The sequence below is a fragment of the Mesorhizobium sp. M0074 genome (assembly GCF_040322975.1).
GTDB lineage: Bacteria > Pseudomonadota > Alphaproteobacteria > Rhizobiales > Rhizobiaceae > Mesorhizobium.
In genome coordinates, this window is the sequence record NZ_JAMYUM010000016.1 from 109,982 (window position 1) to 163,073 (window position 53,092).

At 60.9% G+C, this 53,092-nt stretch carries 56 protein-coding genes and 4 pseudogenes (1 of these 60 only partly in view); 36 read left to right on the plus strand and 24 right to left on the minus strand.

Features of this window, described 5'->3' with window-relative positions; genetic code table 11:
• Positions 1 to 1,148: the 5' portion of a trans-sulfuration enzyme family protein gene (locus NKJ73_RS21610; RefSeq protein WP_352455524.1), read on the minus strand. The gene continues 67 nt to the left of window position 1, outside the view; 1,148 of the gene's 1,215 nt are visible here — the first part of the coding sequence; it begins with the start codon at positions 1,146 to 1,148; the stop codon falls past the left edge of the window.
• Positions 1,149 to 1,227: 79 nt separating this feature from the next.
• Between NKJ73_RS21610 and NKJ73_RS21615 the strand changes: the two genes are divergently transcribed.
• Positions 1,228 to 2,124, plus strand: coding sequence for a LysR family transcriptional regulator (locus NKJ73_RS21615; protein ID WP_352455523.1), 897 nt, complete (start codon positions 1,228 to 1,230; stop codon positions 2,122 to 2,124).
• Between the two features lie 73 nt (positions 2,125 to 2,197).
• Here the strand turns inward: NKJ73_RS21615 and NKJ73_RS21620 are convergent, their stop codons facing one another.
• The 3 genes from NKJ73_RS21620 to NKJ73_RS21630 form a co-directional block, all read right to left on the minus strand.
• Positions 2,198 to 2,584: a hypothetical protein gene (locus NKJ73_RS21620; RefSeq protein ID WP_352455522.1), complete on the minus strand. Its 387-nt coding sequence runs from the start codon at positions 2,582 to 2,584 to the stop codon at positions 2,198 to 2,200.
• Between the two features lie 276 nt (positions 2,585 to 2,860).
• A complete protein-coding gene (locus tag NKJ73_RS21625) occupies positions 2,861 to 2,992 on the minus strand; it encodes a hypothetical protein (RefSeq protein ID WP_352455521.1) in 132 nt (43 codons plus the stop codon).
• A complete protein-coding gene (locus NKJ73_RS21630; RefSeq protein WP_352455520.1) occupies positions 2,982 to 3,119 on the minus strand; it encodes a hypothetical protein in 138 nt (45 codons plus the stop codon). Before NKJ73_RS21630 ends, NKJ73_RS21625 begins: the two co-directional genes overlap by 11 nt.
• Before the next feature lie 318 nt (positions 3,120 to 3,437).
• On the opposite strand from NKJ73_RS21630, the gene NKJ73_RS21635 reads away from it, so the two are divergent.
• Complete coding sequence (locus NKJ73_RS21635; RefSeq protein ID WP_352455519.1) at positions 3,438 to 4,085, plus strand: helix-turn-helix domain-containing protein; 648 nt, start codon at positions 3,438 to 3,440, stop codon at positions 4,083 to 4,085.
• A 110-nt stretch (positions 4,086 to 4,195) separates the two neighbouring features.
• On the opposite strand, the gene NKJ73_RS21640 is transcribed toward NKJ73_RS21635, so the two are convergent.
• Positions 4,196 to 4,378 carry a hypothetical protein gene (locus tag NKJ73_RS21640; RefSeq protein WP_023679139.1) on the minus strand — a complete coding sequence of 61 codons (183 nt, stop codon included), beginning with the start codon at positions 4,376 to 4,378 and terminating at the stop codon, positions 4,196 to 4,198.
• Between the two features lie 490 nt (positions 4,379 to 4,868).
• On the opposite strand from NKJ73_RS21640, the gene NKJ73_RS21645 reads away from it, so the two are divergent.
• The 14 genes from NKJ73_RS21645 (at position 4,869) to NKJ73_RS21710 (ending at position 23,638) form a co-directional block, all read left to right on the plus strand.
• Positions 4,869 to 5,264, plus strand: coding sequence for a hypothetical protein (locus NKJ73_RS21645; RefSeq protein WP_352455518.1), 396 nt, complete (start codon positions 4,869 to 4,871; stop codon positions 5,262 to 5,264).
• Between the two features lie 122 nt (positions 5,265 to 5,386).
• Positions 5,387 to 8,812, plus strand: a complete 3,426-nt coding sequence (locus NKJ73_RS21650; RefSeq protein WP_352455517.1) for an acyl-[ACP]--phospholipid O-acyltransferase — start codon at positions 5,387 to 5,389, stop codon at positions 8,810 to 8,812.
• 1,139 nt (positions 8,813 to 9,951) lie between these two features.
• Positions 9,952 to 11,067: a Fic family protein gene (locus tag NKJ73_RS21655; protein ID WP_352455516.1), complete on the plus strand. Its 1,116-nt coding sequence runs from the start codon at positions 9,952 to 9,954 to the stop codon at positions 11,065 to 11,067.
• A gap of 197 nt (positions 11,068 to 11,264) precedes the next feature.
• Complete coding sequence (locus tag NKJ73_RS21660) at positions 11,265 to 11,570, plus strand: type II toxin-antitoxin system TacA family antitoxin (protein WP_352455514.1); 306 nt, start codon at positions 11,265 to 11,267, stop codon at positions 11,568 to 11,570.
• 23 nt (positions 11,571 to 11,593) lie between these two features.
• The gene (locus tag NKJ73_RS21665; RefSeq protein WP_352455513.1) at positions 11,594 to 12,094 is read left to right on the plus strand and encodes a GNAT family N-acetyltransferase; all 501 of its coding nucleotides are present in this window, start codon (positions 11,594 to 11,596) and stop codon (positions 12,092 to 12,094) included.
• A 547-nt stretch (positions 12,095 to 12,641) separates the two neighbouring features.
• Positions 12,642 to 13,688, plus strand: a complete 1,047-nt coding sequence (locus NKJ73_RS21670) for an NAD(P)-dependent alcohol dehydrogenase (protein ID WP_352455512.1) — start codon at positions 12,642 to 12,644, stop codon at positions 13,686 to 13,688.
• A 337-nt stretch (positions 13,689 to 14,025) separates the two neighbouring features.
• Complete coding sequence (locus NKJ73_RS21675) at positions 14,026 to 14,937, plus strand: carbohydrate ABC transporter permease (RefSeq protein WP_292655834.1); 912 nt, start codon at positions 14,026 to 14,028, stop codon at positions 14,935 to 14,937.
• Complete coding sequence (locus tag NKJ73_RS21680; protein WP_352455511.1) at positions 14,937 to 15,836, plus strand: carbohydrate ABC transporter permease; 900 nt, start codon at positions 14,937 to 14,939, stop codon at positions 15,834 to 15,836. The genes NKJ73_RS21675 and NKJ73_RS21680 overlap by 1 nt, the downstream gene beginning before the upstream one ends.
• 47 nt (positions 15,837 to 15,883) lie before the next feature.
• Entirely contained in the window at positions 15,884 to 17,413 is a 1,530-nt protein-coding gene (locus NKJ73_RS21685; RefSeq protein ID WP_352455510.1) for an ABC transporter substrate-binding protein, read from the plus strand.
• Between the two features lie 65 nt (positions 17,414 to 17,478).
• A complete protein-coding gene (locus NKJ73_RS21690; RefSeq protein WP_352570960.1) occupies positions 17,479 to 19,008 on the plus strand; it encodes a xylulokinase in 1,530 nt (509 codons plus the stop codon).
• Positions 19,001 to 20,326 (plus strand): iron-containing alcohol dehydrogenase, encoded by a 1,326-nt coding sequence (locus tag NKJ73_RS21695; protein WP_352455508.1) that lies wholly within the window; start codon positions 19,001 to 19,003, stop codon positions 20,324 to 20,326. Before NKJ73_RS21690 ends, NKJ73_RS21695 begins: the two co-directional genes overlap by 8 nt.
• Positions 20,327 to 20,403: 77 nt before the next feature.
• A complete protein-coding gene (locus tag NKJ73_RS21700) occupies positions 20,404 to 21,486 on the plus strand; it encodes an ABC transporter ATP-binding protein (protein ID WP_352570961.1) in 1,083 nt (360 codons plus the stop codon).
• Positions 21,487 to 22,542, plus strand: a complete 1,056-nt coding sequence (locus NKJ73_RS21705; RefSeq protein ID WP_352455506.1) for a hypothetical protein — start codon at positions 21,487 to 21,489, stop codon at positions 22,540 to 22,542. It begins immediately after the preceding gene.
• A 97-nt stretch (positions 22,543 to 22,639) separates the two neighbouring features.
• Entirely contained in the window at positions 22,640 to 23,638 is a 999-nt protein-coding gene (locus NKJ73_RS21710) for a sugar-binding transcriptional regulator (RefSeq protein WP_352455505.1), read from the plus strand.
• A 52-nt stretch (positions 23,639 to 23,690) separates the two neighbouring features.
• Here the strand turns inward: NKJ73_RS21710 and NKJ73_RS21715 are convergent, their stop codons facing one another.
• The 5 genes from NKJ73_RS21715 to NKJ73_RS21735 form a co-directional block, all read right to left on the minus strand.
• A complete protein-coding gene (locus tag NKJ73_RS21715) occupies positions 23,691 to 24,422 on the minus strand; it encodes an ATP-binding cassette domain-containing protein (protein WP_352455504.1) in 732 nt (243 codons plus the stop codon).
• Positions 24,423 to 24,424: 2 nt separating this feature from the next.
• Positions 24,425 to 25,405 (minus strand): ABC transporter permease, encoded by a 981-nt coding sequence (locus NKJ73_RS21720; RefSeq protein ID WP_352455503.1) that lies wholly within the window; start codon positions 25,403 to 25,405, stop codon positions 24,425 to 24,427.
• 197 nt (positions 25,406 to 25,602) lie between these two features.
• Complete coding sequence (locus tag NKJ73_RS21725; RefSeq protein ID WP_023678770.1) at positions 25,603 to 26,586, minus strand: sugar ABC transporter substrate-binding protein; 984 nt, start codon at positions 26,584 to 26,586, stop codon at positions 25,603 to 25,605.
• 36 nt (positions 26,587 to 26,622) lie between these two features.
• Entirely contained in the window at positions 26,623 to 27,828 is a 1,206-nt protein-coding gene (locus tag NKJ73_RS21730) for a mandelate racemase/muconate lactonizing enzyme family protein (RefSeq protein ID WP_352455502.1), read from the minus strand.
• A gap of 14 nt (positions 27,829 to 27,842) precedes the next feature.
• Complete coding sequence (locus NKJ73_RS21735) at positions 27,843 to 28,562, minus strand: FadR/GntR family transcriptional regulator (RefSeq protein ID WP_352570962.1); 720 nt, start codon at positions 28,560 to 28,562, stop codon at positions 27,843 to 27,845.
• Positions 28,563 to 28,929: 367 nt separating this feature from the next.
• Between NKJ73_RS21735 and NKJ73_RS21740 the strand changes: the two genes are divergently transcribed.
• A complete protein-coding gene (locus NKJ73_RS21740) occupies positions 28,930 to 29,919 on the plus strand; it encodes a Tim44 domain-containing protein (RefSeq protein WP_352570971.1) in 990 nt (329 codons plus the stop codon).
• Between the two features lie 88 nt (positions 29,920 to 30,007).
• Here NKJ73_RS21740 and NKJ73_RS21745 read toward each other — a convergent pair whose 3' ends face one another.
• The 3 genes from NKJ73_RS21745 to NKJ73_RS21755 all read right to left on the minus strand — a co-directional run bounded on the left by NKJ73_RS21745 (position 30,008) and on the right by NKJ73_RS21755 (position 31,992).
• Positions 30,008 to 31,087 carry an AI-2E family transporter gene (locus tag NKJ73_RS21745; protein WP_352455626.1) on the minus strand — a complete coding sequence of 360 codons (1,080 nt, stop codon included), beginning with the start codon at positions 31,085 to 31,087 and terminating at the stop codon, positions 30,008 to 30,010.
• Positions 31,088 to 31,333: 246 nt separating this feature from the next.
• Positions 31,334 to 31,747, minus strand: a complete 414-nt coding sequence (locus NKJ73_RS21750; RefSeq protein ID WP_352455499.1) for a type II toxin-antitoxin system VapC family toxin — start codon at positions 31,745 to 31,747, stop codon at positions 31,334 to 31,336.
• Entirely contained in the window at positions 31,744 to 31,992 is a 249-nt protein-coding gene (locus NKJ73_RS21755) for a plasmid stabilization protein (protein WP_352455498.1), read from the minus strand. Before NKJ73_RS21755 ends, NKJ73_RS21750 begins: the two co-directional genes overlap by 4 nt.
• 376 nt (positions 31,993 to 32,368) lie before the next feature.
• Between NKJ73_RS21755 and NKJ73_RS21760 the strand changes: the two genes are divergently transcribed.
• Positions 32,369 to 32,551: a hypothetical protein gene (locus NKJ73_RS21760; RefSeq protein ID WP_352455497.1), complete on the plus strand. Its 183-nt coding sequence runs from the start codon at positions 32,369 to 32,371 to the stop codon at positions 32,549 to 32,551.
• A 147-nt stretch (positions 32,552 to 32,698) separates the two neighbouring features.
• Here the strand turns inward: NKJ73_RS21760 and NKJ73_RS21765 are convergent, their stop codons facing one another.
• From NKJ73_RS21765 to NKJ73_RS21780, 4 genes are all read right to left on the minus strand, one after another.
• Positions 32,699 to 32,986 (minus strand): PilZ domain-containing protein, encoded by a 288-nt coding sequence (locus tag NKJ73_RS21765; protein ID WP_352455496.1) that lies wholly within the window; start codon positions 32,984 to 32,986, stop codon positions 32,699 to 32,701.
• A 940-nt stretch (positions 32,987 to 33,926) separates the two neighbouring features.
• The gene (locus NKJ73_RS21770; protein WP_352455495.1) at positions 33,927 to 34,331 is read right to left on the minus strand and encodes a TadE/TadG family type IV pilus assembly protein; all 405 of its coding nucleotides are present in this window, start codon (positions 34,329 to 34,331) and stop codon (positions 33,927 to 33,929) included.
• Complete coding sequence (locus NKJ73_RS21775) at positions 34,321 to 34,740, minus strand: TadE/TadG family type IV pilus assembly protein (RefSeq protein ID WP_352455494.1); 420 nt, start codon at positions 34,738 to 34,740, stop codon at positions 34,321 to 34,323. The genes NKJ73_RS21770 and NKJ73_RS21775 overlap by 11 nt, the downstream gene beginning before the upstream one ends.
• Positions 34,741 to 34,766: 26 nt before the next feature.
• The gene (locus NKJ73_RS21780; protein ID WP_352455493.1) at positions 34,767 to 36,173 is read right to left on the minus strand and encodes a pilus assembly protein TadG-related protein; all 1,407 of its coding nucleotides are present in this window, start codon (positions 36,171 to 36,173) and stop codon (positions 34,767 to 34,769) included.
• Positions 36,174 to 36,296: 123 nt separating this feature from the next.
• Between NKJ73_RS21780 and NKJ73_RS21785 the strand changes: the two genes are divergently transcribed.
• From NKJ73_RS21785 to NKJ73_RS21800, 4 genes and pseudogenes are all read left to right on the plus strand, one after another.
• Complete coding sequence (locus tag NKJ73_RS21785) at positions 36,297 to 36,563, plus strand: AbrB/MazE/SpoVT family DNA-binding domain-containing protein (protein WP_059186960.1); 267 nt, start codon at positions 36,297 to 36,299, stop codon at positions 36,561 to 36,563.
• Complete coding sequence (locus tag NKJ73_RS21790; RefSeq protein WP_352455492.1) at positions 36,560 to 36,958, plus strand: type II toxin-antitoxin system VapC family toxin; 399 nt, start codon at positions 36,560 to 36,562, stop codon at positions 36,956 to 36,958. Before NKJ73_RS21785 ends, NKJ73_RS21790 begins: the two co-directional genes overlap by 4 nt.
• Positions 36,959 to 37,109: 151 nt before the next feature.
• Positions 37,110 to 37,496, plus strand: a pseudogene (locus NKJ73_RS21795) (porin family protein); the annotation flags it as partial.
• Between the two features lie 79 nt (positions 37,497 to 37,575).
• Positions 37,576 to 37,884 carry a hypothetical protein gene (locus NKJ73_RS21800; protein WP_352455491.1) on the plus strand — a complete coding sequence of 103 codons (309 nt, stop codon included), beginning with the start codon at positions 37,576 to 37,578 and terminating at the stop codon, positions 37,882 to 37,884.
• A gap of 155 nt (positions 37,885 to 38,039) precedes the next feature.
• On the opposite strand, the gene NKJ73_RS21805 is transcribed toward NKJ73_RS21800, so the two are convergent.
• Positions 38,040 to 39,896, minus strand: a complete 1,857-nt coding sequence (locus NKJ73_RS21805; RefSeq protein ID WP_352455490.1) for a TPR end-of-group domain-containing protein — start codon at positions 39,894 to 39,896, stop codon at positions 38,040 to 38,042.
• A gap of 417 nt (positions 39,897 to 40,313) precedes the next feature.
• On the opposite strand from NKJ73_RS21805, the gene NKJ73_RS21810 reads away from it, so the two are divergent.
• The 3 genes from NKJ73_RS21810 (at position 40,314) to NKJ73_RS21820 (ending at position 44,772) form a co-directional block, all read left to right on the plus strand.
• On the plus strand, positions 40,314 to 42,590 hold the full coding sequence (locus NKJ73_RS21810; protein WP_352455489.1) for a hybrid sensor histidine kinase/response regulator: 2,277 nt from the start codon (positions 40,314 to 40,316) through the stop codon (positions 42,588 to 42,590).
• 439 nt (positions 42,591 to 43,029) lie between these two features.
• The gene (locus tag NKJ73_RS21815; protein ID WP_352570963.1) at positions 43,030 to 43,752 is read left to right on the plus strand and encodes an RNA polymerase sigma factor; all 723 of its coding nucleotides are present in this window, start codon (positions 43,030 to 43,032) and stop codon (positions 43,750 to 43,752) included.
• Between the two features lie 159 nt (positions 43,753 to 43,911).
• Entirely contained in the window at positions 43,912 to 44,772 is an 861-nt protein-coding gene (locus NKJ73_RS21820; protein ID WP_502903568.1) for a ferritin-like domain-containing protein, read from the plus strand.
• A gap of 105 nt (positions 44,773 to 44,877) precedes the next feature.
• Here NKJ73_RS21820 and NKJ73_RS21825 read toward each other — a convergent pair whose 3' ends face one another.
• Both NKJ73_RS21825 and NKJ73_RS21830 read right to left on the minus strand, forming a co-directional pair.
• Positions 44,878 to 45,174: an alpha/beta hydrolase gene (locus tag NKJ73_RS21825; RefSeq protein ID WP_352455487.1), complete on the minus strand. Its 297-nt coding sequence runs from the start codon at positions 45,172 to 45,174 to the stop codon at positions 44,878 to 44,880.
• 302 nt (positions 45,175 to 45,476) lie between these two features.
• A pseudogene (locus NKJ73_RS21830) lies at positions 45,477 to 45,669 on the minus strand (SLOG family protein); the annotation flags it as partial.
• Positions 45,670 to 45,800: 131 nt separating this feature from the next.
• Between NKJ73_RS21830 and NKJ73_RS21835 the strand changes: the two are divergent.
• The 5 genes and pseudogenes from NKJ73_RS21835 to NKJ73_RS21855 form a co-directional block, all read left to right on the plus strand.
• Positions 45,801 to 46,214: pseudogene (locus NKJ73_RS21835) on the plus strand (GGDEF domain-containing protein); the annotation flags it as partial.
• 536 nt (positions 46,215 to 46,750) lie between these two features.
• Complete coding sequence (locus NKJ73_RS21840) at positions 46,751 to 46,996, plus strand: type II toxin-antitoxin system VapB family antitoxin (protein WP_352570964.1); 246 nt, start codon at positions 46,751 to 46,753, stop codon at positions 46,994 to 46,996.
• The gene (locus tag NKJ73_RS21845) at positions 46,996 to 47,424 is read left to right on the plus strand and encodes a type II toxin-antitoxin system VapC family toxin (protein WP_352455486.1); all 429 of its coding nucleotides are present in this window, start codon (positions 46,996 to 46,998) and stop codon (positions 47,422 to 47,424) included. Before NKJ73_RS21840 ends, NKJ73_RS21845 begins: the two co-directional genes overlap by 1 nt.
• A gap of 510 nt (positions 47,425 to 47,934) precedes the next feature.
• Entirely contained in the window at positions 47,935 to 48,117 is a 183-nt protein-coding gene (locus NKJ73_RS21850; RefSeq protein WP_502903575.1) for a type II toxin-antitoxin system RelE/ParE family toxin, read from the plus strand.
• Positions 48,118 to 48,196: 79 nt separating this feature from the next.
• On the plus strand, positions 48,197 to 48,364 hold the full coding sequence (locus NKJ73_RS21855) for a helix-turn-helix domain-containing protein (RefSeq protein ID WP_352570965.1): 168 nt from the start codon (positions 48,197 to 48,199) through the stop codon (positions 48,362 to 48,364).
• 58 nt (positions 48,365 to 48,422) lie between these two features.
• Here NKJ73_RS21855 and NKJ73_RS21860 read toward each other — a convergent pair whose 3' ends face one another.
• A complete protein-coding gene (locus tag NKJ73_RS21860; RefSeq protein ID WP_352570972.1) occupies positions 48,423 to 48,560 on the minus strand; it encodes a hypothetical protein in 138 nt (45 codons plus the stop codon).
• On the opposite strand from NKJ73_RS21860, the gene NKJ73_RS21865 reads away from it, so the two are divergent.
• Entirely contained in the window at positions 48,528 to 48,707 is a 180-nt protein-coding gene (locus tag NKJ73_RS21865) for a hypothetical protein (protein WP_352570973.1), read from the plus strand. The genes NKJ73_RS21860 and NKJ73_RS21865 overlap by 33 nt on opposite strands.
• A gap of 25 nt (positions 48,708 to 48,732) precedes the next feature.
• Complete coding sequence (locus tag NKJ73_RS21870; RefSeq protein WP_352455483.1) at positions 48,733 to 48,861, plus strand: hypothetical protein; 129 nt, start codon at positions 48,733 to 48,735, stop codon at positions 48,859 to 48,861.
• A gap of 568 nt (positions 48,862 to 49,429) precedes the next feature.
• Here NKJ73_RS21870 and NKJ73_RS21875 read toward each other — a convergent pair.
• A complete protein-coding gene (locus tag NKJ73_RS21875) occupies positions 49,430 to 49,834 on the minus strand; it encodes a type II toxin-antitoxin system VapC family toxin (RefSeq protein WP_352455482.1) in 405 nt (134 codons plus the stop codon).
• Positions 49,831 to 50,064, minus strand: coding sequence for an AbrB/MazE/SpoVT family DNA-binding domain-containing protein (locus NKJ73_RS21880; protein ID WP_352455481.1), 234 nt, complete (start codon positions 50,062 to 50,064; stop codon positions 49,831 to 49,833). The genes NKJ73_RS21875 and NKJ73_RS21880 overlap by 4 nt, the downstream gene beginning before the upstream one ends.
• 483 nt (positions 50,065 to 50,547) lie before the next feature.
• Between NKJ73_RS21880 and NKJ73_RS21885 the strand changes: the two genes are divergently transcribed.
• The gene (locus NKJ73_RS21885; protein WP_352458606.1) at positions 50,548 to 50,787 is read left to right on the plus strand and encodes a type II toxin-antitoxin system Phd/YefM family antitoxin; all 240 of its coding nucleotides are present in this window, start codon (positions 50,548 to 50,550) and stop codon (positions 50,785 to 50,787) included.
• 211 nt (positions 50,788 to 50,998) lie between these two features.
• The gene (locus tag NKJ73_RS21890) at positions 50,999 to 51,160 is read left to right on the plus strand and encodes a PIN domain-containing protein (protein ID WP_352458605.1); all 162 of its coding nucleotides are present in this window, start codon (positions 50,999 to 51,001) and stop codon (positions 51,158 to 51,160) included.
• Positions 51,161 to 51,214: 54 nt separating this feature from the next.
• On the opposite strand, the gene NKJ73_RS21895 is transcribed toward NKJ73_RS21890, so the two are convergent.
• Positions 51,215 to 51,478, minus strand: coding sequence for a type II toxin-antitoxin system prevent-host-death family antitoxin (locus NKJ73_RS21895; RefSeq protein WP_352570966.1), 264 nt, complete (start codon positions 51,476 to 51,478; stop codon positions 51,215 to 51,217).
• 84 nt (positions 51,479 to 51,562) lie between these two features.
• Between NKJ73_RS21895 and NKJ73_RS21900 the strand changes: the two are divergent.
• Together NKJ73_RS21900 and NKJ73_RS21905 are read left to right on the plus strand one after the other, a co-directional pair.
• Positions 51,563 to 51,745: pseudogene (locus NKJ73_RS21900) on the plus strand (recombinase family protein); the annotation flags it as partial.
• A 172-nt stretch (positions 51,746 to 51,917) separates the two neighbouring features.
• Positions 51,918 to 52,592: a protein-L-isoaspartate(D-aspartate) O-methyltransferase gene (locus tag NKJ73_RS21905; RefSeq protein WP_352455623.1), complete on the plus strand. Its 675-nt coding sequence runs from the start codon at positions 51,918 to 51,920 to the stop codon at positions 52,590 to 52,592.
• Positions 52,593 to 53,092: the final 500 nt, after the last annotated feature.

A 53,092-nucleotide genomic window follows, 5' to 3' on the forward strand; every position in this document is an offset into this window, starting at 1 on the left:
GCCTGAGAAAGGTCGGCCAGAAGATCTTCGAGCGCCTCAAGGCCGATCGACAGGCGCCAGACCGGGCCGGGCTTCAGCCAGTCGAGGCTGGCGCGGCCCTTGCGGGGATCGCTGACGGCAATCAGCGAATGCACGCCGCCCCAGCTTGCGCCGAGCCTGAACAGCCGCAGGCTGCGCAGAACATCGGATTGCAGTGGCGCCAGTTCCGGCCGCAGCACGAAGGAGAACACGCCCGCCGATCCGGCGAAGTCACGCTTCCAGACCGCGTGGCCGGGATGGCCAGGCTCCGCAGGATGCAAGATCTGCGCGACTTCCGGGCGCCCCGACAGCCAGGCGACAATCTTGCGCGCTGTACCGTCGGCGTGGCGCATGCGCACCGGCATCGTCATCAGGCCGCGCTCGCACAGCGCGCAATCCTCGGGCGAGACGCCATAGCCAAGGAAACGCGCTGTATCCTTTAGGCGCCGGAACAGGGCATGGTCATGCACTGCGAGCGAGCCCATCAAGAGGTCGCCGTGGCCGCCGGCGTGTTTGGAAAGCGCCTGCATCGAGATGTCGACGCCATGAGCGAGCGGCTTGAACAGCAGATGCGAGGCCCAGGTGTTGTCGGCCGCAACGAGCGCGCCGGCCTTGTGGGCCGCGGCCGTGATGGCTGGCACATCCTGAACTTCGAAGGTGGCTGAGCCAGGCGATTCTGCCCAGACCAGCCGCGTTCTGCCGTCGATCATGGCCGCGATACTTGCGTCCAGCCGTGGATCGTAGGAAACCGCCTCGATCCCGAGTGGGCCGAGAAAACGCTCGGCCATGTCGCGCGCCGGGCCATAGAGCGTCTCCGGGATCAGAACGCTTTCGCCGCCACGGCAGACAGCCATGGTCGCCAGCGTCATGGCCGCCATGCCCGACGGGACGACGAGAGCCCGCGATCCGCATTCCAACACGGCGATATGATCTTCGAGCTGCCGGCTGGTCGGTGTGCCGTAAAGTCCGTAGCTGAACCCGTCGTACAGACGCTCGACGCGAAGCTCGAACGATTCCAGATCGTCAAAGACCACGGTCGAGGCTCGCTCGACCGGCATCGCCACCGCCTGGAACGGTTCCTCGGAGCGCTTGGGAGGATGGACATGTGAAGTGTCATCGCGTCGGTTCATAGGCGCAGCTTAGCCGGCTCACCCATTGCCATCTATGACCGCAGCGATAAAGTTAATTCGCTTTTGATATGGGCTGACTATGAACCTGCGCGACATCGATGTCTTCAACGCGATCATGATCACGCGCGGCGCCGGCGCGGCGGCCGCGCTGCTGGATACCTCACAGCCGGCCATCAGCCGTTCGCTAGCCAAGCTAGAGGCCGAACTCGGCTTCAGGCTTTTCGACCGCATTCGTGGCAGGCTGGTGCCGACACGCGAAGGGGAGTTGTTCCATGCCGAGGTAAAGGCCAACCTGGTCGGGCTCGACCGGCTCAAGCTGCGGGCGGCCCAGATCAAGGAGGTCGGAACCGGTACCATCCGCGTCGCCTGCCTGTCGGCACTCGGGCATGGGCTGGTACCGCGCGCCATCGTAGCGTTCTCACGCCGGCATCCGCAGGTGCGAATCAGCTATCAGGTCCGCACCTCCAATATCGTGCGCGACCTGGTGGCCTCTGGCAGTTTCGACATCGGGCTCGCGGCCGACGAGGTCGATACCAGCGGCGTGCTGCACAGCATCTTCACCACGCCGCGCGCCGTCTGTGTAATGCCGAAGAACCACCGGCTGGCGCGGAAGCAGATAATCACGCCGGCCGATCTCGCCGACGAGGCCTTCCTGGCATTGTCGCCGGAAGATACGGCTCGGCTCGCGATGGACAAGATCCTGGCCGCGCATGGGGTACGGCCGCGCATCCTGATCGAAACGCCCTACGGCCTGACCATCGCTATCCTTGCAGCGAAGGGCATGGGAATCGGCTTGGTCAATCCCTCCGTCATTGCGGACGGCATGATCGGCGGTATTTTGGCCAGGCCATTCGAGCCAGCCGTCAATTTCCGCGCGCTACTCCTGCGCCCGCCGGACGGCATCAATTCGACTTTGATCACCGACTTCATTGGCGAACTCTATGCCGCTCGCAATATGCTATCGAGCGAGGCCTAGGCAACTGGCTCGACGCCTGGTTCTAGCTGCACACGAATGCCATCGACGAGAAGCAGGACACGCAATCCCGGTCCTATCCCTCCCCCATCGTCGAGCGGAGAAGAGCTTGCATATGCTCTGCCAAGTCGAGCTCACCGCGCGCCTCGATCTTCAAAAGATATCGGGCCTTGGACCGGCGATCACCTTCCCTGACCGCAGGATAGGCGCATACAGCCAGCAGCGCCCTTTTCTCAGCCCGGCTGGCTCTGTCGTGGTCGCGGTTACTGCCGCCCATTTCGTGGATCGCCTTGCCGAATGCCGCGTACGCTGCCTTGTGCGCATTGATCAGCGCCCGCAGATCGCGGGACGGTTCCCGGTCCTCCCGTCGCGGCTTTGTGGCGAAAGCCGATGCCGCAACCGTCGAGGCGACAACGGCGCTGGCGGCGTTGAGAAGCAAGGCGCGGCGATTCATTCTGGACATGGTGAACTCTCCTCTTCACTTCATGGCAGGCTGCCAGAACGATGTCGTAGGATCGGCCAGCTGCGCTTCCACAGTAGCATGACTGCCGGCGCGTTCATGTCAGGATGGATGGTAACGTTGGATGCGTTGCAGCCAGAGCATAGCTGGCGCGACTGCGCGAATCGGCATCTCGCGAACTGTTCAATCAATTGTCCCTCGGCCTCGCCACCAAAGAAAGGATCGCCATTCCCGAAAAACTCCATAACTTCGAAGAATTGCGATCCCTTTCGGCGCGGCTCACGAGGCGTCCTCGACGGTGATGGCTTTCATCACCCGTTCGTCCACCATTGTCCGGGCCTCGTTAAGATGGCGCTGCCAAGTGCCTTGCGACGACGGCGACCAGCGAAAGCCGTTGGCTTCAGCGCCCACCGGTCGCCTCGTCGGGCTTAGCCGGGAAGATCATCTGAATGCGAGCCATGTCGACGTCGATGATGTCGACGGCTCTGATTCCGATCTTGGCGATCTGGCTTTCGTTTGCCCACTCCTGCATCCTCACCAGTGATTTCAGTCGCGATTGCAGACGGCGGATTTCGGCCCGGTTGCCGACCTGTCGAAACCGCGTTTCCGTTGCCAGTCTGCCAGTATGATGGCTGTCGACCGACGCTGATGATTGCGTGCTCCGACAATTTCAATGCGGCACAAGTCGGCAGAAGCATGCGCAAGTTCCCGAGAAGGCGAGCGCCGCGTAGGCACGCTGCCGGCCTTCACCGCTTTCCCAGCCAAGCACTAGGTAGTTTCCCGTAGGGATAGAACCGAATTTCGCGACCTGCTGATTCGCGCGATTGCTGTGCTACGGATCAACCGGGAAACAGCCATGCACGCCCAATCGACCTCCAGAATTTCACTGCCGTCGCACGGCTTACAGTCGAGCCTGCCTACGGCATTCGATCCGACACTGCTACAGCCGGTCAGCTTCTTTCGCTGCGGTTCGGAAATCTATGCGCAAGGTGAAAAGGCCGGAGCCTTCTATCAGGTCGAGTTTGGCGCCGTGCGTGTTTACCGCCTGCTTGCGGACGGTCGCAGGCAGATAAGTGCCTTCCATCTGGCCGGAGAGACATTCGGTTTCGAAGCCGACACCACCCATCATTTTTTCGCCGAAGCCATCAACGCCGTGGGTGTCCGCGTCTTCCGCTTTGCCACTGGTGCGGATCTCTCCCGTCAGCTGCTGCCGTTGGCTCTCAAGGGCCTGACGAGAGCGCAGGAACATCTCTTGGTTCTCGGCCGTCAGAATGCCATCGAACGCGTCGCCGCGTTCCTGGTCGACATGGCGGAGCGGCAGGGCGGCTTGCGACAGGTCGAACTGCCGATGTCGCGCATGGATATCGGCGATTATCTCGGCCTCACCATCGAAACCGTGTCGCGGGTTTTCACCCGGCTGAAGGACAAAGGCGTCATCCGCCTGCTCAATCTGCGCAGCATCGAGATCATCAAGCACGACGTGCTTCATGCCATGAGCGAGTGAGGCTACTTGGTCACTTGCCGCGCGTGGCAGACCGTAAGCGTTGCCGCTTTTTCGACCGACTTTGGTCACTCGGGCTTCAATCGCCATGCGGCCTTGGGGCAAGCGCGCAGCTAGGCCGCCTTCTTGATCTCCGCGACCTGAACGCCCAGTCGGAACGCCTGACCGTCTGCAAACGAACGCGCGTAGCTCTCAGATGTAAAAGGGACCGTGGTGGTGGTGCCGTTGACCGTCACGCGAACCGACCACTCTTTGTCCCTAATGATTTCAACGGCATGTTGCTCATGCGCAGCCATGCGTTCCTCCCAGAATGGTCCGTTGAGGATGGGAGGATAGCGTCGTAAAACTGGTTTGCATGCAAATAATCCGACACCGCGACGTCGAAATGTCGAAACACGCACAGCTAGGCTCAAGTCGATGGCGTTGCCTTGAGCTTGGTCGATGCAAGAGGACACCACAGCGGCGAACTCACCTTCAAGGGCGACTGCGCAGTTCACGCCCCTGTCTGGGGAACATGCGGATTACCAGGCGGACAAAAAAGCCCCAGCGCTGGGTCGATGCGCCGGGGCTTTGGGCACGTACAAGCTACACCAACATGTCCGCATATGAACGTGCGCTAATAAAGTGAAGGAATGGTGAACCACGCATATGCCGAAGGGCGCACGCTAAAAGCTGGGGTGAAGCGCAGTATCAGTAATGACAAGTTTGCGCACTCTGATTGTCCCACCTTACTTTCGACCAAACGACGGGGTGAGGATGCGGGCAGTCTTATTGCTTTGATGACGTATGCCGTCACCGCTCATGCCGATGAAGCGAGCCGGCTCACTGACGCCGTCCTCGACCGGCTGCGAAAGACTGTCGCAAGACCGGCTGATTGTATCGAACCCGGAAACAGACCAACGCCGGCGCAACCTCACCCTGAAACCAAAAGACAATATCGATGACCTCCAACAGCTATGCTCCCAAGGGTTCAAGCGCCTGCAAACGTTGACCACGCCCACTTTCGCTATCGCCGCCTGGATGATGACGGCCGCATCAATTTCATGGGGCAAGCATAGCCGCCAAGGGGTTCTGCCCGATGGCCGCGACCAGGCTCGTGGATACCTCGAACCATCACCAAGACACCGCGAGACGCGAAAGAGGCAAGCCGCTTCATCAACCGGCAACACCGAAAGCTGCTGATCAATGTGAGCCGCAGTAACGAAGCGTAATCGGGTTCCCACTACAAAAAGGCTCAAACCGCGCAAGACCGCGGATCGATCCGACCAGGATCTTCAACGGTCTGCCCAATGGAAGTCGCCGCTATGGAAATCGTCACGAACAACCCCACGAACAGTCATCTGATGACTTCACGGCGTTTTGCGCCTCTCTTCTGGACGCAGTTCCTGTCCGCCTTCAACGACAATTTCCTCAAGAACACGCTGGTTTTCCTTATTCTGTTCACCCTGGCGGCGGACAAGGCGGCATCACTGGTCACCCTGGCGGGTGCCGTCTTCATGGCTCCTTTCCTGCTCCTGTCCGCCCTTGGTGGCGAGATCGCCGACCGGTTCGACAAGGCGCTCATCGCCCGTCGGCTGAAATTCACCGAGATCGCCGCTGCGGCTGTCGCTGTCGTTGGGATCGCGCTGTCGTCGATCCCGGTGCTGATGATGGCGTTGCTCATGTTCGGCATCATCTCGGCACTGTTCGGACCGATCAAGTACGGCATCCTGCCGGATCATCTCGAGCGCAAGGAATTGCCCCGCGCCAATGCCTGGATCGAATCGGCAACCTTCGCCGCCATCCTCGGCGGCACTATCGCCGGAGGCGTCGTCTCGGCCGATGGCATAGGCGTCTCGGTCTTCGGGCCGATGATGATGATCCTCGCCATCGGTTGCTGGTTTGTCAGCCGATACATTCCGTCAACCGGTTCTGCTGCACCCGACCTCGTCATAGACCGGAACATCTTTCGCTCGACGTGGCGACAGGTCAACGGCTTGCGTGCCGACAAGCGGATCTGGCGCGCCGGACTGATGACGTCGTGGTTCTGGCTTATCGGGGCCATTGTCCTTTCGATCCTGCCTACGTTGGTCAAGGATTCGCTCGGTGGCGGAGAAATCGCTGTCACCGCCTATCTCGCGGTGTTCGCCGTCTCGATCGCGATTGGCTCTGCCATAGCCGCATGGATGTCGCAGGGCCGCATCGTGCTCTTGCCAGCCCCGGTTGGCACGGCGTTGATGGCACTATTCGGCTTGGACCTGGCCTGGACCATCTGGAGCATGCAGCCCTCGCCCAGGGCCGAAACGCTCGCAATATTCTTCGCCGGGCCAAACACGGTCCATGTTGCGATCGACCTTGCCGGCATGGCTATTGCCAGCGCCTTTCTTGTCGTGCCGACCTTCGCCGCAGTGCAAGCCTGGGCGCCCGAAGCCAGCCGCGCTCGCGTCGTCGCCGCCGTGAGCATCGTCAATGCAGGCTTCATGACGGTGGGCGGCATACTTGTCGCCGCGATTCAAGCAGCGGGCGTCTCCACTGGAGGTATCCTGTTCGGCCTCGCCGCACTCAACGTGGTCGCCGCCTCGCTGATGCTGAGATACCTTCCGACAAACGCCTTCCGCGATTTCGTTTCCATTCTGTTCCGAGCCTTCCATCGTCTGGAGGTGGAGGGGCTGGAAAACCTCAAGGCGGCCGGCCCGGCACCCATCCTGGCGCTCAACCATGTCAGTTTCCTCGACGGTCCGCTGGCCCTGACGCTGACCGAGGAAGAGCCCGTCTTTGCCATCGACCACACTATCGCCAAGGCCTGGTGGATGAAGCCTTTCCTCAAGCTCGCCCGTGCGCTGCCGCTCAATCCAGCCAAGCCGATGTCGACCCGCACGCTGATCAAGATCGTGCAAGGCGGCGATCCGCTGGTCATCTTCCCCGAAGGGCGGATCACCGTCACCGGCGGCCTCATGAAGGTCTATGACGGCGCCGCCATGGTGGCCGACAAGACCGGCTCGATGGTCGTGCCCGTGCGCATCGACGGGCTGGAGAAGAGCTATTTTTCGCGGCTGACCTCGCTGCATATTCGCCGCCGGCTGTTCCCGAAGGTCAAGGTGACCATTCTGGAGCCCGTCAAACTTGAAGTACTGCAGGATCTGAAGGGCCGGAAGCGCCGCGCCGCGGCGGGCGCTGCCCTCTACCAGGTCATGTCGGACCTCGTCTTCCGCACCCAGGACATCGACAAGACTGTGCTGGAGAAGATCATCCAGACGGCGAACGAACGCGGCATGAAGCAACTGGCCGTTCAGGACCCGGTCACCGGTTCGCTGAGTTACGGCAAGCTGCTGACAGCCGCCGCCGTGCTTGGCGAGAAATTCAAGAAACTCTATGCCGGCCAGCAGACGCTCGGCATCATGCTGCCCAACGCTAATGGCGCCTGTGCGACGCTGCTCGGCGTTATGTCGGCCGGCAAGGTTCCGGCGATGATGAACTTCACTGCCGGTGCAGCTAACATCCTCTCCGCTTGCAAAGCCGCCGAGGTGCGCACCGTGCTGACCTCGCGCGCCTTTGTCGAACAAGCGAAACTCGGCGCCGTGGTCGAGGAACTCGGCCGATCGGTCGACATCGTCTGGCTCGATGATCTGCGGGCCACCATTGGCCTCAGGCACAAGCTGCTCGGCCTTCTGCGCAAGAGCGCACCCCGGGTCGCCCGCAAGTCTGAAGATCCGGCGGTGATCCTGTTCACCTCGGGGTCCGAAGGCACGCCCAAGGGCGTGGTGCTCACCCACCGCAACATCCTGGCCAATGCCGCCCAGGCCGCCTCGCGTATCGACTTCCACTCGGGCGACAAGGTCTTCAATGTGCTGCCGATCTTCCATTCCTTCGGCATGACGGCGGGCACGGTGCTGCCGCTGATCTCGGGCGTGCCGGTCTATTTCTACCCCTCGCCGCTGCACTACCGGATCGTGCCGGAGTTGGTTTACGCCTCGAACGCAACGATCATCTTCGGCACCGATACGTTCCTTGCCGGCTATGCCCGCACCGCACACCCCTACGACTTCCGGTCAGTGCGCTACTGCTTTGCCGGCGCGGAACCGGTCAAGCCTTCGACGCGCGCGATCTATATGGAAAAGTTCGGCCTGCGCATCCTCGAAGGCTACGGCGTGACCGAAACCGCGCCGGTGATCTCCATCAACACGCCGATGTACAACCGGTCCGGCAGCGTCGGCAAAATCATGCCGGGTATGGAGTATCGCCTGGATCCGGTGCCTGGCGTCGAGGATGGCGGACGGCTGTTCGTGCGTGGGCCCAACGTCATGGCAGGCTATCTGCGCGCCGAGAAGCCGGGCGTGCTCGAACCGCTCGAAGACGGCTGGCATGACACCGGCGACGTCGTCGCCGTCGACGATGTCGGCTTCATCACCATTCGAGGCCGTGCCAAGCGCTTTGCCAAGATCGGTGGCGAGATGATCTCGATGGCCGCCGTCGAGGCGCTGGCGGGCGAATTGTGGAAAGGCTCGCTCTCGGCGGTCGCCGCCGTGCCAGATGCGCGCAAGGGCGAAAAGCTGATCCTCATCACCGAGGCCGTCAACGCCACGCGTGCCGAATTCCTGGCCTTCGCTAAGGCCAACGGCGCCATGGACCTGATGGTGCCCGCCGGAGTGCGCGTCGTTGCGAAAGTGCCCGTCCTCGGCTCCGGGAAGCTCGACTTCGCCGCCGTGACAAAGATGGTGCTCGGCGCAGAGATGAAGATTAACGCCGCTTGAGCACGTCCTACCAACGGCCGACGAACCAAGCTGGCCCGCTCTCCCGCGCAGTCCCATCCAGTTGCCGCCCGCGTAGGTAACGCCGATACTTCATTAGGTCCCGAAAATCACCGGATGCGCGGCAGCCGTCTCTGTCTGACCCTTGGAATCTTAAACATATAACTATGACGATCGCCGAACTCAGCACGAGCAGTTCTGGACTCTTTATGAACGCCTTCGGCTTGTTGCCCGCTCTCTGCCGAGAAAGGACCGAGCATGACTCCCATCATCGGGAAGCCCTAGCGAGCGTTGTCGCTCCATAATGAACCTTTGTCGATCGACGACGTGGGCCGATCAGGGCAAGCGATCCGGCAGCAATACTGTGAGGCGAAGGGTATGCGGCATGCCCCGAACTTCCCTGCGCGCCGGTGTTCCACCGCGTGAAAAAAAGCCCGCCGCACGGTTTGGTGCGGCGGGGCGGGACGGGCGCTGTTGCACCAAGCGGGGGACTAGGGTGGGCGGGCTTGCCAGGTGCGCGCGGGCCGTAGGCAAACTTAGGCGCATGAGTTGCTATACGTCTAGCAACCGCCAGTTGGACTGGCCCGAAATCAGGGTTCCAGTGCCAAGGGACAGGACAGTTCCCGGAGCCCAGCCCGAGGGCCCGTCGGGGCCGGCTCAGTGCTCCAGCCTACCGGTTCAGATCCGAGCCGTGCCCACATCTTGAACAGGCAAAGCCGCGCACGCCTGTGAGGTACGAACAGCCGCTGATTTCCATAATGACGCTACACGTGTCGGCCCTTGATACCTGCGTGAGGGGAGCTGTGCAAAGACCGGTTCTCGGGGCGCCTCAAGCTATGTCCTTCAACGTGTCCAGCGGCCCTTTCAGAGCCGACCTGGGTTGGATCAACTCCGGCGCAATCAGGAAAATCTGCGGTGCCGCCCGGGGGTTGATCGATCAGCTCAAACTGCAATCAAACAGATTGGCGCGACCGCAAGAACGCCTCCTCAACAGTGGGTCTTGCGATATAGCGGTCTACAACTCGAACCCCGAACACGTTCGCCAATTGTTGACGTATCCGAGAAGACCCTGAGGCATAGCGAGGATTGCTATAGCTCACCTGTCGTGGCATAATGAGTTATAGAAAGGTGCTCTATAACTCATGGTATGGAATTGGGAGCAGGCTGACTGGCCGCATTTTACCTACGATAAGAAGGTATTGGAACCGCTGGAAAGCGAGTTCCTGTTGCGATCGGGCGAGTTCCTGGGCGTCTTTCGTCATGTGGGTGCCAACGATCGCGACCAGATCCGCATCGACCTTATCAGCGAAGAGGCCTTGAAGACATCCGCGATTGAAGGGGAATACCTCAACCGCGAGAGTCTGCAATCATCCTTACGCCAGCAACTTGGCCTGGGAAGCGAGATCAGGCACATTCCGCCGGCCGAGCGCGGCATCGCTGAAATGACGGCCGATGTTTACTTGCATTTCGCCGATACACTCTCGCACCGCACCCTCTACGCTTGGCACAAGATGGTGATGTCGGGTGAGCGGGGTATCGGGACCATCGGCAGCTACCGCCAGCATGCCGATGCTATGCAAATCGTTTCCAATCGGCTGGATAAGCCCAAAGTGCATTTCGAAGCGCCGCCGTCGGCCCGGGTGAAGACCGAAATGGACGCCTTCGCGGCTTGGTTCAACGTAACCGCGCCCAAAGGCAAGATACCGATTCCGGCGTTGACGCGTGCCGGAATCGCGCACCTTTATTTCGAGAGCATTCACCCGTTCGAGGATGGCAACGGGCGCATAGGGCGTGCCCTCTGCGAAAAGGCGTTGGCGCAAAGCCTGGGTGAGCCCAGTCTCATCGCTTTGGCGTACACGATGGAACGCCACCGCAAGGCCTACTACGACAATCTCGAGGCCAGCAACAAGAGCAACGCGATTACGGATTGGCTGCTCTACTTCGCTAAAACGATCCTTGAGGCGCAGCGCGTAACGCTTGCCCGTGTCGAATTCTCCGTCGCCAAGGCCAAGTTTTACGAACGCTACCACGGTCACTTCAACGAGCGACAGGAAAAGGCCATCACCCGGATGTTCCGCGAAGGTATAGATGGTTTCAAGGGCGGTCTCAGCGCCGAGAATTACATCGCCTTCACTCAGGCATCTCGCGCGTCAGCGACAAGAGATTTGCAGGACCTCGTTGCCAAGGGTGCACTGATTAGAACTGGCGAACGACGATACACACGTTACGCATTGAACACTCTTGCTGGCCGAGCGTAAACCACAACAGGGACAGAAGAAGCGGGCTGTCGAAGAGCCTGCCTGCCTGGACCGTCAGCACCCAGTAGAAGCCGAACAGCGGGCGAAGCTGATGTTCGACCACCAGCGCGTGGATGAAGGGCAGAAATCGGTTTGATTTGTTCGTCTATGTGACGTACATTGTCTGCGAAACATAGACCATGACAGGAGTGATCCCAATGCCGCGCAAACAGCCCCAGATCGAACGAGAGACGCCCAACCGCGTCGAACGCCTCGGATTCCGGTTGGATGAAGAGACTAAGGATCTTATCGAGCGGGCAGCGCATCTGTCACGACGCAAAGTCAGCGACTTCTGCGTCACTGCGCTCACTGACACCGCGCGCCGCACGATCGCCGAGCATGAGACGTTGGTGCTGTCCGATCGCGACCGCGCGGCATTCTTCGACGCGCTGGTCAATCCGCCAGAGCCGAGTGAGCGGCTGGTCCGCGCCTTGGCCGAGCACAAGCGCCGGGTCGCGTCCTGAGCATGGCGGCGTCTCGGCCAGATTTGAAGATCGAGGCGCTCGCGTCGCATCACGACCGGGACGGCTTTGCCTGCGGCGTCGACAGACTCGACCGTTATCTCCGGACGCAGGCAAGCCAAGATGTGCGGCGCAAGGCGAATGGGGTCTTCATTCTAGTGGAGCCTGATAAACCGGATGTCGTGCTGAGCTATTATACGCTTTGCGCAACCAGCCTTGCACAGGGCGACGTGCCGGCCGCCGCGCGCAAGCACATCCCGCGCTATCCGCTGGTCAGCGCCACGCTGATCGGACGGCTGGCGGTCTCGGAAGCCCGTCAGGGCGAACGCCTGGGTGCGATGCTTCTCGCCGACGCCGTGCGGCGCGCCTATGCGAGCGCGGCCACAGTCGGTTCCTCGATGCTGGTGGTGGATGCCATCAGCGAGCGCGCCGCTGCCTTCTATGAGGGAAACGGCTTCGTGCGGCTGCCGGACTCCCTCCGGCTCGTCCTACCGATGCACGCAATCCAGCAACTGGTGGAGCCATGATCGACGCAGCACCTACATCGCCTAACGCGGAGCCTTCGCCGTCAGACCGCGACGGGTTCGGCCACCCTGTGCTTTGCCGAAGCCCTCAGAAGCATCTCGCACACCCAGTAAAAAGACCCTCTTTCGTCGTGCTACGGCGCCCTGTCAGGTGCTCTGTCGCCCGGGCAGCCGAAGCCGGGCGACAATTTCTCAAACATCGCGTCACAGCATGCCCTGTTGCCTCTTCGACAAAACAGAACCGAAAGAAGGGAGAACTTTGTGTGCAGCGAGTGTGCACGTCGCCCTCTAGACACTGGTTGCTATCCTGATGCCGAATCTATCACTTGAATACCTCAGAGTACCCTGAATGATCCAAACGAAATTCGGCAGCGGCATGGTCGGCCTTCAAAGTCCCTTGGCCGGGAAGTTGGTACGGATAGTCGGAATCTTGCAACACCCGTTTCCGAACTGGATTTTGAAGCCGTGAATGAGCGGCTATGATGAACGTGCCGAATGCAAGCAAGGTCGCGGAGGCCTCGAACAGTCGGCTTTAGAGGAGACTACGTCGATGACGAACATTCGCGCCCTTGTCCTTGAACGCCAGCACGAACTCAAGCTGCGTGAGATCGATCTGCCACAGACCGTCGGCGCGGGCGAAGTTCGCATCAAGATCCATACGGTGGGCATCTGCGGCTCGGACGTGCACTACTACACGCATGGCCGCATCGGCCCGTTCGTGGTCGAAGCGCCGATGGTCTTGGGCCACGAAGCCGCCGGCACCGTCGTCGAAACAGGGGAAGGCGTCGAGCATCTGAAGGTCGGCGACCGCGTCTGCATGGAGCCGGGTATCCCCGATCCCAATTCGCGGGCGAGCCGGCTCGGTCTCTACAACATTGACCCAGCTGTCAGATTCTGGGCAACGCCGCCGATCCACGGTGTGTTGACGCCCTATGTCGTCCACCCCGCCAACTACACATTCAAACTGCCCGACGATGTCAGCTTCGCCGAAGGCGCCATGGTGGAGCCCTTCGCTGTCGGCATGCAGGCGGCTGCCAAAGCAAAGATCGCGCCTGGTGACACGGCGGTGGTGATTGGCGCCGGGCCGATCGGGACGATGGTGGCGATCGCGGCACTCGCCGGCGGGTGCGCCCGCGCCATTGTTGCAGATTTCGCCCAACCCAAGCTCGACATCGCCAGCGGCTATCAAGGCGTGATCCCGGTCAACATCCGCGACAAGAACCTGGCGGCGGAGGTAAAGCTCCTGACCGATGGCTGGGGCGCCGATGTCGTTTTCGAATGCTCGGGCTCGTCCAAGGCATGGGAGACCCTGCTCGATCTGCCGCGGCCCGGCGGCGCGGTGGTGGTGGTCGGCCTGCCGGTGGCGCCTGTGGCGCTCGACATTGCCACCGCGTCGACCAAGGAAGTCCGCATCGAGACTGTGTTCCGATATGCCCACCAATATGAGCGGGCAATCGCGCTGATGGGGTCGGGCCGGGTCGACCTAAAGCCACTCATTTCGGCGACCTTCCCCTTTGAAGATTCCATCACCGCTTTCGACCGCGCAGTCGAAGCCCGGCCCGCGGACGTAAAGCTTCAGATCCTGTTGCCGGATTAAGGGGAGTTCCAAAAGCCCCCGGGCTGTCCTCCCGATCTCCTCGATGCTTTCCGTAGCTTTCCTCGGGCTGCCAAAGTTGGCGGCGGCCCTGAGTGCTTTTGATGCTGGTCCACCGCATTTACCGGCGATCCCTCCAAAAACAACTTCATACCGGCGATGTCGGGATCTACCACGAGCAAATCCCTTGAGCGCTGACGGACCCGACACTTGACAAATCGGCGGCCGTCCGACACGTTCTTAACAAAAGGCACAACAAACTTACAAAAGTTCAAGTTGGCACAATCTGGCCGATAGGGAGAAGGCCGATGCGTCTCTGTGACCGAGCGGAGATTTGCACGTGAGCAGCGCTATCCTCACGCGGCCGACTTCCAGGTGGGCCCTACCCCGGTTCATGACGGCCGAGCATCCTTTTCCCTGGCTCGCGCCGATCACGGTGATGCTTCTCGTTTTCGGCATCTATCCCCTCGCCTATTCAGTCTGGCTGTCGTTTCACAAACGCAATGTCGTTTCCCGGCAACTTGACTTCGCCGGGCTCCACCAATGGACGCGCGCATTCTCGGATGCGCGTATGTGGCATTCGCTGGAAACCACGCTGATCTACACCTTCGTCGCGCTTGCGGTTCAGCTTGCGCTCGGCATCCTCATTGCCCTTCTGCTTGACACCGATCGCAAAGGTTACGGCGTGCTGCGGGCGCTGATGACACTGCCGCTGGTGGTGCCGCCTGCCGTGACCGGAATGATGTTCCTGCTGATGCAGGACGGCTCTTTCGGCGTCCTGTCGTTCTACCTCTATGCCCTCGACCTGATCTCGCCGGCACAGCCGATTCTGACGCAGCCCGGAACCGCATTGGCGGCGATCCTGCTGGCAGACATATGGCAATGGACGCCGTTCATGGTGCTCATCATCCTAGCAGGGCTCAGGGCGCTGCCGAAGGAACCTTTCGAAGCCGCCGCGATCGACGGCGCCAACGGCATCCAGACGTTCTTGCGCCTCACACTGCCCATGCTGCGCAAGGTGATAGCGGTCGCGGTGCTGATCCGCGGCGTCGATCTCTTTCGCATCTACGACTACGTTTACATCATCACCGCCGGCGGGCCAGGCACGGCCACCGAGACACTTTCATTCTACGCGGGTCGAATCTACTTCACCGGAGACTTTCCCTATGCCGCGACCCTGTCGCTGATCGTGCTCGTCGTCTTGATCGTCGTGTCGAACCTGTTCGTCAGGCTGTTCAAGGTGAGGTTCTGATGGAGTCGTCGCGCGCCCAAACGATCGCCCGTGACGTGCTCGCCGTCCTGGTGGTGGCGATCTTCATGTTCCCGATCGCGTGGTGGGCGCTGTCGTCCATCAAACCCTATTCGGCGATCTTCGACCGCAGCGGACCGGTTTACACCGGTTTCACGCCGACGCCGGACAATTACCGTGTGACCTTGCTTGGCGTTTCGCGCGTCGACATCGGCATGGAACAGGGCGGCGAGGCGGCCGGGGTCATCAAGGGTGGCGCCAGCTCCTACGATTCCCGCCAGTCGTTGCTCGATAGCGCCGTCATAGCCGTCGGATCGACGGCGCTGACGCTGCTGCTGGCCACGCTGGCCGCCTATTGCCTGTCGCGAATGCAGTTCAGCGGCCAGCAGTCTTTCCTGTTCTGGATTCTCTCGCAGCGCTTCATGCCGCCAATCGCGATCGTCATTCCGATCGTTTTCATGTTCCGGGATCTCGGCTTGCGCGATACCTATACGGGGCTCATCCTGGTTCACAGTTTGATTAACCTGCCGCTGGCGGTTTTGCTTTTGAAGTCGTTCTTCGACGATGTTCCGCGCGAGGTTGATGAGGCGGCGCTGATTGACGGCGCGACGCGCTGGCAGACGTTCCGACGCGTGGTCCTTCCCATGGTCAAGGGCGGCATCGCTGCGACGGCTGTGCTGTGTTTCATCTTTTCGTGGACCGAGTTCCTGCTCTCACTGTTCCTGACAACGTCGATCCGCACTGTGCCGGTGAAGATCTCGACCTTTGTCACCTCGACCGCGACCGAGTGGGGCTACATCACAGCGCTCGGCACGTCCGCGATCATACCCAGCTTCATCTTTATCCTGCTGGTTCAACGGCATCTGGTCCGCGGCCTCACCCTCGGATCGCTGAAGGAGTGAGGCGCAGACGAGAAGAACGACGACAAAAACGCAATGGAGGAACGATCATGAGCTTCAGTGAACACGACAAGAAGACATTCGTCACCGATACCTGCAACGATTTTACGGCGCGCCGAATAACCAAACGCGACTTCATGAGGAAGATGGCGCTCGCCGGTGTCGGCTTTTCTGCCTTCGGATCGGCCATGCTAGGAGGCGGCCGCACCAATCGGGGGATGCTGGGGCTCGGGGTTGAGGAAGCCCGCGCCCAGGACGCCGACATGCTGAAGTGGCTGGCTGATGTCGGCAAGCCATATGCCGGCACCAAAATCCGCTACACTTCGGAAGCGACGCCGCCAACGATCGTTGCCAACCAGCTTGTCGCGGGTGAATTCACCAAGGCAACCGGCATTGAGGTGGAAGTCGAGATCGTACCGCTGGAGCAGGTTCTCGCCAAGGCAACGCAAGACGTACAGGGCCAGCTTGGCACCTATGACGTCTACTATCTCGACCAGTCCTGGATGGCGACATTTGCCCAGGATGTCGTCGATCCGCGCGAGTATTACGACCAGAACAAAGACCTGGCGATGCCCAACTTCGACTGGGACGATTTCTCCAAGCCGCTGGTCGACGGCATCGCCATGTACAACGGCAAACAGTGCGGAATTCCATTCGATATTCCGATCTTCATCCTGATGTACCGCAAGGATCTTTTCGACAAACACAACATTGCGCTGCCGACTGACCTCGACGCCTACCTCAAGGCCGTGCAGGCGCTCACAGAGGCAGAAAAAAGCAACGGCATCTTCGGCACCGCGTGCCAGGCGAAGTCCGGCCACTATTCGCTGGAATGCGACTGGACCTTCGCATTGTGGGGCCATGGCGGTTCGATCTTCAACAAAGACAAGAAGTTTGTCGGCAATGACGAACGCGGCGTGGCCGGGCTGCAATTCTATCAGGAGCTGGTCAAGAACTCGCCGCCCTCGGCGACGACTTGGACGTGGGACGGTCAGGGACAGGCGCTGACACAGGGACAAGCCGCTATGGCAATCACCTGGGGCGAAGATTTCCCCGGCTTCGACGCCAATGATTCCAAGGTCAAAGGCCTGTTCGAGGCCCTGCCCGCGCCCAAGGAGGTTCCTGGCCGTCGCGCCGCCGCCGATTGCGGCTTCAACGAAATCCCTGCCGTCGGTCACCAGGGCGGCTCGACGATCTCGCTGTCGCAATATTCCAAGAACAAGGAAGCGGCATGGCTGTTCATGCAGTGGGTCTGCTCGAAGGATGTGATGGCGCGGGTATCGACGCTCGGCGGCGGCGCCTCGCCGATGCGCAATTCCTCTTTTACAGATCCTCGGGTCAAGGCGAAGGCCGTTGTCGGCCCCGGAACGACACGCCATTTCGACGCGATCAAATACACTATCGACAATCAGATGGGATCTGAGCCGGACATGCCGATCTGGGCGGATCTGTCGAACAACGACATTCCGGTTGAGCTCGGCAAGTTGCTTACGGGCCAAGACTATGGCGGCGATGCCAAGGCATGCCTGGATGCCATTGCCGGCATTGTCGACGGCAAAGTCAAGGACGCCGGTCTTTAGTGGGTAATCGGTGATTTGGGCGAAGGCGGTTTCGACCGCCCTCGCCCGTTGGCAACGTGGCGGCAATGGTTCCTGATCTCGTCATCGGCATTGATTCCTCGACCTCGGCAACCAAGGCGATCGCCTGGGACCGCAACGGTCTGGCCGTGGCTGAAAGTCGTGCACCGCTTGCGCTGTCGAACCCGCGTTCGGGCTATTTCGAGCAGGATCCGGCCGAATGGTGGGCCTCGACGGTCACGGCGCTTCGTGGTGTCGCGGCAACAGTTTCGCCGGGACGCATTGCCGCCCTTGCGATTGCCAACCAGCGCGAGAGCTTCGGCCTTTTCGACGAGCAGGGCCAGGCGGTCGGGCCCGCAACGCTCTGGCTCGATGAGCGCGCCCGTGGGAAAGCACGGCGCTTCGGCGAGAGTTTCGGCGCGGCACGCGTCCACGCAATATCCGGCAAGCCGCTGGACGTCATTCCTTGCCTTTACCGCATGATCTGGTTCCGCGAGCAAGAGCCCGAGATTTTTGCCCGGGTGGAGCGAATGGCCGAAGTCCACGGCTATCTGGTCTTTCGCTTGAGCGGCCGGTGGGTGACGTCCACCGCATCCGCGGACCCGATGGGCATACTCGATATGCGAGCTATGGAATGGTCGAACGATATACTGGAGGCAGCCGGCGTCGCCCGGCGCATGATGCCGGACCTGGCGCGGCCCGGCACCGTTCTGGGCCAACTGACTTCGGAAGCGGCCATTTCGACGGGCCTGCGCGAGGGCACGCCGATCGTCGCCGGCGGCGGCGACGGTCAATGCGCTGGCACGGGCGCGGGTGTGTTGCAGCCGCGATGCGCTTACGTCAACCTCGGGACGGCTGTCGTCTCCGGCAGCTTCGGCATCGACTACGTCCATGATTTGGCCTTCCGCACAGAGACGGCGGTCGCCGATGACGGCTATATCTACGAGACGTGCCTTCGCGCCGGCACTTTTCTTGTCGACTGGATGGCGCGCGAGATGCTTGGCGTCGATCTGCATGGCGCAAATGATGCCCTGGAGACGCTCGAGGCCGAAGCCGCTGCCAGCCCGATCGGCGCAGGCGGCATAATGCTCCTGCCCTACTGGCAGGGCGTCATGGACCCACACTGGGATAGTGCGGCCCGTGGTGTGATTGCCGGGCTTTCGGGCTCTAGCCGCCGCGGCGACATCTATCGCGCCGTGCTGGAAGGCATAGCGCTGCATCAGGCCGCGACAAGTCAGCGGGCGGCTGCGGCCGCCGCCCAGACCATCGACCAGTTCATAGCGATCGGCGGAGGAGCGAAGTCCGACCTGTGGATGCAAATTCTGGCGGATGTACTCGATCGTCCCATAAAGCGTTCGACGACCGTCGAAGCCTCCTCGCTTGGCGCGGCGATGGCGGCGGCAAAGGGCGTGGGCTGGTTTTCCACTATCGCCGAAGCGTCGCTCGCAATGGCCAGCGAGCCGGCCAAAACCTTCGAACCGGACACGAAACGGGCCGCGCTCTACGCCGAACTTCTTGCGATCCATGCCGATCTTTGGCCAACGCTTTCAGCCTGGAACCAGCGCCTCGCGGCCTTCATGGAGGCCGATCATGGCTGAAACGACCAACTGGAACGCGTTGATCGAGGACGTTGTCGCGGGACGCTGGACAGATCCCAAGACCGGCGCGGCCGCGGTCCTGCCGTTCCAGACGATCGAACTGCTGGAGACGACGGAGGGCCGCGAGTCGGATCTCGTTGCGCCCCTGGCGCTAGGCAGCCGCATCGCTGTTGTGTCGGATATCAACACCGTCGATGTGATGGGCAGGCGCGTCGCGAAGGCGCTGCGTGCCATCGCCGACATCGATGAAATCGTGCTGCCTGACGGCCTCGACTGCGATGAGGCAATGATCCAGATGGTCAGGGAGAAGACGCCTCACGCCGACGGGGTCGTGGCCGTCGGGTCGGGCGTCCTCAACGACGGCTGCAAGCATGCAACCTTTCTCGACGAGCGGCCCTATGCCGTCTTCGGCACGGCCGCCTCGATGAATGGCTACGGCGCCTCGACAGCGTCGGTGACCCTGGCCTCCGGGCTCAAGATCTCGCTGCCCTCACACGCGCCCCGGGGCATCTTCCTGGACCTTGGCGTGTCGGCCGCAGCGCCCGCCTGGCTCAGCGCTGCCGGGCTTGGTGACAGCCTCTGCCGCTCAACCGCCCAGATCGACTGGTGGGCTTCGCATCGGCTGTTCGACACTTACTATTCCGAGGTGCCCTACCTGCTGCAGGCGGGCGATGAGGAGCCGATGCTGGCCCATGCGCCTGGCCTTGCGAGGCATGACATCACCGCTGTCGGGCATCTCCAGCGCGTCCTGACGCTGTGCTCGATGGGCGTGTGCTTTGCCGGCGTTTCCCATCCCGGGTCCATGGGAGAGCACCAGATTTCCCATTGGGTCGACATGTTCGCGGGAGAGCGCCATCCCGGCACCACGCATGGCCAGCAGGTTGGGGTTGCCTCGCTGGTCATGGCGCGTCTGCAAGCGCGGCTGCTGGACATGAAAGAGCCGCCGCAGGTGAAGCCGACCGCCATCGACGAAGCGGCGATGCTGGCACGCTATGGAGCGCAGCTTGGACCACTTTGCATTGCCGAGATGAAGAAGACGGCACTCGACGCCAGCCAGTCGGAAATCTTCAACCGCAGGCTTGCGGAAATCTGGCCGGCGCTGCGCCAGGAGGTTCGGCCCATGGCAATGCCGGTCGCCCGCATGGAGGCAGCACTCAAGGCTGCGGGAGGGCCGGTCACCGGCGCGGAACTAGGCCTGCCGCGAGCGCTTTGGCACGACGCCATTCGCTATTCGCGGGAAATCCGCGGTCGATGGTCCTTCATCAATCTGGCCGCCGATGCGGGACTCTTGGAAGAGTTTCTGGAGAGCGAATGGTGAGAGCGCATCCGATCGCCAATAGCTCGCATAGCGAAAATGCGATCCAACCGGCAAGGGCAATCGAAGGGTAGCAATTTATGGCGTCTGTCACCATCAGCAACATAAAGAAGGACTATGGCGCCCTCTCGATTATCGATGGACTCGATCTCTCGATCGAGGATGGCCAGTTCGTCGTTCTGTTGGGGCCGTCCGGCTGCGGCAAGTCCACGCTGTTGCGCATGATAGCCGGTCTCGAGCCCATCACATCCGGTGAGATCGCCATAGGCGACAGGGTCGTCAACACGCTCCATCCCAAAGACCGCAACATCGCGATGGTCTTCCAGAATTACGCGCTTTATGCGCACATGACCGTCTTCGACAACATGGCCTTTTCCATGCAGTTGAAGAAACGCCCAACCGAAGAAATCAAACAGAAGGTCGGATGGGCGGCGGCGATCCTCAATCTGACCCCCTATCTGGAACGGTACCCTCGCCAGCTTTCGGGCGGCCAGCGGCAGCGCGTCGCCATGGGCCGCGCCATCGTGCGGGACCCAACTGTGTTCCTGTTCGACGAGCCGCTGTCCAACCTCGACGCCAAGCTGCGCGTGCAGATGCGCACCGAAATCAAGGAGCTCCACCAGCGGCTGAAGACCACCACCGTCTATGTCACGCATGACCAGATCGAGGCCATGACCATGGCCGATGTCATCGTCATCATGCGCGACGGCCATATCGAGCAGATCGGGCGCCCGCTCGATGTCTACGATCGCCCGGCAAATCTCTTCGTCGCCTCCTTCATCGGCTCGCCCGCAATGAACATGTTCCATGGCGAGGTGGCTGCCGAGCGCGACGTCTGGGTGGTGCGGACCGACGAGCTATCGCTCCCGCTGCCGCCAGGGGCTGCGGTCCGGCCCGGCCAAAAGGTGATCTACGGCATTCGCCCCGAACATCTTCGACCAGTGGCCGACGGGCGCGGCATTCCGGCGAGGATTACGGTTGTCGAGCCGACTGGCCCCGAAATCCACATCTTTGCCAGCATGGGCAACATCGCGATCTGCGCGGTGCTGCATGACCGCATGGAGCTCGCTCCAGGAGCTGTGATCCATCTGGAGCCGGCGCCTGAGCGAATCCACCTGTTCGACCAAGGTAGCGGCGAGCGGCTGGACAAGGGAAGAAGTTGAATGGCGCGGATCCTCATCCTCGGCGCCGGTGTCATGGGCTCTGCCATGACGCTTCCGGCCGCTCACGCTGGTAACCGCATCACTCTTGTCGGGACCCATCTCGATGAGGAGATCGTCGGCTCGGTGGCCAGCACAAGTCATCACCCACGCCTCAACATCACTCTGCCTGATGTGGTAACCGCCTGTTCCTGGACCGAATTCGGGGCGGCGATGAACGATGGACCCGATCTGCTTGTACTCGGCGTCTCGTCGGCCGGCATTCCTTGGGCGATCGACCGCATTGCAGAAAGCATCAAGTCGCCCGTGCCGATACTGATGATTACGAAAGGACTTGCAGCAAGCGACGAAGGCGTGGAAATCCTGCCACATCTGCTTGCCCGCGAGATCGAGCAACGCACTGGCTTGTCTGTCCCGGTCATGGCCGTCGGCGGACCGTGCATTGCCGGCGAACTGGCGGCACAGCGCGACACCTCTGTGATCCTGGCCGGGCACAATCCCGACCAGGTGGCCGCGGCGTCCCGCATTCTGCGCGCGCCTTTCTATCATGCGCGATCGTCATCCGATCTCGTCGGCGTCGAGATCTGCGCTGCGTTCAAGAATTTCTACACACTCGCCGTTGGGGCTCCCGTCGGGCTGCTCGAGCGCGACGGCAAGGCGCCTAATGGCGCGCTCATGCACAACCTGGCCTCGTCGCTTTTCTCGCAGTCCCTCGCCGAGATGGCGATTCTGGTCGAAGCTCTGGGTGGAAAGGTCGAAACGGTGCTGGGGCTGGCCGGCTCCGGCGATCTTTATGTGACCTGCCAAGCGGGCCGTAACGGTCGCATGGGGCGCCTGCTCGGCCGCGGCCTGCCCTATTCGGTGGCGAAGCGCGAACATATGAGCTCGGACACGGTCGAGGGCGCGCAACTGGCGCTGGACCTTGGTCCGACTTTGAAGAATATGATGGCCCGGGGTGTACTTCCGCACGATCGCCTGCCGCTGACGAGGGCCATCATCGACGCGATTTGCCATGATGCTCCGCTGGTTTTGTCCTTCGACCGCTATCATCGAGGCTAGCGGAGCCGGGAAACTCGATTGATACCTCATCTCGATGAGCACATGGCTCCGCCGAGCCGCTCTGGACCCGCTGCCGCGGAGTGGACAGGATGATCTGATGGAGAAACCAGCACGAAAGAAACGCGACGGCCGCCAAGCCGTAACGAGTTCCGTCACGTCCGATCGCGAGGAAGGGCTGCTCGTGCGCGCCGCCTGGCTTGCTTATGTCGGTGACCTCACCCAGGCGCAAATCGCCAAGTCTCTTGGCCTGACACGCCTTCGCGTCAACCGGATGCTGGCGCATGCCCGTCAGCGGGGGATCGTTCAGATTCGCATCAATTCCAAGGTGGCGAACTGCATCGAGCTGGAGAACCGGCTGCGGGAGGCCTATGGCGTTTCCGACCCAATCGTGGTTCCGACACCGCCCGATCCTGCCCTGGTGCCACAGGTGATCGCAGCCGCTGCCGGTGAAGCCCTGTCACATAGAATCCGTGACGGGATATCGGTGGGCGTGGGATGGGGACGGACGCTGCAGCTTAGTCTGCGCTCAGTGACCGTGCGCCCCGTCAAAGGGATGTCGGTCGTTTCCCTGCTTGGCGGGCTCACACGTGGATCGGCGATCAACATCTACGAGATCGCTTCCCGGCTCGCGGCGCTCTTCGACGCCGAATGCTTCTACATCGCAGCACCGGTGTTCACGGATACGGAGGCCACGCGCGATCTGCTTATGCGCCAGTCAATTCTGGAAGATGCTTTTACTCATGCCCGCGACGTTGACGCCGCTTTCGTTTCGGTGGGCGCGGTGCACAAGGACGCCACCATCTTTCGGATCGGACTGGTAGGAGACGATGATCTCAGATCGCTCCGCGAAGCCGGAGCCGTCGGCGATATTTGCGGCCACTGGATCGGCGCCGACGGACAACTCGTCGATCACCCGCTAAACAGCCGTGTCATCGGCCTCGCCCCCGAACATCTGCGCGACGTCGACACTGTGATCCTGCCCTCCGGCGGCCTCGACAAGGTTCCGGTGCTGCGCGCCGTGTTGCGTCTGGGAGTCGTCGATGTGCTGATCACCGACGAGAAAACCGCTGAGGCGATCCTTGCGGAAAAGCCGTAGCGCAGACTGACCTCTATCAGCAGAGTGGCTCGCGAGTGATCGCTTCTCCACGTCACAGAACCTCGTGGATTTCCTCGATCGAAGTCTCGCCGATCCGCTTGTCGAGAACGATCTCGCCGCGCGCCATCGCCACGACCCGGTCACAGCATTCGAAAACATGATGCATGTTGTGGCTGATGAAGACGCTGGTGATGTTCTGGGCCTTGAGGGCGCGAACGAAGCCGATCACCTTTCGCGTCTCCTTCACCGAGAGATGATTGGTCGGCTCGTCGAGGATCATGACTTTCGACTTGAAGTGCATGGCCCGGGCGATCGCCACGCCTTGGCGCTGGCCGCCCGACAGTTCGCCGACCAGCGCATCGGGCGACCTCAGATGCAGATCGACGTCGGCGATCGCCTTGACACTTTCGTCACGCATGCGCTTCTGGTCCAAGATGCCGATGCCGAAAACCGAGCCCTTCACCGGCTCGCGTCCGATGAAAACGTTGCGGGCGATGCTCATGGTCGGGACCATCGAATTGTACTGGTAGATCGTCTCGATGCCGCGATCCATGGCGTCGCGCGGGTTCGAGAAGCGGACCGGTTCACCGTCGATCCTGATCTCGCCGCCATCGGGCTTTTGGGTGCCTGACAGGATGTTGATCAGCGTCGATTTGCCGGCGCCGTTGTCGCCGACGAGGCCCAGCGCCTCGTCTGGATAAATGTCCAGAGTGACGTTCTTCAAGGCGTGGACGCCGGAATACCATTTCTGGAGTCCCTTGATCGCGATGATGGGTGCCGCCATGATCAGGTCTCCACCTTCATTGCCCTGCCCCGCTTTCGAAGCCAGGCGTTCACGACGACCGCGAAGATAGTCAGGAAGCCGATTGCCATCTTGAACCAGTTGGCGTCAACCTGGCTCAGCACCAGTCCGTTGTCGATGACGCGGATCAGGGCAGCCCCGATGATGCCGCCGAAGATGGTGCCGATGCCGCCAGCCAGCGAGGCGCCACCGATGACGGCAGCCGACACGGCTTGCAACTCCAGCCCCTCGCCGATCGACGGCAGCGGCGCGCCGAGCCGCATCACCTGAATGGTGCCGGCAAAGCCGGCGAGCACCGAACAGATCATGAAGCAGGCGACCTTCACCCGGGCCGTCGGGATGCCCATCGACTGGGCGGCGGGCAGAAAGCCGCCGGTGGCGCGCACCCAGTTGCCGAAATTCGTGCGCGACAGGAGCACCGTCACCAGGATTGCCACGGCGACAAACCAGAAGAACGACATGCGAAAGAGGTCGCCCGGTCCCACATAGATCGTAAACAGCCATTTCGGCAGAGCGTTGGCTGGGATGACAGGAGGGAAGCCACCGGAGATTACCACCGTCAGCGAACGCGCGATGAACAGCATGCCAAGCGTGGTGATGAAGCTTGGTATCGCGAAACGAATCGTTATGAACCCGTTGAAGAAGCCAATCAGGGCGGCGATCGCGAGCCCGGCGGCAAAGGCCGGCGCGAACGGCACGCCTGCCGCCAGCATCACCGCCATGGTCATCGGGGTCAGCGCAAATACCGAGCCTACGGAAAGATCAAACTCGCCGCATATCATCAGCAGGGTCACGCCGATCGCGACCAGCCCCATTTCAGGCAGCAGCCCAAGCATTCCGCGCACGTTCTGTGTGTTCAGAAATACGCCGTTCGAGCGAATCTGAAAGACGAGGAGGAGGAGGAGCAGGAACACGACCGCCGCAAGCTCCGGCTTCTCCAGATAAATCTTCATCAAGCGCTTCATCATTCGCTCCGGCTTGGGATTGTTTGCGCTGGCTTGTCGCATCGGCAAGGGGATGGCGGCAGTCTGTCTTCTACCGCCCTTGACAAGGGAGATGCCGTTGGAGGATGGGACGGAGCCGACGCCCAGGGGCCTTGCTCCCTGGCCCTTGCCCTTGCCCTCTCCGCGTAAAGAACGAGGAGAGGACGCCGGCTTCGCGCCTACCGCACGCCTTGTGCGGCCAGTTCCTTGAGCTTCGGCACGTCTTCCTTGACGATGATGCCCTTGCCGGTGTCGATGTCTGCCGGCAGCAGACCGACGTTCTTGGCGAGATAGGCTTCCATCACCGGCATGAAGCCCTGCATGTAGGGCTGCTGGTCGACCTGGACCTGGATGTAACCCGCTTCCATCTGTTGCAGGACTTCCGAGACGATGTCGAAGCCGCCCATCAGCACCTTGCCCGGCTCGATGCCGCGATCGATCAGGACCTGGGCCACGTAGGCATGCCAAAGGCCGGTGTCGAAATACACCGTGGTGTCCGGGTGGGCAGACAGATAGGCGCCAACACGATCGGCGACGACGGCGCCATCTGTGCCGGTGTCGAGCCGTTCAATGACCACTTCGCGTCCGGCATTCGCGGCCTTGTATTCCTCAAGGAACTTCATGACACCGGCAGCGCGCTGTTCCGACCAGTTCTGACCGGGCGCGGAGACGCCGACGAGCGCCCTGATCTTGCCTTCCTTGGGGAAGAACTCGGACATCTTCTTGCCGAGTTCGTAGCCGGCGGGAATGAAGCCCTGGCCGATGAAAGCCTGGCGGGCATTGCCGGCTGCACCCTCGGTGTCGTCGACGTTGGACGCGATGACCGTGACGCCGGCAGCGCGGGCGTCGGCGATGATCTGGTCGAAGGCATTGTTGTCGACGATCGAGGTGATCAGCGCGTCCGGTTTTGCCGCGAGTGCCGCCTGCATGTTGGCCGATTGTTGCTCGATCGAGCCTTCGGTCTGGGTGAAGACCATCTGGCAATTGGCCTGGATCTTGGCGCAGGCGTCGTCAAACCCCTTCTTCACCGCCTGCCAGAACGGGTTCGACGCCGACGAATGATGCGTGAAGACGATGTTCATCGGCTCCTGTGCGCGTGAGCCGATTGCCGAGCCTCCAGCCAGTACTGCTCCCAAGGCTGCCGAGATAAGTAGCTTCTTCATGGTTCTCCTCCGTAGAAAGCTGCTTCAGGTTCATTTTCAGAGAGACGATGCGTCAGTCACCCGTCGAAGCGCCGTGAAGGCGCGATCGATCTCCGGGTTCAGTTCCATGCCGAGGCCCGGTCCGGGAGGCACGGTGATCATGCCGTTCTTCACCTGCGGCAAAGCGGTCACAAGATCGCGATACCAGGTCTTGTAAAAGGCCCTGACACTCTCCTGGACAAGTGCGTTCGGCGCATTCAGCGACAGATGGGTCGATGCGCCGAGCACCACTGGACCGGTGCAGTCGTGTGGCGCGACCGGCAGGTGCCATGCCTCAGCCATGGCAGCGATCTTGCGCGCCTCCGAGAGCCCGCCGCACCAGCTGATATCGAGCATAATGACCCCGGCCGCTCCGGTCTCGAGAAGGTCGCGGAAAGCCCACCGGGAACCAAGCGTCTCCGAAGCCGATATCGGCGCCAGCGAAGCCTCGGCATAGCGTTTCAGGCTGGACAGGCTGTCCATCCTGATCGGATCTTCGTGCCAGAAGGTGTTGTAGGGGGCGAGCTCGCGAGCGATCTGCATGGCCGGCAGCAGCTGCCACATTGAATGGAATTCAACCATGATGTCCATCTTGTCGCCGACCGCGTTGCGGATTTTCTCGAATGGCACCAGCGCGGAATTCAAATCGGGCTGCGATACATACTGGCCGCGCGTTTTCTCGGCGGCCATGTCGAACGGCCAGATCTTCATGGCCGTGATGCCTTCCTCCAATAACGAATGCGCCAGTTCGTCGGCGCGGTGAAGGAAGCCGTTCAGATCATCATAGGCGTCGCCGGGCTTATCGAGCCCGTAGTTGGCCGTTGTCTGCCCGGTGGCCTTCTTGATGTATTCGGTTCCGGCACAGGTGTTGTAGGTCCTGATCTCGTGCCTGGTGAACCCGCCGAGGAGTTGTGCGATCGGCTGACCCGTCGCCTTTCCGAACAGATCCCAAAGCGCGATATCGAAAGCGGAATTGCCCCTGACTTCCGCGCCCGTCGATCGGAAACCGAGATAGCCGACGAGGTCGGCGGCAAGCAGGTCGATCTGCAAGGGGTCGCGCCCGATCACGCGCGGCGCGACATATTCGTGCAGATAGGTCTCGACGGTTTCAGCCATGAAGAAGGTCTCGCCCAGTCCCACGAGGCCTTCGTCCGTGTGAACCAGGACCCAGAGAAGGTTCGGCCGCTCCTCGAGCCGCAGCGTTTCCAGTTTCGTGATCTTCATTGCGCCCCTGCTCCTCAGGCGATGCCGGCCGCCAGCAGGGCCTTGACGCTCTCGTCAAAATGCCTGGCCATCAGGTCACGCGCCGACTGGGGATCACCGGTCTCGATTGCTTCGGCGAGGTCGATATGGATCTGGATCATCGCCAACTGCTCGGCATCCGAAGGGCGGGTCCGCCAGCCGATCGGCCAGGTCTGGCGCGATACGCGCTCGAACGCGCCGACGATGAGGCTGAAAACCGGATTCTTCGCAGCCTTGGCGATTTCGAGGTGAAAGGCGAGATCGTGCTCCATGACCTGTTCCGGCCGCTGGAAATTCTCGCGCATGGCGAGCGCGTGCGTCCTGATCCTTTCCACTTCGTCGGCTGTTCTGCGCAAGGCCGCCAGCATGGCGGTGCGGGTCTCAATCGTGCGGCGCACGTCGTAGATTTGCTGCACCGTGATCTGCTCGGTGTGGACGCCATGCTCGATCACCAGCGACATGGCGCCATAATCCAGCTCGGCGACGGTAGCCCGTCTGCCCGCCCTCAGGTCGATAAGCCGCATGGCGGCGAGCGAGCTGAAGGCCTCGCGAACCACGGTACGCGAGACGCTCAATTGTCTCGAAAGCGCGGCCTCGCTGGGCAGCCGGTCGCCGGGCCCGAGCTCATGCGCGCGGATATGGCGCGTGATCTCGCCGATCGTATTGCTGACCAGGCTCGCTGCGTCGGAATGTTTTGCGGATGCGGCCGTGCTCACGCAAGCTCCAGTTCAGGAGTCGGCAAACCTGTATGGCAGGTTCTCCAGATATGTTGATAGTACATAGGAAAGCTGTATGTCAATCGAGTCTTCGCCGGGAGACCCTCGGCATCATCGCCAGGGAGATCGATGACCAGAGGCTTGCATGACCGATGCTGTTGGCGCGACCGATACCGGTCGGCCGGGTGCGGGAGCCTGCGTGATCGAACAGCGATCATCGCGCTTGGGTAGGGCAGACATTCTCGTCGTGAACACCGGCGGGCGGCCGACCATGCCGCCCGAAAATATCTCGGCGGACAATTCACTGATATTTCGATCGACGCACCCCATATGAGCGGAAAGAGTGTCACTTGAGGACTTGCCTATGCTGATTTCGCGTTGGGGACGGTTTGCAGTTTTGTTTGCGGGGTTGTTCCTGGCATTTTCCATGGTCGCTGTGGATCACGCCGATGCGCGCCGTGGCGGCAGCTTCGGCAGTCGCGGCATGCGCACTTTCCAGCCGGTCCCGCCGACCAGAGTTGCGCCGCAACCGGCCGCACCGGTCGAGCGCTCGATGACGCCCAATGCGGCCACGAACAATGCGGCCCGTCAGCCGCAGGCATTCCAGCGCCCGGGCTTCTTCAACGGCCTCGGCGGATCGATGATGCGTGGGCTGCTTCTCGGCGGTTTGATCGGCGTTCTTCTGGGCCATGGCTTCGGCGGCTTGGCCGGCATGTTGGGTCTTTTGCTCCAAGTGCTGCTGTTCGGCGGCGCGATCATGCTGGCGATCCGCTTTTTCCGCTCGCAATCGGCCTACAACCCAGCGCCCGCTACGGCTGGAGCCTTGCGGGGCGCAGGGAATTTTGGGCGAAACGCAGCAGCCCGGCCCGAGCCGAGCAACGCCACAGCTTTCCCTATTCCAGCCATCGGGTCAGGATATGGCGGAACGAGCCAAGCCAACGCTTCCGATGAGATCACACTCACCAAAACCGACCTCGACACCTTCCAGCAACGGCTGACGGAAGTTCAGGAGGCGTTCGGGCGTGAGGACCATGCTGCATTGCGCCGCTTGGTGACGCCCGAGATGGTGTCCTATCTGTCCGAGGAACTTGCCGACAATGCCAAAAAGGGCGTCAGGAACGACGTGTCGGAGGTCAGCCTGTTGGAGGCCGATATTGCGGAAAGCTGGCGGGAGGGTGATCGCGACTACGCGACGGCCGCTTTGCGCTATGAGTCTCGCGACGTGACCCGCGATCGCGTCAGCGACAAGATCATTGAGGGCCAGGCCGATCAGCCGACGGAGACAACCGAACTGTGGACCTTTACGCGCCAGGCCGGGGGTGACTGGAAGCTTGCCGCAATACAGCAGCCTGGCTGATGTGCTTGCCTTCATTGAGATATCTGCGCAGAGGTTGTTCAGGTTTCGCGCCACCACTCGAAGGCCAGCGCCCTTTTCGCGCGCTCGATCAATCCATCACGGACTGATGAGGTAGCTCACCAGGGCGCGCCGGCGTCGCCTTGCGCCGGTCGGTCAATCGAGTCTTTAGCACATCGATGAGGCTGATTGTGATGGCGATCACCGCAGGTCCGAGGACAAGGCCGGATGCTCCGAACAAGACGATGCCGCCGACCGCGCCGATAAAGGCCACCACCGTGTGGAGGCGCAACCGGTTCCCGACAAGCATCGGATAGAGCAGATTGTCGATGCCGCCGACGATGACGCCGCCCCAGACGGTCAATATCGCCGCACTGGCCCAAGCTCCCTCCAGTGCGAGATAGACCGCTGCGGGCACCCAGATCACAAATGCCCCGAGCACGGGCACGATGGCAAGAAGTCCCATGACAAGGCCCCAAAAGACTGGCGTCGGCAGGCCGAGCCACCAGAACATCAGGCCACCCAATGTTCCCTGGACGGCGGCGACGAACACGGTGCCGAGTAGTGTTGCATGGACGGTCTCCGCAAAGCGGGACAAGATGTAGGCTGTCTCCGGAGCGCGCAGGGGCGACAGGCCCACGACGGCTTGCAGGCCATGTTGGCGGTCGCGCAGAAAATAGAACAGAAGATAAAATGTCAGCCCGAACATCGCGACTTGATAGATGGAGCCACGCAATAGCGATGTGCTTTGTCCCGTCAGCCATTGCACGAATGCGGCGACTGAGCCGGCCGGATCGAATTGGTTCTCGATCCATTGGGCAATGGCCGAAAGCGTGGGACAGCCAGACATGAAGCCGTCTGCGTCCCAACCGCGGATGACCTCCTCCAGATAAGTCGCTCCGTTTACCGCCTCGCGAACGAGCTGTTGTGCGACGAGCGCCAGCGGCAGGCCGACGGCGATCGCCGCGACACTTACCGATATCAGCGCTGCCAGGTTTCGATTTCCGACCCGTCTCTCAACCCACCGGTGAGCCGGAGACAGAACGATTGCCAGGACGAGCGCCCAGGTCAATGCCGGCAAAAAAGGCAACGCCAGCAGATAGCAGACGTATAGACCGATCGCCGTCGCTGCCACGACGCCGAGCAATCTCAATTGTTTTACATCCGGCATCTGTTTCACGTCGGCATCTCTCGCTTTGTCGCAAGCCCAGCGAGCGTAATGGTTTTCCCGAAGAAAAGGCAGGTCGGTTGCCGTACCCTTACGGTCAGGCCGCCGGTGAGGCGCTTCGAGTGACCTTCAGGGATTTTGACGGCATGCAAATCGAACCTGATATCGCTCGCCTGCGCTTTGACGGCCTTTCAGCCCGTCTGTGACTGGCAGATGGGGCTTGAACAAAAGCGACGACAGGAAAACGTTTCAGAACTCCCACGGAGATGTCAAAACGAGTCCTGCCCTCTCGAATTCAGTCAGATTGCGCGTGGCGAGGCGGCCACCGTTTACTCGAGCGATCGCCGCGATCATGCCATCGGGTGCCGACATGCCGCGTCCCTGGCGAGCAGCAGCACCCATAATTTCCCCATAAACCAGCGCAGCTTCTTCTGTCAGACCGAAGATGCGGTCTGCGAAACGCCGGCGCCAGTCGGCCAACCCTTGCTCCAGCCGTTCGGCATGTTGATCCGGTCTTATCTTCTGGATGCCGAAGGCGATCTCGGCAATCGTCACGGTTGGAAGCGCGAGTTCGGCATCGTATCGGATCAGCCAGGCAATGACTGCCTCGTCTGGGGTCTTTTTCAACGTTTCGGAAACGACGTTGGTATCGACAAAGATCAAAGCTCGACGCCTCGATTCGGCCGGCGACTCTCACGGATCACCGCCTCAAGGTCGATGTCTGTGCCGGATTGCGCTGAAAGCCGCGGATAGAAGGCAGAAGCAGGCTCACGACCGGCCTCGCGGACCTCGTAAGATTCGAGGGCGCGCTCGACCACCTCCGCAATCGAGCGGTTTTCACGGCGGGCAAGCCGGTGTGCAAGATCACGCGCCTTAGCGCTGCGGACTGAGAGTTGTGGCTCGGCCATATCCGACTCCTGGCACAGCAATATAGGCTCATTTGGCTTCCTAGCAAGATGGCTGCTGATGGCTTGATGTCAGAAGCAATCTTGCAGGGCATATTGGTGGTCGCACAGAAAATAGGCAGTAGACCTGCCCAAGCTCCACCGACCGAAGAGTCCGTGTGTTGCGGCCGCCCTAACGCCGGATGTGAGCGCCGCATCTACCGCTCGCGACTTCGCCTACTACGCTCCCGACTCCGGGCTTTTCGACGGCAACTCTAAGTTCGGCAAGCGTTGGGCTCTACCAGCCCCTGAAGCGTTCGGTCGGCTCGGCGGGTAGCCGAGCGGGCCATGTGCTCACAAGTTCGGCCACCGCGGCGGCCGTGGCGGGCTCGGCCTCGCGGTGCTGCCCCGCATCATCGGAGATAGCGAGCCGGGGTTGCGGCGGTTGACCGGGGAAATCCTGGGGCGGCAGAGCCTCTCGGTCGTCTACCGCCGCGAGGCCGCGCTGGCGAGTTCGGTTCCAATCATCGTCCGTTTCCTGATCAACGTGATGCGGCGACATTTTGGCGCGATGCCGCGCTGAGCGGTCAGAACCTGAAGGTCGACGAGACAATCGACGGCTTGTGTGAGTTGAGCCTTTGCCCATGGCCGTGCGGCGGCTTCCCTTGCTGTGTTGAAGGTCAGTGCCAACTGTTGCTACCGGTGGTGCTCGGCTGGTGCGACGAGAACTTCAGCCATAGTGAAGGCGCGGTTTGGGCACTGTTTCGGTGAACTGCACACCGACACGGTCGTTCCTGCGCCAGCGCAACACAGACCGATAGGCAACGCCATCGGTCGGCACGTAGAGAAGGAAATGCTCCGGCACCAGGGCTTCGACCGGCACCTTGAGTTCGGCTCCGCCGACGTTCTGGTTTCGAATGGTGCAGCTGATTTCGGAGTTGTTGATGCCGTTAATGATCGCGGCACCCTTCAGGACGCGCTGTCTCCGTTCGCGGCGGTTGTTGCCTTCTTCAACCATTGTGACCTCCGTTAGGCACCCCACTTGTATATCAGAACCGCCCACGCGCGAGCCGGATTAAATCGCGGAGCGTTGTCCAGTCGGGTCAAAAGGGTGTTTCCATATGCCTCGGCCCCTTGCCTCGGCCTGATACAGCGCCCTGTCAGGATTCTTGAACTACCCTTCCGGGTAGCCGATGGGTCCGCCCGGAGGGGGTGCCAACGTCCGCCTTCAGCCGTTGCGCCAAGTTCTTCATGAGCCGCGTCGGGAGGCTAAGGTCGCCGGTCCCATCGCAGGGCCGGACATCAGCAGTGCGAATTCATCTCCACCAATCTCGCAACCAAGCCACCACGTCTGATTGCTTTCTCAAGACGCCGCGCAATCGCGACCAGAAGCGTCTCGCCAACGGCATGCTCGAAATTGTCCTCGCGTGGCGTCGCCAGTTTTTTTCGGAGAGATGATCGTCCAGGCTTGTGCCCGGACCAAGCGGCTCCTCCCGATGTTCGACAGGCGCCTGAATGATATCGGCGCGGCACCCGCAGGTGCGCTGTGCGAGGGAATAACTGCCGGAATATGTGCTCTTCGTCGCCAGGCCGGCGCCGATCGCCGTTAAACGATAGCGCCCGCTGTGCATGGACTTCCGCACTGGCGAGATCGTGAGCGAGCGCGGAGCCGGCGGCCGGCATTATGTCCGTCAGGGAGTCTCTGCCGCCGGTCCGCGCTGTGCAGCGCGCGGGCGATGGCGTTAGGCAGGGAATAGCGGCCGAGGTGAGGGACGGCAAGCCGCGCATTGCCGGGGCAAAGGCCGTGATCATACATGCCGTCCCCGATCTATAGCCAGGATGAAGGCCCGCGCCGAAGTCTACGTTCTGCGGCGGTGGCGGTGAAGCAGACCTGAACGCAAGCAAAGAAGAACAAGCCGATCACTGCGCATGTTGCGTAAAGAGACTATTGGGTGCGCTCATGACGCAACCAACGGAACTGTGACAGTTGTCGCATAATTTATCGAGTATCGGTCGAAGTACGGAAACTCGATCGCGAACGCATATTTGGCGGTCAGATGGGCCATTCGAAAGCCGCCGCTGGGGGCGTCGATTGCTATTGTTATATCGACATCGGTTAATCCCAAACTCAGCAATTTTGCCGTGGCTATCGCTTTTATCTCGGCTTCGGTCAGCGAATTCTTCATTTGCAGCGCTCGTGAGGACGTTTCCAGAGTATAGCGAACACTTGACATGGCATTCAGAGCCCAGCCGAATGCGAAGATGCCGATCAAAAGCATTATCAGAATAGGCGCGATCAGCGCGAACTCCAGTGCGGCTCCGCCTGATGCCTCACGTATGAAGGCTCTCCCTTTAGCGAACACGTATCACCTGTTTGTGGCTGAGCTCGCGCGAGAGGGAAAACTCGCCGAAACTGAAGGGCGGGGACCAGGTGGCCGTCGCCTGTATTTCAACGAAAACCGCGGAAGCTTTCAAACTGTCGCACAGCACAGATGGATCGACCACGATGATCCCGCACATATATTTCCGGCTCAGCGTCACCTGCGCGTCATCGGGATGATTTTCCCAGCTCGAGAGGGCGACGGTCTGGGTAGCCGCGTCGTCGGCTGCGCCTTGCATCACGAGATTGGCCGCCGTTTTCACGCCCGCACGCATCGACAACGCGCTTGATACAAAAGACCAGCCGTCAATGATGCCAAGAAGTACCAGGCAAAGGATCGGCACAACCAGCGCAAACTCCACCGCGGCAATACCCGAATCGCTCCCGAACATCCGGGCTGGTAACCGTGCCACGAAGATTACTCGACAAGCTTTATCGATTGCGTGGCCGGAATGTCTCGCATCCCAAGGCTCGTGCAATCCTGATTGACGTTCGCATTGCCGGACCACTGCACGGTACTGGCGACGACCTGAGTGCAACCACCTTTGCCCGAGAAATTGCCGAGGTAATTGACATCCTGTGTTGGAAAATACAAAGCGCCGGTCAAAAGCGAATCTGCCGTGCCATTAAACGTGTTCGATCCCGTCTGGTTAGCTTTGTCTCCGTAAAACAGCACCCCCGAATAGGTGCCTGACGTCGGTGCGCTGAGCTTGACAATGGCCGTGCCGTTCATGCTGACGCCCGAGCTGCCGGCCAGATAGATAATGACTCCCTCGCCTGAAATATTTGCATTCGAGTTCGCTTTGAAATCTCCTCCCTGAATGACGTATACCCCGGGCGAGAGCGTCACATTGCCGCTCAAGCTGAGCCCCCTGCAGTATGTTCCAGGTTGCAACGTCGACTGATTGCTGTTTTGACAGGGGTTCGTGGCCGGTGGCGCCGGCAAGTCGGCAAAAGGATCGGCAGCGGGCAACGCCTGGGTTATCGGACTGGCGCAGACGGTCGTCACGGGGTTGCTCAACGAAACACCGCCTGCCGATATTAGGCAATCGACCTGAAGGTTTGCCGATCCCTGAAGCTTGATGGCGTCCGCGGCTATCGAATTCGACATCACGACGCAGCCGGTCAGTTTGAGGTTCGAACTGCCGGAAAACAGCGCCGCTTTCGGATCGGAAGGATTGCGCGCCATAAGGCAGGCCTTTGAAGAATCCGTGATAAGAGCCACCGCTCTTGCCCGTGCGCCGACCGGGTTTTGCGTGAATATCGATGTGAAAAACCGATCGAGGGTCTGATGAACGATGACCTCGACGGCCTTTTGGGCGACATTCGGGCCGGAAGACGGAGGCGTGAAGATTTCGATTGTGCCTGTTGCCGGGTCCCAGCCGTTCGTCGTCGCTGACAGTGTCGCGGCGGAGACAATCGTTGGCTTGTCAGATCCCGAAACTTTTTCCAAAGCGCCAGCATAGGCCGCCGCATCCGCCACCGCCTGTAATTTCAGGCTGTTAAAATACCAGTAGGAGGTCTCGATACCGAGACCCGCTGCGCCGACGACAATCGGCAAAGACAGGGCAAAAATGGTAGCAACGTTGCCGCTCTCGCCTGTTTGTCGCAGACGGCTAACAAACCGCCTCAAGATACGGGCACCCCATTCCATGGAAATATTTAAGCCAGGATGAATGAAGGAACGACTAAGGATTTCACTCCATTTGACAGGTGCGCTCCTTGGGCGGCCGGCACGAGCTCCGGCGGCCGCACTCGGCGAGCACGCTGCTAATAGCTGTACCTGCGCGCCGGCGATGCCGATGTCGCGATTCTTTACGCGCACAGGATGCCTCCGGCCGTTGTGATTGTGGACCCGCCAGAGCGCAACTGCTCGACAACGCCTTTGCTATTGATAATAATGCAGATTTGCATTATCTAATCGTGTGGATGAGTTGGAGCTGCGAAAATGACTACATTGACCGTGACGGCACGGGGACAGGTGACCTTCCGCAAGGACGTTCTGCAGCATCTGGGCATCAGGCCGGGCGAGAAGATCGAACTTGATCTGCTCCCCGACGGCCGGGCGGAATTGAAGGCGGCGCGGGCAAAGGGATCATTCCGGGAGCTCTACGGTTTTCTCAAGGGCAAGACGAATGGCCGGGTGTTGAGCATTGAAGAGATCAACGAGGCAATCGCGGAAGCGGGTACTGCAGCGGGATCGAGCAAGGAATGAAAGTCACGGCCGATACCAACGTTCTGCTGCGTGCCTATGTCGCCGACGATGAACGACAGGCGGAAACGGCCGTCGATCTCTTGGCGAAGGCAGACATCGTGGCCGTTAGCCTTCAGGCCTTGTGCGAGTTCGCATGGGTTTTGGGCCGACAGTATCAAACCGCACGCGCAGATATCGTGGCGGCAATCCGAGCCTTGGCGAATACCGCAAATGTCGTCGTCAACCGGCCAGCTGTCGAGGCAGGGCTTGCAGTGCTTGAGGCCGGCGGTGATTTTGCGGACGGCGTGATTGCCTTCGACGGCGACTGGCTGGGCGGGGAGACATTCCTCTCCTTCGACCGCAAGGCGGTCAAACTGCTGTCAGCGCAAGGACATCCTGTTCAGCTTCTTTCCTAGCTGTCCTCAGGCGTGTCGACATTGTATTGCCTGACGCGCCTGGCGGAATCCAACCCATTAAATGCCGGGACTAAACAGCTAGCCACAACGAGAGCAACTGCTGATCTGTAGAATGAGCAGGTTCGGTGAACTTTGCGTTCTCCTTACAGATCGTGTCCTGGACACTCCGCAGTTCACGTTCGACGCGCTTGCCGGCGCCCGCGTCTGGTACATCTCGAATGATGTGACAGTGCAATATGCTGGGTTCTCCTTGTCGCGCGAGGAGGATTTCGGCTGGGTCGATCCGGTGATCGGGGCGCGCGCGCCTTCTACAACATCACCGACAGGCTTTCCGTGATGGCGCAGGCGGATATAGGCGGGCTTCGGGGTGGGCGCCGATTTCACCTGGCAGGTGCTGGGAACCGTGAATTACCTGCTTACCGACCACCTCTCGGTTTCCGCCGGCTATAAGCACTTGGCGATCGACTACGATGACGACGGCTATGTGTTTGATGCAACCCTGTCCGGTCCGGTTCTCGGCATAACATACCGCTTCTGAGCCGCCCATATCTGACGTTCCATACTGACGGTGTGCCTTTCCTGGTCGTGGATTGATCCTTCTGCCACGGGAGTGCTGATTGCTTCACGTGTCGGCGGTTCGGCATCTTCGCCGTCATTCTGCTATTTTCGGCTCTCCGCTGAAGCTGGCGGTCTGGTTGGGTCGGAACTGGTTGACCAATGTCATCCTGCGCCGACAAACTCGATCACGGCGCGAGCTGGTCAAAGCACCCGATCGGTCCATCGCGTTCCGCAACGGGCCCGACACGGTCCGTCGCATGGACATCCGCTACGGCAAATCGGCAAATGAAGCGACTTGGCATCAGTCGGCCCGCGTAGAGGGCACTTCCGGCATTTCGTCTTCCGAAACTCTCGCTTCAGGAAATTGAAGGGCAAATCGTGACCCTGAGCGGTCCCTGACCGCGACTGGCACAAACGTCGCCAAAGGTATACCTAGCGCCTATTCATACTCCCCTGAGAGACACGATTGCGCTACCAAGGTCAGGCATGTAGCCGCTCATCGCTGTGAGGCAGGGCTCAATGGCTAAGCCGCCAGCTCCAATACGCGCTGCCAGCGCGGATGCTCGTGCAGTGGCGCAAAGTCAGAATCCTGCTTCACCCATGCCTTGGTCTCGTGGTTTGCATGAGGCAGCAGGCGTTCCAGCAGATCGAGCGCACGATCGAGCTCGCCGAAATGACAGCAAAGGCAGGCGGTATTGTATTGCGTCAGAATGTCGTCCGGATCGATTGCCAGCGCACGTGCCGACCATTCCTTGGCACGTTCGGTCTCCCCGATCAAGGCGAGAGCATTTGCGCCGAGATAGGCTGGCCGGGGGTTCTCAGGATACTTCGCCAATTCGCGCTCGGCGCGTAACACGCCTTTGCGAGCCGCTTCCCTTTCGTCTTCCGGCCGCCCTAGAGAACGATAAACCTGCATAAGCAGAAGAACAGACTGATAGTCATCGGGCTTGATCTCGGCGGCCCGCTCGTAATGGTGGGCAGCCCCTTTGAGCTTACCTTGTGCATAGCACGCACGCGCGTAGAAATAATGCGCTTCGAATAGATTGGGATCACTTGCGATAGCCTGCTCGAACTCCTTTTCGGCCTCTTCATATCTTTGGCCGACCGAGAGAGCGAGACCACGCGACGCGTGTGCTTCTGCAAGTCCACTTTCGATATCGAGCGCCTTACCGCTGTTGGCCAGAATGCTTTCGAGAGAAACTTTCTCGTCGTAATTTAGGAATAGAAAGGAGTCGCAGTCGGCGATGCCCGCATAGGCGCGCGCATAAAGTGGGTCGAACTCGATTGCTTTGCCAAACATCCGCTTCGCCAGCACATAGTAGGTTTTGGACGTTCGGTGAAAAAACTCTCTCCCCCTCAGATAATACGTATAGGCCTCTACATTGTCAGTGGGCGCAGCCCTGATCGCCTTCTTTTCGGCCGGCAGCAGCTTGACCTTGAGCTGATCGACGATGGTGTGAGTGATCTCGTCCTGGATCGCGAAGATGTCGGTGAGTTCACGGTCGTATCGGTCGGCCCAGACGTGACCGCCATCAGCCCCGTCGATAAGCTGTCCCGTGATACGGACGCGCTGACCTGCCTTCCGTACGCTCCCCTCGAGCACGAACTTGACGCCGAGTTCCCGCGCCACTTGCTGCACCTTCACGGGCTTGCCTTTATAGGTGAACACCGTGTTGCGGGCGAGGACGTGGAGGCCGGAGATTTTCGACAGGTCGGTGATGATGTCTTCGGTAATTCCGTCGGAGAAATACTCCTGCTCGGGGTCGCCGCTCATATTTGTGAACGGCAGGACAGCGATTGAAGGTTTTGCCTTCATGTGGCTTTGAGGAGATGCTGTCATCGCGCTGTCCTCAAAACTGAACGGCGCGGCGAGTGCGACGTGGTAGACTCTGACCGGCCGGTCGATGTTCTTGAGCTCGTGTTCCCCCGTGTCCTCGAAATCCAGATCAAGATTCTTGCCAAGATGGTCACGAACCGCGCCGGAGATAGCGATACCTCCGGGCCGGGCGATGCTTTCAATTCGCGCCGCCACGTTGACGCCGTCGCCATAGATGTCGTTGTCATCGAAGATAATGTCGCCAACATTGATGCCGATGCGAAATTCGATGCGGCGCTCCTCTTGCACGTCGGCGTTGCGCTCGAGCATCCTGCGCTGGATGTCGGTCGCGCAAGCGACAGCGTTCACCACGCTCTGGAATTCCACCAACATACCGTCGCCTGTGAGTTTCACGATCCGGCCCTGGTGCTCGGCGATCTTGCTGTCGACCAGTTCTCGCCGATGCGTCTTGAGCGCCGAAAGCGTGCCGCCCTCGTCGAGACCCATGAGCCGGCTGTAACCGACCACATCGGCAGCAAGTATCGCGCTAAGTCTCCGTTCCATGCGCGGCTAGCCTGTTTTACGGCGAGTCAGGGTAACAGGTTCTCACAGCAGCGGCATCACACTAAATCGGCTCCTCGTAATATTCGGAAGGAGAAGGCATCAACTGAGGTGCGGACGAGGCGTGTCACGGAGATGAAGCGGAAGCGATGAAAGCCCCTGCGTCAAGAGTGTCACCGCGGCCTCATGGTTTTTTCTACGGCGATCACGGAGCGTCCGCTTACTGTACCTATCCGAAGTTGACAGGCACGTTCTGGAAGGCCCGCTACTGGCGCTCCTTATCCTGCTGGTGCAAGCGTTTCCCTACCCCCGCACCGTACTGCGGTCGGATTCAGGCATCTTGCCGGAACTCACGATAATCGTCATCCTTGCCAGCCCGACGGCCAGCGTTCCGACCGGCCGTCACGGAGTGCCCCGCCCTTGCAAGAAGACGACGCCGCAAACGCATTCCAAGAGGCGATCCTCGCTTCGGTGGTTCGCTCATCGCTCGACTGCGTGATCGTCACGGACGAAGCCGGATTCGTTGTTGAATTCAACCCGGCGGCCGAGGCGACCTTCGGCTATTCGCGCGCTGAAGCGGTCGGCAGACAGATCTCGGAGCTCATCGTCCCGCCGCATCTGCGCAAGGCGCACGCAAACGGGCTTGCGGCCTATCTGGCGGGTGGCGCCCCGCGGTTGCTCGGGCGTCGTACAGAGCAGACTGCCATGCGAGCGAACGGCACCGAGTTTCCGGTGGAACTCACGATCACCGAAGCCCGGAGCGGCAAACGTCGTTTCTTCACGGCGAGCTTGCGCGACCTGTCGCAGCGCCACGCTGCCGACGCCGCTCTGCGTGCCAGCGAAGCCCGATTGGCGGCGTTCATGAAGCATGCTCCCGTAGGCATGTACCTGAAGGATACCGACGGGCGCTATCTGATCGCCAATCCCGAAATGGGAAAGGTCTTCGGCCGGCCGGCCGAGAGCGCAATCGGATTAAGCGCGGCCGACATTTTCGGGCCCCAGGAGGCCGCGATGATCGCGGAAAACGATCGCCGCGTCCTGGAATCGGGACAGGCGATTGCAATCGAGGAATTCCTAAGCAACGCGGCCCACTATGCCTGGAGCCTTGTCGTCCGCTTTCCCGTTCTGGGGGCCGATCAGCAGCAGGCGCGCATCGGCGGCTTCGATATTGACATTTCCGAGCAGAAGCGCGCGGCCGAGCGCCTGCTGCGAAGCGAGCGGCGCTTCCGAGACCTCACTCACCATCATCCGGTTCCGGTCGCGTTCATAGACTCGCGAACGAGGCAGCTGATTAGCGCCAATCCCGCCTTCCGCGAGATCATGGGTATAGGCCCGCATGACGAGGACCGCTTCCGGCGGCACCGCTGGTTCGCCACACGGGAAGACTATCGGCGCCTCAGAACCCTGTCACGTCAGCAGCCGCGCGCCGACGGCGTGGAGGCTCAACTTCGGCGTCTGGACGGCTCCGCGTTTACCGTGTCGCTGAGTTGGCGCCACATCGAGATGGACGATCGACCGGTGATCGTCGGCAGCATTCTTGATCTCACCGCAACCAAGGCGGCTGAAGCCGAACTGGCGCGGTCGCGTGAGGCATTGGCTCAGAGCGAGCGGCTCAACGCACTTGGTTCGCTGCTTGCCGGCGTTTCGCACGAACTCAACAACCCCTTGGCGGTCGTCGTCGCGCAGGCCCAGTTGCTGGAAGAATTTCTAGGCGGAACCGCCCACGCACAGCGGGCCGGCAAGATCAGACTCGCCGCCGAGCGCTGCGCACGCATCGTGAAGACCTTCCTGGCAATGGCGCGACAACGCCAGCCGGAGCGCCGCAGTACCAACATCAACGATCTGATCCGCGCAGTTCTCGGCATCGCCGGCTACGGTTTGCGCACGGCGGGCATCGAGGTGCTATGCCGGCTCGCCGAGGGCCTGCCGCCTCTGGAAGTCGACCCTGACCAGATGCATCAGGTGTTCTACAACCTGATTGTCAACGCGCAACACGCCCTGCAGGAGATACCCGCACCGCGGCGGATCGAGATCGAAACGTCGCTTGAAGGCAATGACCTCCAGATCGTGATCGCCGACAATGGCCCCGGTGTGCCCGCCGAGATCCGGAATCGCATTTTCGATCCGTTTTTTACCACCAAGGCTCAGGGGGCGGGAACCGGGATCGGGCTCGCTTTCTCGCTCAGTGTGGTGCAGTCGCACAATGGACGACTGGCCCTGCTTGACCGTGCGGACGGCGCGCATTTCCGGTTGCTGTTGCCGGTGGAGGCCTGCACTTCATCAGATTCAGTCGAAGGTGTTGCGGCGCACTCGGTCGCGGGCATCGGTTGCACCGCCCTTGTGGTCGATGACGAGCGGGAGGTTGGAGAAACGATGGCAGAGCTACTAGAGGCTGAAGGTTTTGCCGTCAGGATCGTCGAGGACGGCGCCGGCGCCAAGGCAGCGCTGATGAGTGCTGTTTTCGATGTGATCTTTTGCGATCTGCGAATGCCGAACATCGACGGCCCCGCTTTGTTCGACTGGGCCTGTCAGGCAACCCCGGGCATAGCGGAGCGATTCGTTTTCGTTACCGGCGACACGCTCGGCGGCGCTGCGGCGCGCTTCGTTGAACGGGCCGGTCGACCAGTTGTCGAGAAGCCGTTTTCGCGCGATTCTATCCGCCGGGCACTAAGCTCGTTGGCAGACGTTCCGCGCTAGCCAACGACCCTCTTTGCGCGCTGGCGCCTTCGGACAACACCGCAGCGTCAGCGAACACGCATCGCAGTCCAGCTTGCTCGTGCAATACCGCATAAGCCTTTTTCTTCGACACTGGCGTTGGAATACGTGCGTTTCACGAAACTCGGCCCGCAATTCGATCAGCCGGTAACGACCAGAAGACCTTCCGTTCAGGGGAAGCGTGAAGGGCTGCTTTCCCATCGGTAAGCTGCTGATCGGAGTCATCTCTCCAAAAGTCAGGTCGTGGCGCGACCGAGCCGGCCGAAGGGTTCGGCTCCACCCTACTGCCGTGGAGCGTTCTACGTCGGGGTTGGGTGGTGAGCAGACCTCTGGTTCGCTAGAGTCCCAAGTCTCCACCGGGCTGCAGACCGAAACCCGGAAAACGCTTATCTCATAGTAAGCTGATGCATCTGGAGCGCCTATGATGAAGCCGACCGGATCCAACGAGGCAGTGAGGATCGAAGACCTTGACGACGCGGGGCTGGTTGAACACGCGCGACAGCGTGACCCCGCCGCATTCTGGTTAATCATCAAGCGTCACAATCAGCGGCTTCACCGGGTCGCCCGCGCCGTCCTGAATGACGACACTGAGGCGGAGGACGTACTTCAGGAGACCTATATCCACGCGTTCACTCATCTGGCCGAATTCCGCGCGGAGGCGCGGCTGTCGACCTGGCTCACCCGGATCGCGCTGAACGAGGCGCTGGGACGCCGCCGGAAAAGGCGACCCACTGTCGACGTGAAAGTCATCGAAGGCATGGTCGCTCCGTTCAGCGCCCACAAGCCTGATCCCGAAGAAGCGGCCGCTCTCGCTGAAATCCGCAGCCTCCTGGAGCGAGCCGTCGGTGGCTTACCAGAGCCCTTTCGGATCGTCTTTGTCATGCGGGACGTCGAGGAAATGAGCATTGAGGAAACGGCTTTTCTTTTGGCATTGCGACCTCAGACAGTGAGCACCCGCCTTTATCGCGCACGCCGGCTGCTTCGCGAGGCGCTGCGGGACAAGCTCGCCACCGTGTTCACGGATACGTTTCTCTTCGCTGGCGCCCGTTGTGACCGCCTCGCGCAATCAGTCTTAGATCGGCTCGCAATCAGCCTGGTTCGAAAAAATACTCATCAGTTGAACGTGGCGAGCGAGCGCACGTAGACGCAGTCCACGTCGAGCTTACGCCGGCTCCCTTCGCAGGGTTTTTTGTAGCGGGACGCGGGAATATTTTGGCGCCCCGGACCATCCAATCGTCGGGCAAATGCATTCGGCGCCGCGGTGCTGACAGCGGTGTTGAACCAACAAACATAGGAGACCGCCATGCAGGGCGCACTTCACCTATCCCGGCGTCAGTCGCTTCAGGGACTTGTCGTACTCGGTGCCGGAGCGGCACTCGGAATCGCGCGGCCTTCTCCGGTATTGGCACAGGACATATCGGACGAGGACATTTTCCGCTTTGCGCTCAACCTCGAATATATGGAGGCCGAATATTACCTCCGCGGCACCACCGGGAAAGGTATCGACGCAGCCGATGCCGGTTCGAAACCCGGCGACGTCGTTGGCGGAAAGCAAGTCTCTTTCGAGACGCCCGCCATCGGCCAATTCATGCAGGAAGTCGCCGAAAACGAACTCGCGCACGTCCGCTTCTACCGCAAGACGCTTGCAAAGAACGCCGTCGACAGGCCGGCCATAGATTTCGATGCGGGGTTCAAGGCGGTTACGGAGGCAGCTGGCCTCGGGCGGGACTTCGATCCCTTCGGTAACGAAACGAACTTCGTTCTCGGCGGCATGCTGTTCGAGGATGTCGGCGTCACCGCCTATGCGGGTGCGGCGACAGTTCTGAAAAACAAAGACTTCCTCGCCGCCGCCGCAGGCATCCTGGCGGTCGAGGCCTACCACATGGGAATGGCGCGATCTACGCTATACCGGAAGGGAGAGGAAGCCTGGAAGGCCGCCAACGCTGTCTCAGATGCCCGAGACAAAATCGACGGATCGGACGATAAGGACCAGGGGATCCAGGTGGACGGGAAAGCCAACATCGTTCCTTCAACGCCGGACGCAATCGCCTTCACCAGAACACCGCAACAGGTGCTCCGGATCGTCTATCTCACCGACAAGGACGGAGTGAGCAAGGGTGGCTTCTATCCGGAAGGGATGAACGGCACGCTCAAAAGCACCTAAGCCAGTTGCGACGGGTAATGATTGGCCGCCGGAAACTGAGCGGCCTGATATCGGCTGCTCTCGGAAAAAGACCATGAATAATGATGATAATGGAACCACGGATCGTCAGCTTCGCCACAAGCGAACCTCGGCCCTTCTATGCGCCATGAGTGAATCCTCGCGCTGACGACATCGCTGTGGCTTGTCGGGTAGTACAACGCTACGCTGCTTGGCCCTAGCCGACACAGCGCTCTTCGCAAAGTCGCGCACGACCTGCACGAATGCCTCCGGTCTTTCGACGGGCATGAACTCGCCAGCTCCGCTGATGACCTTACCTGTCAAGGCCTCGGCACCAATTGCCTCGATCCCAGCAACATAGTCCTCGATTCCGCGGCCGTCCGCGTCGCCGTGCAGATAAAGCATGGGCGTCCGATCCGCTTGTGCCGCATGTTCTTCTTGGCGTCCGCCTCGAACGCTCGATATCAGTCGATTGAGATCGTAGGCCACTACGGCTCGGAAGACCTTCCCATTGGCGCGCGCAGGGTCTTCGTTGTGGTTGAAAATACCGCCAAATCGGTCATTCGGGGCCAAGAGCTCCAAACAGAGCAAATCAGAAATCGACGGGATAGAAGAAGGTTGGTCGCTGATCTGAAACGTGACCGTTGAAGCGCATGAGAGGCCAGTGCGGAGCGTCAGTTTTGCCGCTTGGCAGTTAATCAGCCGGAGTGCTTTTCATGGACCTGGTCGAGCTTGGCCCAAATCAGCCGGTGATCGTCAAAGTCGAGCCCACCGGTGACGACGATCTTTGAGCCGGGAGGAAAGAGCACCTCATAATCGAACCGCTTCTTCGTCATCGAGGACGTCACGGCTGTCGATCCATCGCCGAGGTGAATTGCGGTGGTTGACCTTCGACCCGCTGTGCGCAAGTGAGATTTGCCGTGCTGCTACTGAAAAATTCGGAAAGCCCACTTGTCCTGCCTCGGGTTCCGACGCACACGCGAGAAGCACGGTTCGGCCATAACTCGAGGGCACGCGCCGCGGTCTGGAGCGGCGATCGCTGTCTGGTCGAGACCGCCGGCACTATCCGAAACAATGTGAGGCGCGATCGCGATCATGTGGCGCTCTATGGCGATCCTCGTAGTCCTGCCCGGGTTGGACAAGGAAGCTGTGGCAGAGCAAATTCGCGGGAACATTGAGGCCGCCGCTTTTCCGAGCCCTGCACCTGGCGTGTCGCACCGCGTCACTGTCAGCATCGTAGTTGCGGTTCAGGCGGCCGACGAGGCCATCTCACCGGAGCATCTTCAGTGTCAGGCGGATGCGCGACTCTATCTTCCCAAGCAGACCGGCTGCGCCGAGTGCTGCTCCACAGACCGGAGTCGTCCGAGCGCAAAGATATTCGGTTGACGGTAATGCCGTCAGCCGGGTGCAGTGCAAGAATAGTCGTTTCGCTCCGCCCTCCTTGAACGGCCGAGGTCGATTTTGCGGAGGACCGCTGCTGCTGGTCGCCATCTCCGCGCTCAGAACACCTAGTCTCAGTCTAGCGAGGAGCTCGATCGACGTGACCGTGACGATCGGCTGAAGCCATCGCAGGACCATTATTTTGAAGGGCCCGCTGCACCTTCCCGGGGCAGCGGGCTTGGCATTTGTGCGAATGCTAACTCCTTTGGTACGACCCCAAAATCAACCATCCAGGTTTTCATAAATGGCCCCTTCCCCGCAGCACGCTGTCTGGGATGTTTCGGCACACGATCGTGATATCGAAGCTGCATATCAGGCTGCAGCAAAAAGCTCATGCTGACCGGCCGGACGAGATCGAAAGAAGGTTCGGCTGCGTCAGGCGTCCTGGCAATCCGCCCGACTGAGCACCAGAACCGACCCTCCCGACGGATTTTCGCGAGCTGCATTCCTCCCTCCCCTCCTTACCAAAACCGCCGCTCGCGAATTCGTTGGCGAGTATATCTCCGATGTGATATACATATATCACTCGGAAGATATACAAATGCCGCTCTTCATTCGCGATCCCGACGTCGATGCCATGGCCATCGAGCTGCAGCAGATTACCAACGCGCGCAGCAAGACCGAGGCCGTCAGAACCGCCTTGCGCCATGAGATCGAGCGCAACCGCGGCAGCGTCCCGCTGCGCGAGAGACTTGCCAAAGTCAAGGAAATGGCGCGGCGGATCGGGCCGGCCAACCCTGATTTCGATATGAAGAAATTCACCGACGAAATGTGGGGCGACGACTGATGTTCGTCGATGCCTCGGTGATCGTTGCCATCCTGAACGAGGAACCTGGCGCGGAAGAACTGGAAAAGCGGCTCGCGGCCGCGACCAAGCCGCTGTATATCTCCCCGCTCGTCCGGTTCGAGGCAGTCCAGGGTCTCGCGCGAGCATCGGCCGAAGCCATCAAAAAGAACGCCAAGCCCACGGCCGACATGCTGGCGCAAGCCCGTGATACCGTCGACGCCTTTTTGATCGAGATCGCCGGCAAAGAAATCATGATATCCGGCGACATCGGCGACCGGGCGACCGAAGCCAGCATGAAATACGGCAAAGCAGTCGGGCACAAAGCCGATCTCAATTTCGGCGATTGTTTTGCCTATGCTTGCGCGAAGGCTCACCGGCTTGCCTTGCTTTACAAGGGCAATGACTTTTCACAAACTGATCTGGCGTAAGGCTTTCCAGGCCTTGCATCGCGGCGCGAGAGCCGATAGGCCCCTTTTGCATGCTTTGGGCGAATCGTCGTCTTTCATGGCTAAACGCAATATTACGAGGAACGTTCGCTGCAGCACTGGTTTTCTTCGGCCGGATCAACCCCGTCACGACGGGGCCCTCGGCGGGCTGGAGCTGCCGGGCGTGCAGGGACGCGTTCCTTGAGGGCCTTGGAGACGACCACCGCTGGCGGGCCTCGGCCGCACGGAACTCCGCGAGAAGTGCGACGGCGCGTTCGCTGTAGCCCGGCTGACGCCGGCCTCGCGCGCTAGGTTGGCGACGGTCAGCGCCCCGTCGGTGCGCTCAGGCGGCTGTCGAGCAGCCGCACCATCGCCGCCCTCAGCGCCGCTTCGCCGCCTTGCGGCCGGCAAGCCAACAGCCGTGCAGGATAGAATGTTGGACGCGCTGGCGGTCGCACGCTTCGGGCAGAAGGCCGATCTGGCAAAGCCGATGAAGCACCGGGGTCAGGCGTGATGGAAATCGCCCTGCCCTACCCCTCCCACGCCTACAGGGTCATCTATGCCGTCCAGCTCGGCGATGCCATCTGGGTCGTGCGTGCATTCCAGAAGAAGTCGACCACGGGCATCGCCACGCCTAAGGAGGCGATCGACCTCATCAAGGCGCGGCTGAAGCAAATACGGAAGATCGAGTCATGACAGAGAAAAAATCGAGATCGTCAGAGGCAGCGGCAATGTCTACGCGGACATGGGGGATCCCGACGCCGATACCAAGCAGATGAAGGCCTTCCTGGCGGCCGAGATCATCGCTGCGCTGAATCGGCGGCACCTCACGGTCAGAGCTGCGGCGGAGGTGACCGGCGTTAGGCCGTCGGATATTTCGAACATCCGCAACGCTTGGCAAGTTTACCATCGATCGGCTTGTGCGGGTGCTGAACCGGCTTGACCGAAAGGTGACCGTCACGGTCGAGAAGGCGAGACATGGAACTGTCGCCGCCTAACGCCTAATATGGCCAAGTTGCTCTGCCGGCGACCGGCAATGCCCTCCCTGTTGGCTCTTGGTCAATGAAGCCGAGTAGCTGAGGGTCGTCGAGGAAGATATCGACGTCGTGGCTTTCGCGATGGTTGATCTGGATCATCATCGCCGTGCCGCCGCCAAACGACCATTCGAATTCAAAACCTCCGGCCTTCTTCCGGAGCTGGTCGATCAGATCGGCAGCAATGGCGAAAAGCCGCCGCCATTCGGACGGACGACGGCTATGGACCTCGATCATCAAGCAGCGAGTTAATAGGTCTCGCCGGACCAGGCAGAGAATGGGCCGCGAAAGCCTTCAGATCATCGACCGCTATCTGGTGCGCGGCGGCGAACTCCATCTGCTGCTCGACCGGCACTTCTCCAAGGAAGGCACTGACCTGCCCAGGATACTGCTTCGCCAGATCTAGATCCGAAAGACAATGAGCCAGCGCCACCCCGTCGAGCTGTTCGCTGTAGGGCGCGTTAACTGTCGTCAGAACCAAGGCCAGATGCTCGCTCATAGTCATGCAAAATAGTCAATTCGTGGATGGGCACAAGCTGCGAGACTCGGGCACTGCAAATGGCTCGCGAGGCTCACAATCGTCCTTCCGTCGGCCACAGTGACGCCTGAGCGGTCATGCGCGCGTAGACGGACGAGCTACAGAAGCGCGCGCGGGTCGAGCAGCATTCGGCCGGCTGCGAACTGACTTCGGAGCATGACTCCGGCACGTCCCGCCCTTACGAGCTGCCGCGCGCGATCGGTTCCGCGTCGACCTCACCAAGGCTCTGACGGTCCCCTCCTCGCGCTTGAAGCCGTAAGGTGTAAACGGCGGTTCCGCATTTCAGCTTACGACTTCAGTTGAAATCGGGAAATAAAACCGACACCCGCAAATACCAACGCCGCCGCGATCGTTACCGAGTCAACCTGACCAAAGCGTCCGGGCTCTAAAAAGCACCCTCCCCTGCCGGCGCCGTTCGAGGCCTCGCCAGGCGCGCTCAGGAGGCTGGCGTGATCAACATCAGCGATGGAAAATAGGTGCGATAACGGCCGACGTCGCGGGTGAGCAGCGGCAGCTCACCGACCGCCGCGTGGGCGCCGATGAAGAAATCCGGCAGCACCCCGGTGCGCGATCCGCCCGATTTGCGATACTGGGTGAACACCTTTCCGGCCAGGAATAGCGCCGGCCGCGGCATCGTCACGATCTCGAGGCCGGCCGCGTCAAGAAAGGCGTCGAGATCCTCGATCCGGCTGTAGCGGACCGAGAGCTCTGCATAGACGACGTCGTTGATCAGCAACGGTCCGCGCAGCGAGGCGGCCTCCAACTGTTCGATCGACCACTCCGCCCAGTCCTGATCGTCGGTGACGAGGTCGAGCAGAACGTTGGTGTCGACCAGCGTCACGCTTCGCCGCGCGTCAAGGTCATGATCGCCTCGGTGCTCAGCCCCTTGCCCGCATGGCCGCGCAGCTTGGCAAAGCGGCTCGCCGGCCGTTTTTCGTCCGCACGAACCAACACCACGCTGCCGTCGGCGGCGCGGCGAAAATCCACTTGGCTGCCCGGTGCGATCCCCAAGAGATCGCGCACGGGCTTGGGAATGGTCACTTGACCTTTTGCGGTTACGGTTGTTGTCATTGCAGCCTCGGTAAGGACACCTCGAAATATGGTATTACCTCCGCGCGATGGATTCAAGTATCGGGAGTTGCCCTGAGCCGTTAGCCGCGAACGGGACGTCCGCAGATCCTTCGCCGCTGACCTTCGGAACTCGGCACCGCCGCGACCATCTTGAGTTCATCTGGACTGGGGCCAACAGCCTTGCAAAAGGCCCGTCGCTCGCCTTCGATTGAAGCGAGAAGGCAAAAACCATCGGCTGACTTTTCAGCTTAGGGCTTTAATTGAAATCGGGAAGTGAAAGCCACAGTCACCGAGGATGATGCTGAGGCCAAAGAACACTATCGATAATTCCCGCTTATCGATAGTGACTTGACCAAGGCTTGACCATCCGGCGAAATCGGCGCTGTCGTGGCGCAGAATTGCAATTGCTGGGCAAAGCAGCGCTCGTATCGACGACAGCGCACGGCCCGCCGCAGCACAGGAAGCTCGTACGAGGACAAAGCAATGACCGTCACGGTGAAGGTCGGCGAGGCCAAGACACACCTTTCCGAGCTGCTGGCCAGGGTCGAAGCTGGCGAGGACATTGTCATCGCGTGCGGCAACGATCCGATCGCCAAACTGACGCGGATTCAGCGCCGCAGCGACGTCGAGGCGGCAATCGAGGAGACCAGGGCTGCGCGCGCCCGCGCAAAGCCCGTGACGCAGGAGGAGGTCAGGGCCTGGCGCGACGAAGGACGTCATTAGCGATCCTCGTCTGACGCCGTTCGTCGTCGACGTCTCGGTTGCTGCGCCTGGGTGCTTCCCGACGAGAATGACGCGGCGGCCGAAGCCCTTCTGCGCCAGCTTCCAGGCGCGACTGCTCTTATCCCTTCGCTGTTCTGGCATGAAGCGCGCAGCGTCGTCTTGACGGCCGCTCGAGGATGCCGGAGCGGGCCAGGACGGCAAGATTTTGGCGTTGGCGGCACGCCACCAGCTCATCGCCTATGACGCCAGCTATCTGGCGCTCACCATCGAGAGCGAGCTTCCGCTTGCCACGCTTGACCGCAGGCTCGCCGCAGCCGCGCTCGCCGAAGGCGTCGCGATCCCCGCTCCGTGCGGCGAAACGAAAGACCCCTGACATGACCACAAAACCGCCCGCCTGAGAGGAATAACGAAAGAGCCGATCTTGCTTTCAGCCGGCGGCATTTTTTGCCATCAAGCGTCTTGCGCCGGGGAGCTCGTCGTTAAGATGGTCAAGACCCGGCTCCATTTCGGAGGCTTCGACCGGAGCGATTTCGTCCGCGCTGAGCTCCGCTGTCATCTCGACCCGCCGGTCGCGCTTCGACAGCCGGACAAAATCCTCGTAGGCCAGCAGCACGGTACGCGGGCGGCCGTTCTTGGTGATGATGACCGGATCGCGGACCGCGGCATCGTCTTGAGGCCTCACCAGACGCATTCATACGTTCGTTTTCTGGCACATTCCTTATGTGTATAAACACCCCAAAAAAAGCCCTGTCAAAAACGACCGAATGCGCGCACAATCGCGAGTGCCCCCAGCTGCGGCCTCATTGGTGATGCCCGCGTCTCGACCGAGGACCAGGCGAGCGCCCAAGTCGACGAACTCAAGGCGGCCGGCGGCCGCTTGGTCCATCAGGAGCACGGCTCCGGCGCCTCGCGCTCCCGGCCGGTGCTGGCGAAGCTGATGCGCGCCATAGTCGTGGGGCTATGGCGATATGGCGCCCAGAATCTCCAGGGTCGCCGCCGGCGATAGCCTGCCAAGACTGTCACCCACGCTTGCCCTGGACACCCGTAATGGAAACGATGGCGGGCGCTACCGTGACGAACAGGATATAAGGCTCTCCGGCAGCAAGCTGGTTGAGGAAAGCCCCACCGTCATGAAGCCAATGAACGAAGAGCACCTCGCGGTCCTACGCAGGCACATGGTCGAGATGATTGCAATCCATACCGACCTTGCAAGCGAAGAACTCGGCAAGGCGGCGCTCGATGAGCGGGTGATGGCAGCGATGCGGCGAGTGCCGCGGCATCTCTTCGTGCCAGCCTCGGTTGCACCTTATGCCTACCAGGACATGCCGCTGCCGATCGGCTTCGATAAAACCGTCTCGCAGCCTTTCATCGTCGCTCTCATGACCGATCTCATTGCGCCGCAACCGCACGAGGCGGTGCTCGAGATCGGCACCGGCCTGGGCTATCAAACCGCAATTCTCGCGGAACTCGCCGGGCAAGTTTGGAGCGTCGAAATCATCGAGGAATTCGCAAGCCATGCCGAGGCTCTCCTGCAGGGCCTAAGCTTATCCAATGTCGGCATTCGTGTCGGAGACGGGTCGCGCGGCTGGCCCGAGCACGCCCCATACGACAAGATCCTGGTCACCGTCGCGGCCGGGCGGGCGCCGCCGGCCTTGCTTGAGCAGCTCAAGCCGGGGGGACGCCTGGTTCTGCCTGTGGGACCTGAAGATGTGCAGTTGCTGACGGTCATCGACAAGGGTTCGGCAGGGCAACTGAAGACTCGTAAACTCATCCCGGTTCGGTTCAGCCGGCTCGAAACGGTCTAATGAGGTGCGACAACTGGCGCGACCGCGCTTTTCCGACCGTCAATCAGATGCCAGCCTTCCGCGTTTCTTCGCCCTTGGTGAACGCGAAGAAACGGTAGAGTCGAGGTGTGGCGCAGTGGCGGTAGGTTGAACATATCTGTTTGCCGCCCCTTCGTCTGGTCCTGCCTTATTGGTTCAACCTTGGCTCCGTTTCCACACCCCGCTCATCGAACCGGACCTGCAGATCTCCCGCATCCGGCTCTCGGACAAGTACTCCCGCCTTCACCCACGACACGCCACGTCCAAGTTGGGTCAACGTACGAGCCCGAAGTGCTCGTAAAGATGCGAGTCTGGATAGACCCCGCCCTTGCATCGTCTGGTCTTGTGGATAGTGTGCTGAAGGTTCTGCAAAAAGTTTTGGAGAGAGAACGGGGCTTGCTCTGAGGGGCGAGCGGCCATGGCACGGTGGTGACGTTGCGATCACCGATTCCCGTGGAAGGGGAAGTGCCATGACCAATCGA

What these genes read in the sequence shown, in the direction of transcription:
- NKJ73_RS21615 (WP_352455523.1), top strand. Translation starts at nt 1,228, where the DNA reads ATGAACCTGCGCGACATCGATGTCTTCAACGCGATCATGATCACGCGC.
- NKJ73_RS21620 (WP_352455522.1), bottom strand. Translation starts at nt 2,584, where the DNA reads ATGTCCAGAATGAATCGCCGCGCCTTGCTTCTCAACGCCGCCAGCGCC.
- NKJ73_RS21635 (WP_352455519.1), top strand. Translation starts at nt 3,438, where the DNA reads ATGCACGCCCAATCGACCTCCAGAATTTCACTGCCGTCGCACGGCTTA.
- NKJ73_RS21640 (WP_023679139.1), bottom strand. Translation starts at nt 4,378, where the DNA reads ATGGCTGCGCATGAGCAACATGCCGTTGAAATCATTAGGGACAAAGAG.
- NKJ73_RS21645 (WP_352455518.1), top strand. Translation starts at nt 4,869, where the DNA reads ATGCCGTCACCGCTCATGCCGATGAAGCGAGCCGGCTCACTGACGCCG.
- NKJ73_RS21650 (WP_352455517.1), top strand. Translation starts at nt 5,387, where the DNA reads ATGGAAATCGTCACGAACAACCCCACGAACAGTCATCTGATGACTTCA.
- NKJ73_RS21655 (WP_352455516.1), top strand. Translation starts at nt 9,952, where the DNA reads ATGGTATGGAATTGGGAGCAGGCTGACTGGCCGCATTTTACCTACGAT.
- NKJ73_RS21660 (WP_352455514.1), top strand. Translation starts at nt 11,265, where the DNA reads ATGCCGCGCAAACAGCCCCAGATCGAACGAGAGACGCCCAACCGCGTC.
- NKJ73_RS21670 (WP_352455512.1), top strand. Translation starts at nt 12,642, where the DNA reads ATGACGAACATTCGCGCCCTTGTCCTTGAACGCCAGCACGAACTCAAG.
- NKJ73_RS21680 (WP_352455511.1), top strand. Translation starts at nt 14,937, where the DNA reads ATGGAGTCGTCGCGCGCCCAAACGATCGCCCGTGACGTGCTCGCCGTC.
- NKJ73_RS21685 (WP_352455510.1), top strand. Translation starts at nt 15,884, where the DNA reads ATGAGCTTCAGTGAACACGACAAGAAGACATTCGTCACCGATACCTGC.
- NKJ73_RS21690 (WP_352570960.1), top strand. Translation starts at nt 17,479, where the DNA reads ATGGTTCCTGATCTCGTCATCGGCATTGATTCCTCGACCTCGGCAACC.
- NKJ73_RS21695 (WP_352455508.1), top strand. Translation starts at nt 19,001, where the DNA reads ATGGCTGAAACGACCAACTGGAACGCGTTGATCGAGGACGTTGTCGCG.
- NKJ73_RS21700 (WP_352570961.1), top strand. Translation starts at nt 20,404, where the DNA reads ATGGCGTCTGTCACCATCAGCAACATAAAGAAGGACTATGGCGCCCTC.
- NKJ73_RS21705 (WP_352455506.1), top strand. Translation starts at nt 21,487, where the DNA reads ATGGCGCGGATCCTCATCCTCGGCGCCGGTGTCATGGGCTCTGCCATG.
- NKJ73_RS21710 (WP_352455505.1), top strand. Translation starts at nt 22,640, where the DNA reads ATGGAGAAACCAGCACGAAAGAAACGCGACGGCCGCCAAGCCGTAACG.
- NKJ73_RS21715 (WP_352455504.1), bottom strand. Translation starts at nt 24,422, where the DNA reads ATGGCGGCACCCATCATCGCGATCAAGGGACTCCAGAAATGGTATTCC.
- NKJ73_RS21720 (WP_352455503.1), bottom strand. Translation starts at nt 25,405, where the DNA reads ATGAAGCGCTTGATGAAGATTTATCTGGAGAAGCCGGAGCTTGCGGCG.
- NKJ73_RS21725 (WP_023678770.1), bottom strand. Translation starts at nt 26,586, where the DNA reads ATGAAGAAGCTACTTATCTCGGCAGCCTTGGGAGCAGTACTGGCTGGA.
- NKJ73_RS21730 (WP_352455502.1), bottom strand. Translation starts at nt 27,828, where the DNA reads ATGAAGATCACGAAACTGGAAACGCTGCGGCTCGAGGAGCGGCCGAAC.
- NKJ73_RS21745 (WP_352455626.1), bottom strand. Translation starts at nt 31,087, where the DNA reads ATGCCGGATGTAAAACAATTGAGATTGCTCGGCGTCGTGGCAGCGACG.
- NKJ73_RS21755 (WP_352455498.1), bottom strand. Translation starts at nt 31,992, where the DNA reads ATGGCCGAGCCACAACTCTCAGTCCGCAGCGCTAAGGCGCGTGATCTT.
- NKJ73_RS21765 (WP_352455496.1), bottom strand. Translation starts at nt 32,986, where the DNA reads ATGGTTGAAGAAGGCAACAACCGCCGCGAACGGAGACAGCGCGTCCTG.
- NKJ73_RS21775 (WP_352455494.1), bottom strand. Translation starts at nt 34,740, where the DNA reads ATGTTCGGGAGCGATTCGGGTATTGCCGCGGTGGAGTTTGCGCTGGTT.
- NKJ73_RS21785 (WP_059186960.1), top strand. Translation starts at nt 36,297, where the DNA reads ATGACTACATTGACCGTGACGGCACGGGGACAGGTGACCTTCCGCAAG.
- NKJ73_RS21790 (WP_352455492.1), top strand. Translation starts at nt 36,560, where the DNA reads ATGAAAGTCACGGCCGATACCAACGTTCTGCTGCGTGCCTATGTCGCC.
- NKJ73_RS21805 (WP_352455490.1), bottom strand. Translation starts at nt 39,896, where the DNA reads ATGGAACGGAGACTTAGCGCGATACTTGCTGCCGATGTGGTCGGTTAC.
- NKJ73_RS21815 (WP_352570963.1), top strand. Translation starts at nt 43,030, where the DNA reads ATGATGAAGCCGACCGGATCCAACGAGGCAGTGAGGATCGAAGACCTT.
- NKJ73_RS21820 (WP_502903568.1), top strand. Translation starts at nt 43,912, where the DNA reads ATGCAGGGCGCACTTCACCTATCCCGGCGTCAGTCGCTTCAGGGACTT.
- NKJ73_RS21825 (WP_352455487.1), bottom strand. Translation starts at nt 45,174, where the DNA reads ATGCTTTATCTGCACGGCGACGCGGACGGCCGCGGAATCGAGGACTAT.
- NKJ73_RS21840 (WP_352570964.1), top strand. Translation starts at nt 46,751, where the DNA reads ATGCCGCTCTTCATTCGCGATCCCGACGTCGATGCCATGGCCATCGAG.
- NKJ73_RS21845 (WP_352455486.1), top strand. Translation starts at nt 46,996, where the DNA reads ATGTTCGTCGATGCCTCGGTGATCGTTGCCATCCTGAACGAGGAACCT.
- NKJ73_RS21850 (WP_502903575.1), top strand. Translation starts at nt 47,935, where the DNA reads ATGGAAATCGCCCTGCCCTACCCCTCCCACGCCTACAGGGTCATCTAT.
- NKJ73_RS21855 (WP_352570965.1), top strand. Translation starts at nt 48,197, where the DNA reads ATGAAGGCCTTCCTGGCGGCCGAGATCATCGCTGCGCTGAATCGGCGG.
- NKJ73_RS21860 (WP_352570972.1), bottom strand. Translation starts at nt 48,560, where the DNA reads ATGATGATCCAGATCAACCATCGCGAAAGCCACGACGTCGATATCTTC.
- NKJ73_RS21870 (WP_352455483.1), top strand. Translation starts at nt 48,733, where the DNA reads ATGGGCCGCGAAAGCCTTCAGATCATCGACCGCTATCTGGTGCGCGGC.
- NKJ73_RS21880 (WP_352455481.1), bottom strand. Translation starts at nt 50,064, where the DNA reads ATGACAACAACCGTAACCGCAAAAGGTCAAGTGACCATTCCCAAGCCC.
- NKJ73_RS21885 (WP_352458606.1), top strand. Translation starts at nt 50,548, where the DNA reads ATGACCGTCACGGTGAAGGTCGGCGAGGCCAAGACACACCTTTCCGAG.
- NKJ73_RS21895 (WP_352570966.1), bottom strand. Translation starts at nt 51,478, where the DNA reads ATGCGTCTGGTGAGGCCTCAAGACGATGCCGCGGTCCGCGATCCGGTC.
- NKJ73_RS21905 (WP_352455623.1), top strand. Translation starts at nt 51,918, where the DNA reads ATGAAGCCAATGAACGAAGAGCACCTCGCGGTCCTACGCAGGCACATG.